Below are 56,248 nucleotides of genomic sequence, written 5' to 3'. Positions count from 1 at the left end.
CTCGCTGACGAAGGAGCGGTCGATCTTCACCGTGTCCGGCGCGAAGTTCTTCAGGTAGGCAAGGCTGGAGTAGCCGGTGCCGAAATCGTCCACCGCCAGCCGCACCCCCAGCGCCTTGATGCCAGCCAGCTGCTGCCGCACCGGGCCGCTGTAGTCGATCAGCGTGCCCTCGGTCACTTCCAGTTCCAGCAGCGCCGGCGGCAGGTCGCTGTCGCGCAGCACCCGCGCCACCTCGGCGCAGAAGTCGCCGTGGGTCAACTGCCGCGCCGAGACGTTGACGGCGATGGTCAGCTGCCGGCCGTGGCGCACCCACTCCGTCGCGGTGCGGCAGGCCTGTTCCAGCACCCACAGTCCCAGCTCGGTGATCACGCCGGAATCCTCGGCCACCGGGATGAAGCGCGCCGGCGACACCAGACTGCCGTCCGCCTGGCGCCAGCGCAGCAGCGCCTCGAAGCCGTTGAGGCGGCGGCTGGCGATGTGGTACTTCGGCTGCAGCTCGAGATAGAACTGTTGCTGCGCCATCGCCAGGCGCAGCTGGTTTTCCAGCAGCAGCCGCTCGCTGACCTCGGCGGTCATGCTGGCGGTGAAGAAGCGGAACGCGTTGCGGCCGCTGGCCTTGGCCTGGTACATCGCCATGTCGGCATTCTTGAGCAGCACTTCCGGGCTGCTGCCGTCGGCCGGCGACACCGCGATGCCGATGCTGGCGCTGATCACCAGCGTGTGGCCGCGCAGGGTGAACGGCGCCTCCAGCACCTGCAGCACGCGCTCGGCGACCATGCCGGCCTGCGCGCTGCCGGACAGCTCCGGCAGGATGATGACGAACTCGTCGCCGCCGGTGCGGCCAACGGTGTCCATCTCGCGCAGCATGTGCTGGGTGCGGCTGGCGACCTGGCGCAGCAGCTCGTCGCCGGCGTCGTGGCCGAGGGTGTCGTTGACGTTCTTGAAGCGGTCGAGATCCATGAACAGCACCGCCACCGCGTGCTGCTTGCGCTCGGCCAGGTGCAGCGACTGCTGCAGGCGGTCGTGCAGCAGCAGGCGGTTGGGCAGGTTGGTGAGGAAGTCGTACTCGGCGAGGTGCTGCACCCGCGCCTCGGTGGCCTTGCGCTCGCTGATGTCGGAGAACAGCGCCACGTAGTGGCTGATGCTGCCGTCGCCGTTGCGCACCTGGTTGATGGTCAGCCACTCCGGGTAGATTTCGCCGTTTTGGCGCCGGTTCCAGATCTCGCCGCTCCAGTAGCCGCGCGCGTGCAGGTGGTTCCACATGTCGCGGTAGAAGGCGGCGTCGTGGCGGCCGGAGTTGAGCAGCGCCGGGGTGTTGCCCAGCGCCTGGGCCTCGCTGTAGCCGGTGATGTCGCTGAAGGCGCGGTTGACGGCGATGATGCGGCTGTCGGCGTCGGTGATCAGGATCGCCTCCGAGCTGGCCTCGAACACCGTTGCGGCCAACCTTTGCTGCCGCTCGTGGCTGACGCGGGCGCTGATGTCGCGCGCGGTGGCGCAGCGGTAGTACTCGCCCTGGTAGCTGAGGCCGGTGAGGCTGATCTCCAGCGTCACCTCGCCGCTGCAGCAGCGCACGCTGCGCACGTAGTGGTGCTGGCCGCCGCTGAAGCGCTCCTCGAACAGCTCCGGCATGCGGTGCTCGTTGCCGTCGCAGAAGCAGCGCTTGGCCGCCTCGTTGTGGTACACCACGCGGCCCTGCGCGTTGAGCAGCACGATGGCGTCGGCGGCGCTGTCGCTCATGTAGCGCGTCAGCTCGATCTCGCGCGCCTTGTCCTCCACCTGCCGCTGCGACGCCTGCAGCCGCTGCTGGTACTGCGCGATCAGCGCCCCCAGCCAGCGGCTGAAGTGCACCGAGAACAGCCACGCCAGGCACACCGCCAGCGTCAGGATCAGCAGCGTGGTCAGCACCCGGTTGCGCGTCTTCTCGCCCAGCGCCTGCGCCTGCGCGGCGCCGGACAGCGTCAGCTCGCGCTCGGGGATGATGCTGACCACCCGCCACTGCCAGGACGGCACCAGCGCCACGTAGGCGCTGTAGCGCTGGCTGCCGCCGGCGGCGGGATGGCTGAAGCTGACGAAATACTGCGACGGCGTGGCCGCCAGCTGCTGCTGCAGCGCGGCGGGCAGGGTGAAGCCGCGCTGGCCCGGCAGCTGGCGCAGGCGGCCGTGCTGGTCGATGACGGCGAAGAAGCCGCGCTCGCCGACCGGCATCTGCGCCAGCGTCTGCAGCGCCTGCTGCTGCAGGTCTTCTTCCACGTTCAGCACGTACTCGCCGCCGCCGATCAGCCAGCCGAACGGCTCGAAGCGGCGCGAGTAGGCGATCTTTTCCGACATGAACGTCTCGCCGGGGCGGTACCAGCGATAGCTGGCAAAGCCGCTGCCGGCGTGGTTGTCCACCGACAGCAGCAGCTTGCGCATGATGTAGGCGCCCTGGTCGTCCTGGTTGTCGAGCAGGTTGCGGCCTTCGCGCTGCGGGCTGGTCGGCAGCAGCACGCAGTCGCCGTCGAGGGTATCGATGAAGTAGTAGCCGCGGCCGCCGAAGTAGCGCAGCGGGCGCAGGCTTTCCACGATCTCGCGTTGCAGCGCCGCATCGCTCAAGCGGCCGTGGTGGCGGCGGTACAGGCTGTCGGCCAGCACATAGGCCTGGTCGACCTGCTCGCGCAGGCGCAGGCGCAGGATGTCCTGCGTCTGCGAGTACAGCGTCTCCAGCGAGTTGCTGGCGTGGTCGCCGTAGGCCTTGAGGAAGGTCTGGCCGCGCAGCCGCGCCTCTTCCGCCACCACCGAGCTGCCGTCGCGGTAGTCGCGCCACTGCTGGTAGAAAAAGTAGCTGGCCAGCAGCAGCACCACCATCAGCACCAGCCCCAGCATGCCGCTTAGTTGTAATCGCGCAAGTTTGTGGTGATCTGTCATGGAAGCGGGTGGTGGGGGTGGTGGGGGGGAGGAACAGTATAGGGAGCCGCTCGCGGCGGCGGATTGATAATTGTCAGTGCCGGGCGGCGCTTTGCGCTACAATCCGCGCCGGGAAGTCGGCCAGGCAGTCGCCGCGTGCTTGCACGGGGAGGAAAGTCCGGGCTCCAAAGGGCAGGATGCTGGCTAACGGCCAGGCGTCGTGAGGCGACGGAAAGTGGAACAGAGAGCTGAACCGCCGATGGCCGGATGTGTCACCCGCAAGGGTGCGCATCGTACTGTTCAGGGCAGAATACGCGCTGCGTGCAGCGTACGTTTTGCGTTAGTGCTGGTTCGCCAGCCCGCTGACAGCGGCACAGGCAAGGGTGAAAAGGTGCGGTAAGAGCGCACCGCGGACGTAGCGATACGGACGGCAGGCTAAACCCCATCCGGAGCAAGACCAAATAGGGGTACATTGGCGTGGCCCGCGCTGTACCCGGGTAGGTTGCTTGAGCTTGTCGGTAACGGCAAGACTAGAGGAATGACTGTCCAACGACAAAACCCGGCTTATCGACCGACTTCCCACCCCCATCCCTTCCGCAACATCCCCCGTTTTTCACTTGTCATGCAGCCGGCCGCCAGCGGCCAAGGCCACGCAGCAGCCGGCGTTGTTTTAGCTTAAAAAATAAGCAAAAAGGTTTTTACCGCCTGCGCAAAAGGCAGTACAATGGCCGCCCTTTCGCCCTCCATGTCTTTCTTTTGCAATGCAAATCGGCCCTTACACGCTCAAGAACCAGCTGATCGTTGCCCCCATGGCGGGTGTCACCGACCGGCCGTTCCGCATGCTGTGCAAGAGACTGGGCGCCGGCATGGCGGTGTCGGAGATGATCACCGCCAACAAGGCGTTGTGGACCACCAAGAAAACCCTGCTGCGCGCCGACCATAGCGGCGAAGTCGAGCCCATCGTGGTGCAGATCGCCGGCGGCGACGCGGCGATGCTGGCCGAGGCGGCGCAGCTGAACGTGGCGCGCGGGGCGCAGATCATCGACATCAACATGGGTTGCCCGGCGAAGAAGGTGTGCAATGTCGCCGCCGGCTCCGCGCTGCTGCGCGACCTCGACAACGTTGGCCGCATCCTCGACGCGGTGGTGCGCGCGGTGGACGTGCCGGTGACGCTGAAGACCCGCACCGGCTGGAGCAGCGAGGTGAAGACCGCGCTGCAGGTGGCGAAGATGGCCGAGGAGGCCGGCGTCGCGGCGCTGGCGCTGCACGGGCGCACCCGCGAGGACATGTACCGCGGTGCCGCCGAGTACGACACCATCGCCGCGGTGAAGCAGGCGGTGGCGATCCCGGTGATCGCCAACGGCGACATCGACAGCCCGCACAAGGCGAAGCAGGTGCTGGACGATACCGGCGCCGACGCGATCATGATCGGCCGCGCCGCGCAGGGGCGGCCGTGGATTTTCCGCGAGATCCAGCATTTTCTGGATACCGGCGAGACGCTGCTGCCGCCGCGCATCAGCGAGATCGACGACATCATGCAGGGCCACCTCGACGAGCTGTACCGTTTTTACGGCGAATATTCCGGCTGCCGCATCGCGCGCAAGCACATCGCCTGGTACACCCGCGGCCTGCGTGGCAGCAACGAATTCCGTCAGGCGATGTACGCGCTGGAATCGACCAGCACGCAGCGCCAGGCAGTGGCACAGTATTTTGCGCAGCTGGCGGCCAGTTCCGAGCGGCTGGAGTACGTGTCCACCGGACCGCACGAGGATGAGGACGCGACAGAGTGTGCGGGCGATTAAGCAACAATACGAAGCGGCAAACCATGAACAACAATAACGACGATATTTCCCATTGCGTCAGGCTGGCGATGGAGCAGTACTTCCGCGACCTGGACGGCGAGATGCCGGCCGCCATCTATGACATGGTGCTGGCGCGGGTGGAAAAACCGCTGCTGGAGGTGGTGCTCAACCACACCCAGGGCAACCAGACGCGCGCGGCCGAGCTGCTCGGCCTCAACCGCAACACGCTGCGCAAGAAGATGAAATCGTACGACCTGATTTGAAACCGAAGCCATCCGCCGTCGCGGATGGCTTTTCTTTGGATAACGAACTCCCCTGCAGCGCAGGGGCGGGGGACGGGATCACCAGCACCGGCCGGCGCCAGCGCGCCGGCCGGTATACAGCAAGATTTGAGTTGGCCGCGGGCGTGCCCGTTGCCACGTTTTACTTTGAAGGCGGTAGAAAACCATGACCAAGATCGAACGTGCGCTGATCAGCGTTTCTGACAAAACCGGCGTACTGGCATTTGCCCAGGCCCTGGCCGGCTTTGGTGTCGAAATCCTCTCCACCGGCGGCACCTCCAAGCTGCTGCGCGACGCCGGCGTGCCGGTGATCGACGTATCGGACTACACCGGCTTCCCGGAAATGCTGGACGGCCGGGTCAAGACCCTACACCCGAAAGTGCACGGCGGCATCCTCGGCCGTCGCGACCTGCCGGAGCACGTCGCCACCATGCAGGAACACGGCATCGGCAACATCGATCTGGTGTGCGTGAACCTCTACCCGTTCGAAGCCACCATCGCCAACCCGGACTGCCCGCTGGAAGACGCCATCGAGAACATCGACATCGGCGGCCCGACCATGGTGCGCTCCGCTGCGAAAAACTGGCAGCACGTCGCCATCGTCACCGATGCCGCTGACTACGAAACCCTGGCCGCAGAAATGACGGCCAATGGCGGCAAGCTGTCCAAGCTGACCCGCCTCAACCTGTCGAAGAAGGCGTTCACCCACACCGCCGCCTACGACGGTGCGATCTCCAACTACCTGACCAGCCTGGTCGAAGGCGTCGACAGCGGCGTGCCGGAACGCGTGGCGTTCCCGAACCGCCTGAATGCGCAGTTCATCAAGGTGCAGGACATGCGCTACGGCGAGAACCCGCACCAGGCTGCCGCCTTCTACCGCGACCTCGATCCGGCCGCCGGCACCATCGCCGGCTACCGCCAGCTGCAGGGCAAGGAACTGTCCTACAACAACATCGCCGACGCCGATGCGGCGTGGGAAGCGGTGAAGACCTTCGACGCGCCGGCCTGCGTGATCGTCAAGCACGCCAACCCGTGCGGCGTGGCCATCGCCAGCGACACCCTGAGCGCTTACAAGCTGGCGTTCGCCACCGACACCACCAGCGCCTTCGGCGGCATCATCGCCTTCAACCGTCCGGTGGATGCCGAGACCGTTGAAGCGGTGACCGGCCAGTTCCTGGAAGTGCTGATGGCACCGGCGTTCACCGACGAAGCCAAGGCCATCATCGCCGCCAAGAAAAACGTGCGCGTGCTGGAGATCCCGCTGGAAGCCGGTGCCAACCGCTACGAGCTGAAGCGCGTCGGCGGCGGCGTGCTGGTGCAGACCCCGGACATCCGCAACGTCGGCCTCGACGAGCTGCGCGTGGTGACCAAGCGTGCGCCGACCGAACAGGAAATGGCCGACCTGCTGTTCGCCTGGCGCGTCGCCAAGTATGTGAAGTCCAACGCGATCGTGTTCTGCAAGAATGGCCAGACCGCCGGTATCGGCGCCGGCCAGATGAGCCGCGTCGACTCCACCCGCATCGCCGCGCGCAAGGCGCAGGATGCCGGCCTCAGCCTGATCGGTGCCGTGGCCTCCAGTGACGCGTTCTTCCCGTTCCGCGACGGCATCGACGTGATCGCCGAGCAGGGCATCAAGGCCATCATCCAGCCGGGCGGCTCCATGCGTGACGACGAGGTGTTCGCCGCCGCCGACGAGCACGGCATCGCCATGGTGCTGACCGGCGTGCGTCACTTCCGCCACTAATCTTCAATCGTTGCAAAGGTTGGCCGCAGCCTGCGGCCAACCGTGGCAGATCCGACCTCAAGGAAGCTGAGTCATGAAAGTACTCGTTATCGGTGCCGGCGGCCGCGAACACGCGCTGGCCTGGCGTGTGGCGCAATCGCCGCGCGTGTCCAAGGTATTCGTGGCGCCGGGTAACGCCGGTACCGCGCTCGATCCGCACCTGAGCAATGTCGCCATCACGGCCATTCCCGAGCTGATCGAGTTTGTAAAGCACGAGCAGATCGAACTGACCGTGGTCGGCCCGGAAGCGCCGCTGGCCGCCGGCGTGGTCGACGCCTTCCGCGCCGCCGGCCTGAAGATCTTCGGCCCGACGCAGTACTGCGCGCAGCTGGAAAGCTCCAAGGACTTCGCCAAGGCCTTCATGAAGCGCCACGGCATTCCGACCGCCGGCTACGAAACCTTCAGCGATGCCGCTGCCGCCCACGACTACGTTGCCCGCAAGGGTGCGCCGATCGTGATCAAGGCCGACGGCCTGGCCGCCGGCAAGGGCGTGGTGGTGGCGATGACGCTGGACGAGGCGCACGCCGCGATCGACGACATGCTGCTGGGTAACAAGATGGGTGACGCCGGCTCGCGCGTGGTGATCGAGGACTTCCTCGAAGGCGAGGAAGCCAGCTTCATCGTGATGGTCGACGGCGACAACGTGCTGGCGATGGCCACCAGCCAGGACCACAAGCGCCTGCTCGACGGCGACATGGGCCCCAACACCGGCGGCATGGGCGCCTACAGCCCGGCACCGGTGGTGACACCGGAAGTGCACCACCGCGCGATGCGCGACATCATCCTGCCGACGGTGCGCGGCATGAAGGCCGACGGTCACAGCTATACCGGCTTCCTGTACGCCGGGCTGATGATCGACAAGCAGGGCAACCCGTACACCATCGAGTTCAACTGCCGCTTCGGCGATCCGGAAACGCAGCCGATCATGGCGCGCCTGAAGTCCGACTTCACCGTGTTGCTGGAGGCCGGCATCAACGGCACCCTCGACAAGGTGGAAGCGGAGTGGGACCGCCGCGTGGCAATGGGCGTGGTGCTGGCTGCCGCCGGCTACCCGGACGCGCCACGCAAGGGTGACGTGATCAGCGCCATCCCGGCCGCCACCGACGACACCTTCACCTTCCACGCCGGCAGCAGCGTCAACGACGCCGGCCAGCTGGTCACCAGCGGTGGCCGCGTGCTGTGCGTGGTCGGCCTCGGCGACAGCGTGCGCGTGGCGCAGCAGAAGGCGTACGCGGTCGCCGACCAGATCCAGTTCGCCGGCAAGCAGCTGCGCCGCGACATCGGCAACCGTGCGCTGAACCGCGCCAAGTAAGGCGTGACGGCAGGCAGGCAACGGCACCTTCGGGTGCCGTTTTTCATGGTGGCTACCGCGGAAAAGCTTGCGGTAGCGGGCCGTGCGCGCGGTCTACACTGCAGTAAGCGTTGGCAAGAAAGGGTATGCCATGAACTTCCTGCGTCGCGTTGGCCTGCTGTATTGCCTGGCGTTGCCCGTGCACGCCGCCGAGCCGCTGCAGCTGCGGCTGCTGACCGAAGACTTTCCGCCGTTCAGTATGCAGCTGGCGGACGGCCGGATCGGTGGCCTGTCCAGTGATGTCGTGCGCGAAATCATGCGTCGCGCCGGCATCGGCTACCGCATCGAGCTGCTGCCGTGGGTGCGCGCCTACAACAGCGCGGTGCTGGAACCGAACACCTGCGTCTACTCCACGGCACGCACCGAGCAGCGCGAGTACCAGCTGAAGTGGATCGGCCCGGTGGTGGAAAACCAGTGGGTGCTGTACGGGCGCGACGACGGGCCGCAGGAGCTGAGCAATCTGGAGGCGGCGCGGCGCTACCGGCTGGGCGGTTATACCGGTGATGCCGAGGCCCAATACCTGATCGCCCGCGGCTTCGAGGTCGACCTGGCGTCCAACGACGTGCAGAACCTGCGCAAGCTGCTCGCCGGCCGCATCGACCTGTGGGCGACCGGCAAGCACCTCGGCGCCGCGCTGATCGCCCGCGAAAAGGCCACCGGGCTGCGCCCGCTGCTGACTTTCAATACCGTCTTTCTCTACCTCGCCTGCAACCAGATGATGGCGGACGGCACGGTGCGGCTGCTCAACGAGCACCTGCGAGGGATGCACAAAGACGGCACAGTGGCTAGAATCAACGCCCGATACCTGAACGACTGAACGGAACCCGCCGCGGCGCGCGCGGTCTGTCCGGTCATCACCTTGCGACCTGCCATTACGTGAACCGTCCTTTTCCCCGTCTGCCCCGCCACGGGCAACAGCATGCCGCGCGCGGCCACCTGCAGCAGGGTGGCGTGATCGCCTACGCCACCGAATCCTGTTTCGGGCTGGGCTGCGATCCGTTCGACGTGCGCGCCATCCGCCGCCTGCTGGCGATCAAGGCGCGCCCCAACCACAAGGGCCTGATCGTGATTGCGGCCAACCTTGAGCAACTGCGGCCGCTGATCCGGCCGCTGACGCCGGCGCAGCTGGCCGTCGTCAACCGCTACTGGCCGGGGCCGTACACCTTTTTGCTGCCGGCCGCGCCGCGGGTGCCGGCGTTGCTGCGTGGCCGCCACGACAAGATCGCGGTGCGCATCACCGCCCACGGTGAGGCGGCGGCGCTGTGCCAGGCGCTGGGCCACGCCATCGTGTCGACCTCGGCCAACCGCGCCGGCCAGCGCTCGCTGAAGACGGCGCGCGGCTGCCGCCAGGCCTTCGGTGCGCGGGTGCTGACGCTGCAGGGCCGCATCGGCAAGCGGCGCAAGCCTTCCACCATCATCGATCTCGATACCGGTCGCGTACTGCGCTGACCGCCAACCCAGGAGCCATCGTGCAAGAACTTTCGGTCATTGGTCTTATCCTCCACGCCAGCCTGCCGGTGCAGCTGGTGATGGCGGGGCTGGTGGTGCTGTCCCTGCTGTCGTGGGGCATCATCTTCAACAAGCTGGCGGTACTGCGCCGCGCTCGCCTCGCCACCCAGGACTTCGAGCAGCAGTTCTGGAGCGGCATTGACCTCAACCGCCTGTACGAGGACACCCGCCAGCATCATCGCTCCGCCGGAGTGGAGAAGCTGTTCCAGGCCGGTTTTGCCGAGTTCATCAAGCTGCGGCGCCAGGGCGGCGTCGACAATTCCGAGCAGCTGGACGGCGCCCGCCGCGCGATGCGCGCCGCCGCGCAGCGCGAGCTGGACGCGCTGGACCACCACAACAGTTTCCTCGCCACCGTCGGCTCGGTCAGCCCCTACATCGGCCTGTTCGGCACGGTGTGGGGCATCATGCACGCCTTCATCGGCCTGGGTAACGCCGGCCAGGCCACGCTGGCCACGGTGGCACCGGGCATCGCCGAGGCGCTGATCGCCACCGCCATCGGCCTGTTCGCGGCGATCCCGGCGGTGGTGGCCTACAACCGCTTCGCCGCCGACGTCGACCGCCTCGCCGGCCGTTTCGACTCCTTCATGGAAGAGTTTTCCAATATCCTGCAAAGGTTGGCCGCACGCTGACGCGATGTGCCGGCCGCCGCCGTGCCGTGTCGCCTCGCCAGGCTGCCGCTGATTTTCCCCCGTAATAAGCCGTACGGCCGGCGTCAGCCGGCGCCCGGTCACCAACGCTAAGGACACACAATGCTGCAGATACTCGGTAGGGCATCGTCGATCAATGTGCGCAAGGTCCTCTGGACCTGCGCCGAGCTGGACATCGCATTCGAGCGCGAGGACTGGGGCGCCGGCTTCCGCTCGACGCACAGCCCTGAATTCATGGCGCTGAATCCCAACGCCATGGTACCGGTGATCAGGGACGGTGATTTCGTGCTGTGGGAATCCAATACCATCATCCGCTACCTGGCGTCCCGCTACGGCGGCGAGTCGTTCTATCCGACGCCAGCGCAGGCCAGGGCCAGGGTGGACCAATGGCTGGACTGGCAGGCTACGGATCTCAACAACGCGTGGAGCTATGCCTTCATGTCGCTGGTCCGGCATTCGCCGCAACACCAGGACAGCGCCGCGCTGGTGCAGGCGTGCAGCACGTGGTCGCGGCATATGGCCATCCTCGACCGACAGCTGGACAGTACTGGGGCCTACGTCAGCGGCGACGCGTTTTCACTCGCCGACATCGCCATCGGGCTGTCGGTACACCGCTGGTTTGCCACCCCGCTCGCGCATCCGCCGCTGCCGGCGGTGGCGGCCTATTACGAGCGGCTGAGCCAGCGGCTAGGCTACCTGCTGCACGGCAGGAACGGCATGCCCTGAGCGCACGGGCTGCGGTGTCACACCTGCCCGTTCTGCCTTGAAGCCGACGCCCCGCGTCGGCTTTTTTCATGGCCGCAGCGCGGCTGCGCACAGGGTCTACAGTGAAGCAAGCGGCAGACGGCCGCAGGCAACCGGCAGGAGAACGATGATGAGCGCAGTACGGATGGAACGGGACAGCATGGGCGAGCTGGCGGTGCCGGCCGACGCCCTCTACGGCGCGCAGACCCAGCGTGCGGTGCAGAATTTTCCGGTCAGCGGCCAGCGCCTGCCGGAAGGCTTCATCCGCGCGCTGCTGCTGGCCAAGCTGGCGGCGGCGCGTGCCAATGTCGCGCTGGGGCAGCTGACGGCGGCGCAGGGCGACGCCATCGCCGCCGCCTGCCGCCAGCTGCTGGACGACGCGGCGCTGATGACGCACTTTCCGCTGGACGTGTACCAGACCGGCTCCGGCACCAGCAGCAACATGAACGCCAACGAGGTGATCGCCACCCTCGCCAGCCGCGCGCTGGGCAGCGCGGTGAGCGCCAACGACCACGTCAACTGCGCGCAGAGCAGCAATGACACCATCCCCAGCGCCATCCACATCGCGGCGGCGCTGGCGCTGCGCGAGCAGCTGCTGCCGGCCTTGCAGCACCTGCAACAGACCACGCAGGCCAAGGCGCAGCAGGTCGATCACCACATCAAGACCGGCCGTACCCACCTGATGGACGCGATGCCGGTACGCCTGGGCCAGAGCCTGAACGGCTGGGCGCAGCAGATTGCGGCCAACGTTGGCCACCTGCAGCAGCTGCGGCCCAGCCTGCTGCAGCTGGCGCAGGGCGGCACCGCGGTCGGCACCGGCATCAACGCCGACCCGCAGTTCGCCGCCCGTTTCTGCCAGGAGCTGCAGGCGCTGACCGGGCTGGCGTTCGTGCCGGCGCCGGACTATTTCGCGGCGATGGGGGCGCAGGACACCGCGGTGGCGCTGTCCGGCCAGCTGCGCACCACGGCGGTGTCGCTGATGAAGATCGCCAACGACCTGCGCTGGATGAATTCCGGGCCGCTGGCCGGGCTGGGCGAGATCGAGCTGGAGGCGCTGCAGCCGGGCTCGTCGATCATGCCGGGCAAGGTCAACCCGGTGATACCGGAGGCGACCTGCATGGTGGCGGCGCAGGTGATCGGGCTGGATGCAGCGATTGCGGTGGCGGGGCAGTCCGGCAATTTCGAGCTCAACGTGATGCTGCCGCTGATCGCCAGCAACCTGCTGAGCAGCATCGCGCTGCTGGCCAATGTGTCGCGGCTGCTGGCGGACAAGGCCATCGCCGGTTTCAGCGTCAACGAGGCGCGGCTGCAGCAGGCGCTGGCGCGCAACCCGATCCTGGTCACCGCGCTGAATCCGGTGATCGGCTACGCCCGCGCCGCCGAGATCGCCAAGCAGGCCTACCGCGAGGGCCGTGCCATCATCGATGTCGCCGCCGAAAACACCGATCTCAGCCGCGACGAGCTGGCGCGGCTGCTGGACCCGGCCAAGCTGACCCGCGGCGGGTTGTGACGCTGCGGCCAACGTTGGCCGCAGCCGCCGAGTATCTGCGGCGCACGGGCGTGCGCTGTTCAGCACGCCTGCACGACTTGTCAGCGCGGTTTGCTTGGCCGTGTTCGCCTTGTCGCGCGCGGGCTTGCCCGGTGAGGCGCGCCGCTTAGCGCCCGCCGGCCGCGGGGGCGCTGTCGGCGAGGCGGTCGAACAGCGCCAGCAGCGCGTCGCTGTGCCGCTCCAGCTCGCACATGTCGGCGACGATGCGCGCCTCCTCCAGCGCGCCGCCGGTGGCCGCGGCGCTGATGGCACTGCTGCCGTGGCGGCGGATCTGCTCTGCCAGCCGCTGCAGCTCGGCCTGCTGCGTGCCGCTGTCCAGCGCGCCCAGGTCGAGGCCGTCGTGGTGCTCGCCCAGCGGCTTGCCTTCCTCCAGCGCGTTGTAGGCCTGCTGCTTGTACATCACGTGGCCGATCTTCTGCAGCGACAGGTGCGACTTGTTGCGCACGCTGAGCACCTGGGCCAGCACCTGGTCGGACTGGCCGGCGAGGCTGGCGAAGCGCTGGCGGAACGATTCCACCGATTCCTTGACGTGGCCGGCGACACTGCCGGCCTCGCCGGCGCGTGCCTGCATGTGGCCGATGCGGCTGGAGAGGGTGGCGAGGATGTGCTGCACGCGGTTGGCGGTGTCCTTGCTGCGTTCGGCCAGCTTGCGGACCTCGTCGGCGACCACGGCAAAGCCGCGCCCGGTCTCGCCGGCGCGCGCCGCCTCGATCGCCGCGTTCAGCGCCAGCAGGTTGGTCTGGTCGGCGATGTCGGAGATCGCCGCCAGCGAGCTTTCGATGCCCTGCCATTCGCCGGCCAGCGCGCTGCTGGCCTCGTTCATGCTGCCGACGCTGCCGACGATGGTGTCCAGCTGGGTGGACAGCTGCTCGGCGCTGTGCAGGCTGTCGCGCGCGCCGCTAGCGGTGTCGCGGGTGATGCGGCCAACGTCGGCCATCGCCGCGCTGATGGCGCCGAGATCCTGCTGGCTGCTGGCGAGGTTGCTGCGCAGGTGCGGGTTGCTCAGCGCGGCCAGCTGCGACGACAGCCGGTTGCGGCGCACGAAGCTGTCGTTGTCCTGCATCGCCTGGATGGCGGTGTCCATCGCCTGCAGCGAGCTGGCCAGCACCCCGGGCAGGCCCTTGCTCAGCGGGCGGCGGCTGTAGTCGCCGGCGCTGACGCGGGCAAAGCAGGTGTTGACCTCCTTGAAGTAGGTCTCGATCTGGTCGAGGAAGTCGTTCAGCTCCCACGCCACCAACCCGACCTCGCCCAGGTTGCGGGTATCGGTGGCGCGGTGGTGCAGCTCACCCTTGCAGGCGAGGCCCAGCTGCAGGTGCAGGGTGTCCAGCAGGCGGAAGATGCGGCCGCTGCTATGCCACAGGTACAGCGCCAGCGCGCTGCCGCCGACGACCAGCAGCGCGCCCAGCGCCAGGCGCAGCGTATCGCCGAGGAAGAAGCTGCCGGCCACGTAGCAGAGGGTCAGCAGGTTGGAGGTGAGCAGCCAGTAGCCCATCTGCGTGCGCAGCAGTGGCGGCCATTTGCGGCGTTGTTTCATGTCGCGGCTCCCGGTTGTTCCAGCGCCAGCACGAACTGCTGGTAGCTGACTTGTTTGGCGGCCAGTTGCGCCAGCAGCCACTGCATCGACGCGTCCGGCGCCGCCGCCTTGCCGGCCTGTGCCTCGATCGCGCACATCTGCTGGTAAAGCGGGGTGACCGCGGCGATGCCGGCGCGCGTCGGCTGGCGCCGTACCGAGTAGTAGCCGGCCAGCGTGCGCTGCGCGGTGTAGTCGGGAGTGATGTTGGCGAACACCCAGTAGTAGTCGCCCTGCGCGGTGTAGTTTTTCACCAGGCCGAAGAATTCCTGCCCCGCCTGCAGCGTCTGCCACAGCAGGCGGTACACGCCGCGGGGCATGTCGGGGTGGCGGATCAGGTTGTGCGGCTTGCCCAGCAGCTCGTGCTCGGCATAGCCGGCGATGCGCATGAAGGTGCGGTTGGCGTAGCTGATGTGGCCGGAAGGATCGGTCTTGGTGATGATCAGATCGTCGGGGGCCAGCTGGATTTCTCGTCCACCGGATAGGCGGGAGGATGGGCTCATGGTGCGCCTCTTGCAAAATGGGTCGGCGCCACTATACGGCGCCACCGCTCGTGGCAAGTGGCCAGCGGGCAAGCGCTTGTCCTGCGTCAACCTTGCCGCTTGTTTGCTTGGCATAGTTGCAACAGTTTGTTGCTGATTATGACAATATCGTTATGAATCAAGGCCATGCCGCGGCAAGAACAGCCTTTTCGGCATTTGCCCCTTGTGCCGCCGCGATGCGAAAGGCATTGTTGGCAGCCCAACCGGTAGACCGCCATGAACCTGACTTCGCACCAGCTGAAACTGCTCGCCGCCTTCCTTGCCCTGTACCTGATCTGGGGTTCCACCTACTTTGCCATCCACATCGCCGTGACGTCGTGGCCGCCGTTCCTGATGGCCGGGGTGCGCTTCGTGCTGGCCGGCACGCTGATGTACTGCTTCCTGCGCTGGCGCGGTGCGGCCAATCCCACGCTGGCGGAGCTGAAGGGCGCCACCCTGCTCGGCATCCTGATGCCGGCCATCGGCAACGGCTTCGTGACGCTGGCGCAGAAAGAGGTGTCCTCCGGCGTGGCGGCGCTGGTGGTGGCCACCGTGCCGCTGTTCGCCATCCTGTTCGCGCGCCTGTTCGGCCACCGCCCGCGCAAGATGGAGCTGGCCGGCGTGCTGCTGGGCATTGTCGGCATCGTGGTGCTGAACATGGGCAGCAACCTGCAGGCGTCGCCGGCCGGCGCCGCCGCGCTGCTGTTCGCCTCGGCCGGCTGGGCGCTGGGCTCGGCGTGGAGCAAGCATCTGACCCAGCCCAAGGGGCTGATGTCCAGCGCGATGATGATGCTCACCGGCGGCATCGCGCTGCTGCTGGGCAGTTTCGCCAGCGGCGAGCAGCTGCTGGCGCTGCCGCCGCTGTCCGGCTGGCTGGCGATGCTGTACCTGGCCGTTTTCGGCTCGCTGATCGCCTACACCGCCTACATGTTCCTGCTACAGCACGTCAGCGCCGCGGCCGCCACCAGCTATGCCTACGTCAATCCGGTGATCGCGGTGCTGTTGGGGGTCGGCCTGCTGGGCGAACACATCGGCCCCGCCGAGCTGCTGTCGATGACCATCATCCTAGCCGGCGTGGGGCTGATCGGCTGGAAGAAGTCGCCGCGTTAGCCGGCGTTCCCGGATGCGCTGCGCTTGTCCGGGCTAGCTGCCGCCACATCGAACCGCCCGCGAGGGCGGTTTTTTCTTGTGTGCGGTGATTAAGCACGCAGCTTGTGCTTGAGCGTCGCGACGCCCAAGGTTTACCGCGTAGTTTTGCTGCTGTCGTCCCGGGTGTGGAATCCGCGCCGCGGATACCGAACCCGGCGCGGCCAACCTTGGCCGCAGCCCCCTGCCGTCACGGTGTTGCGTTTTTGATACCTTGTTAATACCAGTTGCGCCATCGCGCCGACACCCCGCAACGCCAGTGCTGGCGCGGCCCGGCATTTTCCGACGCGAATTCACGCAACGGATGCTGCATTGCAGCGTTGGTATTTTGGCGAACTGGTCTACAACTGGTATTGACGTGGTTAGGTAGTGGTATTAATTTTGCGGCAACAACGCGGCTGGGATGGCAGGCAGGCAAGCCGTAAACTGATGCCTTTCCAAGACCACTTGAGGATTTCGCCATGGATGAACGCTGGCAGGCACTGAAACCGGACGAGGCGCAGAGCACGCCGCTGTACCTGCAGTTCGCCCGCAAGCTGGCCGACGCCATCAACGCCGGCTGGTGGCAGGCCGACGAGGCGCTGCCGTCGGAGCGCACCTTCTCCGACGAGCTGGCCATCTCGCGGGTAACCGCCCGCAAGGCGCTGGACGTGCTGCTGGAGCAGGGCCTGATCCGCCGCCGCCATGGCTCCGGCACCTTCATCACCCCGCGGCTGGAGCAACCGCTGTCGCGGCTGACCAGCTTCACTGAGATGCTGAAGCAGAAGGGGTTTGAACCGTCGTCGGTATGGCTGGAGCGCAGCATCGCCACACCGACGCACGACGAGGTGATCAAGCTGGGGCTGTCGCCCACCGCGCAGGTGGTGCGGCTCAAGCGCCAGCGGCTGGCGGACGGCGTGGTGATGGCGATCGAGCAGAGCACGCTGCCGCTGGCCTACCTGCCGGACCCGCAAGCGGTGGGCAGCTCGCTGTATGCCTTCCTGGATGCCGCCGGCCACCCGGTGGTGCGCGCGCTGCAGCACATCCGCGCGGTGAACGCCGGGCCGGACATTGCCGCCAGCGCCGGCATCAAGCAGGGCGAGGCGATGTTGTTGATGACGCGTATCGGCTACACCGCCGACAACGTGGCAATAGAACTGACCGACACCTGGTGTCGCAACGATTACTACGACTTTGTGGCAGAGCTGAGACGATGAATACACGGGTACTGCAGGGGCGCATGCTGACCACCGCCGGCTGGCTGGATGGCGAGCTGCATCTGGACGACAACGGCCGCATCGCCGCCATCGACGGTCGTCTGGCTGCGGGCGGTGAGCCGGCGCGCTACCTGCTGCCCGGTTTCATCGACCTGCACGTACATGGCGGCGGCGGGGTGGACATCATGCAGGGCGGCAGTGCCGTCAGCCACGTTGGCCGCACCCATGCCCGCTTCGGCACCACCTCGCTACTGGCCACCACCATGACCGCGCCGCGCGCCGAGCTGGAACGGGTGCTGGCGGCGCTGGGACAGCACAGCGCCGTGCGCGCCACCGGCAGCGCCCGCGTGCTGGGCGTGCACCTGGAAGGCCCCTACATCAACCCCGGCAAGCTCGGCGCGCAGCCGGACGACGCGGTGGCGGCGGTGATGGCGGAGATCGACTACTACCGGTCGCTGGCGCCGCTGAAGGTGCTGACGCTGGCGCCGGAGATTGCCGGCCACCACGCGGTGATCCGCCGCCTGAGCGAGGACGGCATCCGCGTGCAGCTGGGCCACACCTTGGGCAGCTACGAAGAAGGCGTGGCCGCGCTGCAGGAAGGCGCCAGCGGCTTCACCCACCTGTTCAATGCCATGACCGGGCTGCATCACCGCGCGCCGGGCATGGTCGGCGCCGCGCTGGCGCACGCCGAATACGCCGAGCTGATCCCCGACCTGCTGCACGTGCACCCCGGCGCGATGCACGCCGCGCTGCGTGCGATCCCGCGGCTGTACTGCGTGACCGATTCCACAGCCGCCGCCGGCATGCCGGACGGCGAATACCAGCTCGGCTCGCACACCGTGACCAAGTGCATGGGCGGCGTGCGCCTCGCCGACGGCACCCTGGCCGGCAGCACGCTGACCATGGATCAGGCGCTGCGCAACCTGGTACAGATCGGCCTGCCGCTGGCGCAGGCCAGCAACCGGCTGTCGCTGTACCCGGCCGACTACCTGGGCGTGACCGACCGTGGCCGCCTGGAAACCGGCGCTTGGGGCGACATCGTGGTGCTGGACCCGCAACTGGCGGTGCAACAAGTTTTCGTAGAAGGAGAGTGCCTTGAGCTCGCTAATGCTTGAAGAAGCCCTGTTTGCCGCCGAAGCGGTAGCCGCCCAACACATGTACGCCGACGAAGGGCTGGCGCTGCTGGCACGCGAGCTGGCCAAGGCGCCGCCGCAGCTGGCGCTGACCGTGGCGCGCGGCAGTTCCGACCATGCGGCCAACTATTTCGCCTATCTGGCGATGCAGCGCACCGGCACGCCGGTGGTGTCGCTGCCGATGTCGCTGCTCACCCTGCACCACGCGCCGCTGCAGGTGAAAAACCAGCTGGCGGTGGCGCTGTCGCAGTCCGGCCGCAGCCCGGACCTGGTCGACACCATGAGCGCGCTGTCCGCCGCCGGTGCCCGCACCGTGGCGCTGGTCAACCAGCCGGAGTCGCCGCTGGCTGCCGCCTGCGAGTGGTCGCTGCCGCTGTGCGCCGGCGCGGAAAAAAGCGTGGCCGCCACCAAGAGCTATATCGCCTCGCTGTCCGCCGTCGCCCGGCTGGTGGCGCACTGGCAGCAGGACGAAGCCCTGCTGGCGGCGCTGGCCGAGTTGCCGGACGCGCTGCAGCAGGCAACGCGCCAGGACTGGTCGCCGGCCATCGAGGTGCTGCAGCACGCCGAACGCATCATGGTGGTGGGCCGCGGCCTCGGCTTTGCCGTGGCGCTGGAATCGGCGCTGAAATTCAAGGAAACCTGCGCCATCCAGGCGGAGGCGTTCTCCGGCGCCGAGATCAAGCACGGCCCGATGGCGCTGATCGACACCGGCTACCCGCTGCTGGTGTACGCGCCGCGCGGCCCGGAGCAGGCCGGCCTGATCGCGCTGGCCGACGAGATGCGCGGCCGTGGCGCCCGCGTGCTGCTGGCCGCGCCGGCGGATGTGGCCAGCCGCGACCTGACCCTGTCGGTGGCGGGTGACACGGCGCTGGACCCGCTGCTGGCGATCCAGAGCTTCTACCTGATGGCGGCGCGCCTGTCCGAGGCGCGCGGGCTGAACCCGGATGAGCCGCGGCACCTAAACAAGGTGACCTGCACGCTGTAAGGCGCCGCTGCCGGCGGCACCACGCCGCCACAATCCTCACAAGAACAACACACACAAGCACGACTGCGCGTACGGCTGGGGAAAGCCGTACCCGCAACACAAGAGAACGGAGGCATCCCATGTCCGCAATCCTCACGCTGGCCGCGCCGTTGAGCGGCCTTGCGCTCCCCCTGTCTGCCGTGCCGGACCCGGTGTTCGCCGGCGGCATGATGGGCGCCGGCCTCGCCATCGAGCCGCTGTCGTCCACGCTGCTGGCGCCGTGCGCCGGCGAGGTGATCCAGCTGTCCGCCACCGGCCACGCGCTGACCCTGCGTGCGGCCAACGGCGCCGAGGTGCTGCTGCACATCGGCATCGACACCGTGAAGCTGGGCGGTGCCGGCTTCACGCCGCGGGTGGCCAGGGGTGCGCAGGTGGTCTGCGGCCAACCCTTGATCGAGTTTGACATCGACGCCATCGCCCGCCGCGCACCGTCGCTGCTGACCGTGGTGGTGGTTAGCAACAGCGACGCGATGACGCTGTCCGACAGTGCCAGCGGCCCGGTGCAGGCCGGCGGTGCCGGCTTGCTGACCATCCACGCCAACGGTGTGGATCAGGCGCCCGCGCCGGCCACCGCGCCGGCCTGCAGCGACAGCGCGCGGGTGGCGCACGAGGGCGGCCTGCACGCGCGCCCCAGCGCCTTGCTGCAGGGCGTGGCGCGCCGTTTCGACGCGCAGCTGGACATCGAATTCAACGGCCAGCGCGCCAATGCCCGCAGTGTCACCGCGCTGATGGCGCTGGGCGTGGGCGAGGGCGACCGCGTCACCGTGCACGCCGGTGGCGCGCAGGCGGCGGAGGCGCTGGCGGCGATGCTGGCGGCGCTTCAGACCGCCACCGCGGCCGGTCACACACCGGCAGCGGCCATCACGGCGCCGGTCTCCGCACCGGTTACAGCATTGGCGGCCCGCAGCGACGGCAAGCTCGGCGGCGTCTGCGCCGCGCCGGGGATGGCGGTGGGCACCGTGGTGTTGCTGGCGCAGCAGGAGCGGGTGCTCGACGAGCGCGGCCACGGCGTCGAGGCGGAGCTGGCCGCGCTGACGCGGGCGCTGGCCCAGGTGCAGCAGGCGGTGGCAGAGGACGTGGCGCAGGCCGAGGCGCGCGGTGCACACGCCGAGAGCGAGATTTTCGGCGCGCATCTGGCCCTGCTGGACGACCCGCAGCTGCAGCAGGCGGCGGAGGGGTTCGTGCGTGACGGCTGCAGCGCGGCGTTTGCCTACCGCCGCGCCATCCGGCAGCAGAGCGAGGTGCTGCTGGCGCTGGGCAACGCGCTGCTGGCCGAGCGCGTCGCCGACCTGAAGGACCTGGAGCGCCGCGTCATCAGCGCGCTGCTGGGCGAGGCGCCGGAGCTGGCCGAGCTGCCGCCGCAGGCGGTGGTGGTCGCCGATGACCTGACGCCGTCGCAGCTGACGCGGCTGCCGCGCGAACGCCTCGCCGCGCTGGTGCTGGCTCGTGGCGGCGCCAGCAATCACGTCGCCATCCTCTGTCGCGCGCTGGCGATCCCGTCGCTGGTCGCCGCCGGCGACGCGGTGCTGGCGCTGGCCGCCGGCAGCACGGTGTGGCTGGACGCCGGCGACGGCTGGCTCGATCCGGCGCCGACTGCGGCCAACCTTGCCGCCGCGCACCAGCAGATCGCCGGGCGCGAGGCGCGGCGCGACAGCCTGCGCCGGCACGCCGCCGCCCCGGCGCACACGCTGGACGGCGTGGCCATCGAGGTCGCCGCCAACATCGTCAACGCGGCCGAGGCCGCCGAGGCGGTGCGCCACGGCGCCGACGGCGTCGGCCTGCTGCGCACCGAATTCCTGTTTGCCCACCGCAGCGACGCTCCGGACGAAGCCGAGCAGCGCGCCGCCTGCCAGGCGGTGCTGGACGCGCTGGACGGCCGCACGGCCATCATCCGCACCCTCGACGCCGGTGGCGACAAGGAGGTGCCCTACCTGCCGCTGCCACCGGAAGACAACCCGGCGCTGGGCCTGCGCGGCATCCGCACCGGGCTGGCGATGCCGGCGGTGCTGGACAGCCAGCTGCGTGCGCTGCTGTCGCTCAAACCGTTGTCGCGGCTGCGCATCCTGCTGCCGATGATTACCGACCTGTCCGAGCTGCAGCAGGTGCGCACGCGCATCGACGAGCTGGCGCGCGAGATGGGCTTGAGCGAGCGGCCGCAGCTGGGGGTGATGATCGAGGTGCCGTCCGCCGCGCTGCTGGCCGAGCAGCTGGCCGCCCACGCCGACTTCCTGTCCATCGGCACCAATGACCTGACGCAGTACACGCTGGCGATGGATCGCTGCAGCCCGGCGCTGGCGGCGCGGCTGGATCCGCTGCACCCGGCGGTGCTGCGCCTGATCGAGATGACGGTGCGCGGCGCGCGCCAGCACGGGCGCTGGGTTGGCGTCTGCGGTGCGATGGCGTCGGACCTGGCGGCGGTGCCGGTACTGCTCGGCCTCGGCGTCACCGAACTGTCGGTCAGCCCGGCGCTGGTGCCGGAGGTGAAGGCCTGCGTCCGCCAGTTGCAGCTGTCGCAGTGCCGCGAACAGGCGCAGGCGCTGCTGCAGCAAAGCTCGCCGCAGGCGGTGCGCGCGCTGCTGCAGCTGGCGGATACCGGCCAGCACTGAGGCGCACACGCAGAACACGACACAGCGTGGCGGGCCTCGCCGCCACGACTGATCCATAACGAGGCAGAGGAGAACACAGTGAATACTACGAGCAAATTTGCCGGTATCCAGCAGCTGGGTCGCGCGCTGATGCTGCCGATCGCGGTGCTGCCGGTGGCCGGCCTGCTGTTGCGGCTGGGCCAGCCCGACCTGTTGAACATCGCGGTGATGGCGCAGGCCGGCGACGCCATCTTCGGCAACCTGGCGCTGCTGTTCGCCATCGGCGTGGCGGTCGGTTTCGCCCGCGACAACAACGGCACCGCGGGCCTCGCCGGTGCCATCGGCTACCTGGTGCTGACCGCGGTGCTGAAGGTGATCGACGCCAAGATCAATATGGGCGTGCTGGCCGGCATCTGTGCCGGTATCAGCGCCGGTCTCTTGTACAACCGCTACAAGGACATCGCGCTGCCGTCCTATCTCGCCTTCTTCGGCGGCAAGCGCTTCGTGCCGATCGCCACCGGCTTTGCGATGCTGCTGGCCGGCGTGGTGCTGGGCCAGGTGTGGCCGCCGGTGCAGCACGGCATCGACAGCGTCGGCCACTGGCTGATCAACGCCGGAGAGATCGGGCTGTTCATCTACGGCGTGCTCAACCGCCTGCTGATCGTCACCGGCCTGCACCACATCCTCAATTCGCTGGTGTGGTTCGTGTTCGGTAGCTTCCCCGACCCGGCGATTGCCGGCAAGGTGGCCACCGGCGACCTCAACCGCTTCTTCGCCGGTGATCCGGGCGCCGGGCAATTCATGGCCGGTTTCTTCCCGGTGATGATGTTCGGCCTGCCGGCGGCGTGCCTGGCGATGTACCGCGCCGCGCTGCCGGAAAACAAGCAGGCGGTCGGTGGCATCCTGCTGTCGATGGCGCTGACCGCGGCACTGACCGGTGTCACCGAGCCGGTGGAGTTCGCCTTCATGTTCCTGGCGCCGCTGCTGTACGCCATCCACGCGGTGCTGACCGGGCTGTCGATGGCGCTGATGCACGCGCTGGACATCCGCCTCGGCTTCACCTTCTCCGCCGGCCTGTTCGACTACGCGCTGTCGGCGGGCAAGGGGCAGAACCCGCTGCTGATGCTGCCGGTGGGCGTGGCCTACTTCGCCGTCTACTACGGCGTGTTCAGCTTCTTCATCCGCAAGTACAACCTGCTGACGCTGGGTCGCGAGCCGGCCAGCAGTGCTCCGCTGGCGGCCAACGTTGGCCGCAAGGGCAGCGCGCGCGCCGCGGGCTTCATCGCGGCGCTGGGTGGCGCTGGCAACCTGAAGTCGGTGGATGCCTGCACCACGCGCCTGCGCCTGCAGGTGGGTCGCAACGAGCTGATGGACGAGGCGGCGCTGAAGGCGCTGGGTTCGCGCGGGCTGATCAAGCCGGCCGCCGGCAGCGTGCAGGTGGTGCTGGGGCCGGAGGCGGAAATCGTCGCCGACGAGATCCGCAGCGCGCTGGCGAGCGGCGCGGTAACGGCGGACGACAGCGATATCGACCGTGCGCAGTGGCTGGCGGCGCTGGGTGGCGCGGCCAACGTCAAGGCGGTGGCACTGGTGGCCGGCAGTCGGCTGCGGGTGGAGCTGGCCGACGCCAGCCGCGTCGACAGTGCGCAGCTGAGCGCGCTGGGCGCCGCCGGGGTGATGCCGCTGCCAGGCAACCTGCTGCACCTGGTGCTGGGTGCGGACGCGCCGCGCTACGCGGCCGCGCTGCAGGTATAGCCGCCCGCCGCCGGCGTGCGCCGGACAAGGAAAAAGCCGCCAGACCGTACGGTCTGGCGGCTTTTTTGCGCTTATCGGCTCAGCGTTTGCGCGCCAGCGGCGGCAGCAGACGCAGGCGGGTGCCGGCGAGGCGGTCGTGCAGGAACTGCTTGTCGTTGTCGATCAGCGCCCACAGCACCGGCAGGGCATCCCACAGCAAGGCCACCGCCAGCGCATGCTGCCGTGATTCGAACAGCGGCTGCCACGCGGTGTAGGCCAGTGCCGGCACGCCCAGGTACAGCACCAGCGCCACCACGAAGCGCATCGCCGCGTGCGGCCAGCGCAGCGCGCCGCCATCCGCCAGCGTCAGCTGCAGCCGCCACGGCTTCATCGCCAGCGTCTGGCCGCCGCGGGTCCAGCAATAGCCGAAGTAGCCGAACATCACCAGCGCCAGGAACAGCTGCATCAGCACGCTCATCCAGCGCGCGTTGCCGCTCCACACCACCAGCGGGGTGAACAGCGCGGCCGCGACCAGCAGCACGGCACCCAGCAGCAAAGCTTCGTAGCACAGGCTGGCCAGTCGGCGCAGCAATCCGGGGTGGGTGAAATGTTGATTCATGCCGTGAAAATAATAATGAGGAAGTGAAAGGGCGGCGGCGGTAAAACCGCCGCAAGCAACCAGACATGGTATCAAAGCCGTCCCGTGCCGCCTACCCTGCAAAAGTGGCTGTTTTTGAATGTTTTTGGCGCTTTTTTGCACCTGCACAAAAGCGCTTGACCGCTATTTCAAACTTAAGCTAAGTTCATTCACTACGGGACATAAAACAACTACTCAGCAATCAAAGAGGCAAAGATGCAGATATCGGGCGCGGAAATCCTGGTGCGCAGCTTGCAGGCAGAAGGAGTCGAATTCGTTTTCGGCTACCCCGGCGGCGCGGTACTTGAGATATATGATGCAATTTTCAGGCAGCAAGAGTTCAAGCATGTGCTGGTGCGCCACGAGCAGGCCGCGGTGCACGCCGCGGATGCCTACTCGCGCTCCTGTGACAAGGTCGGCGTGGCGCTGGTCACCTCCGGCCCGGGTGCCACCAATGCGGTGACCGGCATTGCCACCGCCTACATGGACTCGGTGCCGATGGTGGTGATCTCCGGCCAGGTGTCGACGCCGGCCATCGGCCTCGACGCGTTCCAGGAAGTGGACATGGTCGGTATCACCCGTCCGTGCGTGAAGCACAACTTCCTGGTCAAGGACATCAACGAGCTGGCCACCACCATCAAGAAGGCGTTCTACATTGCCGCCACCGGTCGCCCCGGTCCGGTGGTGGTGGACATCCCGAAAGACGTGACCCAGCAGCTGGCCGAATTCCATTATCCGGAAAGCGTGAGCATCCGCTCCTACGTGCCGGTCACCCGTGGCCATCCCGGCCAGATCAAGAAGGCCGCCAGCCTGCTGGCCGAAGCCAAGCGCCCGTACATCTACATCGGTGGCGGCGCCGTGCAGGGCAATGCCTCGGCCGAAGTGACCGAGCTGGTGCGCATGCTGGGCCTGCCGTGTACCAACACGCTGATGGGCCTGGGCGCCTATCCCGGCGACGACCGCCAGTGTCTCGGCATGCTCGGCATGCACGGCACCTACGAAGCCAATATGGCGATGCAGTACTGTGACGTGCTGATCGCCGTCGGCGCCCGTTTCGACGACCGCGTGATCAGCGTGCCGTCGCACTTCCTGGCTCAGCCGAAGAAAATCGTGCACATCGACATCGACCCGTCCTCCATCGCCAAGCGCGTGAAGGTGGACGTGCCCATCGTCGGCGACGTGAAGCACGTGCTGCGCGACCTGATCGACCTGATGAAGCAGAACGGGCAGCGCCCGGATGCGGCCAACCTCGCCGGCTGGTGGAAGCAGATCGAGCAATGGCGCAGCTACAACAGCCTGCTGTACACCCCGTCGACCGAGTTTATCAAGCCGCAGTCGGTGGTGCAGAAGCTGTACGAGATTACCGGCGGCGACGCCATCATCACCTCCGACGTCGGTCAGCACCAGATGTGGGCGGCGCAGTACTACCCGTTCAAGCGCCCGAAACAATGGCTGAACTCCGGCGGTTTGGGTACCATGGGTTTTGGCCTGCCGGCCGCCATCGGCGCGCAGCTGGCCAACCCGAATGCACAGGTGGCCTGCATTACCGGCGAAGGCTCGATCCAGATGAACATCCAGGAGCTGTCCACCGCCAAGCAGTACCACACGCCGGTGAAGGTGATTGCGCTGAACAACCGCTACCTGGGCATGGTGCGTCAGTGGCAGGAGTTCTTCTACGGCACGCGTTACGCCGAGTCCTATATGGATGCGCTACCGGATTTCGTCGGCATCGCCGAGGCCTACGGCCACGTCGGCATGAAGATCGAGAACCCGGCCGATGTCGAGGGTGCCTTGCGTGAAGCATTCAGCCCGGCATTGAAAGAGCGTCTGGTGTTCATGGACTTCCGTACCGACCAGTCCGAAAACGTGTTCCCGATGATCCAGAACGGCAAGGGTCTGGACCAGATGGATCTGCCGCCGCATATGCGCGAGCTGCAGATTGCTCCTTTCGAGAACAACCGTGACTACGGCAACATGTGCTAAGGCAGTGGCATGAGACATATACTTTCGATTTTGCTGGAAAACGAAGCGGGCGCGCTGTCGCGAGTAGTGGGACTTTTCTCCGCACGCGCTTACAATATCGATTCATTGACGGTGTCGACTACCGAAGACCCGACACTGTCACGGATGACCATCGTCACCCACGGGTCCGACGAAGTCATCGAACAGATCACCAAGCAGCTCAACAAGCTGATCGAGGTGGTCAAGGTGATTGACCTCAACGAGTCCGACCATATCGAACGCGAGATGATGTTGATCAAGGTCCGTGCCACCGGCAAGGATCGGGAAGAAATGAAGCGGATGGCTGACATCTTCCGTGGTCGCATCATCGACGTGACGGAAAAGACCTACACCATCGAGCTCACCGGTACGAGCGAAAAGCTGGGCGCCTTTATCGAGGCGATCGACCGTTCAGTGATCCTGGAAACGGTGCGTACCGGTGCATCCGGAATTGGTCGCGGCGAACGTATTTTGAAGATCTGAATCACCGGGGCGGCCATCAGCTGCCCTAGAACAAACTAGGGACATAAGACAATGAAAGTTTTCTACGACAAAGACGCTGATCTTTCCATCATCAAGGACCAGAAAGTTGCCATCATCGGTTACGGCTCCCAGGGTCATGCGCACGCGCAGAACCTGAAGGATTCCGGCGTGGATGTGGTGGTGGGCCTGCGCAAGGACGGCGCATCGTGGAAAAAGGCCGAAGCGGCCGGTCACAAAGTGAAAGAAGTCGCCGATGCCGTGAAGAAGGCGGATCTGGTGATGATCCTGCTGCCGGACGAATCGCAGCCTGACGTGTACCACAGCGAAATCGCCCCGAACATCAAGAAGGGCGCCACCCTGGCCTTCGCGCACGGCTTCAACGTGCACTACAACCAGATCGTGCCACGCGAAGACCTCGACGTGATCATGGTGGCCCCGAAAGGCCCGGGTCACACCGTGCGTTCCGAGTACGTGAAGGGCGGCGGCGTGCCGACCCTGATCGCCGTGTACCAGGACAAGTCCGGCAAGGCCCGTGACGTGGCCCTGTCCTACGCTGCGGCCAACGGCGGCACCAAGGGCGGCGTGATCGAAACCAACTTCCGCGAAGAAACCGAAACCGACCTGTTCGGCGAACAGGCGGTACTGTGCGGCGGCGCGGTAGAACTGGTGAAAGCCGGTTTCGAAACCCTGACCGAAGCCGGTTATGCGCCGGAAATGGCCTACTTCGAGTGCCTGCACGAGCTGAAGCTGATCGTTGACCTGATGTACGAAGGCGGCATCGCCAACATGAACTACTCCATCTCCAATAACGCGGAGTATGGCGAGTACGTGACCGGCCCGGAAGTGGTGACCTCCGCCACCAAGGAAGCGATGAAAAAAGCGCTGTACCGCATCCAGTCCGGTGAATACGCCAAGATGTTCATCTTGGAAGGCAAGACCAACTATCCGAGCATGACTGCCCGTCGTCGTCTGACTGCCGATCATCCGATCGAAAAAGTCGGTGCCGAACTGCGCGCGATGATGCCTTGGATCGCCAAGAACAAGCTGGTTGACCAGTCCAAGAACTAAGCCTGCCGCCTCGCGGTCAGTGTCAAGCCGGGCAGCTGCCCGGCTTTTTCTTTGCCTGCGTCCCGCGCGGTGGTGGCGGCCGGCGCCGCCCGTGCGGCGCGTCAGCGGCCTGGTGTCCGCCGTGACGGCGCCGCCGCGCCGCATGACGCTTGGTAAGCGTGGCATCGCGCATTAGAATGCAGCCTTGTCTTGCCGCCGGCGCGCAACGTTGGCCGCAAGTCCCGTTTCCTTCCGGCGCGCCTTGCCGCTGTCCGATGTCGAGAGTCTGCATGCATATTGACCCGAAGCCTATCAAGCCGTCCCTGCGTCGCCAGGGCATTTACCTGCTGCCCAACTCCTTTACCCTCGCCGCGCTGTTCGCCGGTTTCTACGCCATTGTGCAGGCGATGAACCAGAACTTCGAGCACGCGGCGGTGGCGATCTTCATCGCCATGATCCTCGACGGCATGGACGGCCGCGTGGCGCGGCTGACGCACAGCCAGAGCGCGTTCGGCGCCGAGTTCGACAGCCTGTCGGACATGGTCAGCTTCGGTGTGGCGCCGGCGCTGATCGCCTACGAGTGGATGCTGAAGGACCTCGGCAAGCTGGGCTGGATGATCGCCTTCATTCACTGCGCCGGTGCCGCGCTGCGCCTGGCGCGCTTCAACACCATGATCGGCTCCACCGACAAGCGCTGGTTCATCGGCCTGCCCAGTCCGGCGGCGGCGGCGCTGGTGGCCGGCCTGGTGTGGATCTGCCACGCCTACGGCTACAACGACCTGCCGGGCTTGCAGTGGGTGGCGCTGGGCTTTACCGCCTTTTCCGGCATCACCATGGTCACCAATGTGAAATTCTGGAGCTTCAAGGAGATTCACCTGCGCCGTCGCGTGCCGTTCGTGATGCTGCTGGCGCTGGTGGTGGTGCTGATGCTGCTGATGTCGGAGCCGCCGCTGGTGCTGTTCGGCTTCTTCGTCTGCTACGCGCTGTCCGGCTACGTGATGGCGCTACTGGGGCTGGGCAAGAAGACAGCGCCGCTGCTGCCGCCGCAAGCGTAAGACAAGCGCGGCGCCGCTACGCGGCAGGCTGGACACGGGCGACTGCGGTCGCCTTTGTTTTGTCCGTAAATTCTACATATTGTCCGATATTTACGCTTTGACAGCAGGTTTTGCCGTGCTGCAACAAAATTATTCGACAAAATTTGACAGCTTGTCGGGCGAAACGTAAGGTTGAGCCATAACAAACAAGGAGCAGTGGCATGCAATTGGACATCGAACGTCTGATCGAGGATTTTGGAGGCCCAGGCGCGCTCGCGGAAGCGTTGAATGCGGCCTTCCCCGATGAGCCGGTGTCGCGTGCCGCCATCTACAAGTGGCGCGAGCGCGGCACCCTGCCGCTGGCGCAGCTGAACAAGCTGGCGCGGCTCGCCGCCGACCAAGGGAAACGGTTCGATTTCAACGACTATCTGACCGGGGCACTGGCCTCGGGACAAGGGAGCACACCTGACATGGGCGATCGTCTTTACATTTTTGATACCACCTTGCGTGATGGCGAACAGTCGCCGGGCGCGTCGATGACCAAGGAAGAAAAAATCCGTATCGCCCGTCAGCTGGAGCGCCTCGGTGTCGATGTGATCGAGGCCGGCTTTGCCGCCGCCAGCCCCGGCGATGCCGATGCCATCCACGCCATTGCCGAAGTGATCAAGGAGTCGACCGTCTGTTCGCTGGCGCGGGCCAACGAGCGCGACATCCGTGCCGCCGGCGAGGCGATCAAGCCGGCCGCGCGTGGCCGCATCCACACCTTCATCGCCACCAGCCCGATCCACATGGAGAAGAAGCTGCGCATGACCCCGGACGAGGTGGTTGACGCTGCGGTGAAGGCGGTGAAACTGGCGCGCGAATACACCGATGACGTCGAGTTCTCCGCCGAGGACGCGCTGCGCTCCGACATCGATTTCCTCGCCCGCATCTTCGGCGAAGTGATCAAGGCCGGTGCCACCACGCTCAACGTACCGGACACCGTCGGCTACGCGGTGCCGAAGCTCACCGAGACCTTCTTCCGCGAGCTGATCGCCAAGACCCCGGGCGGGGACAAGGTGGTGTGGTCCGCCCACTGCCACAACGACCTCGGCATGGCCGTCGCCAACAGCCTCGGCGCGGTACTGGGCGGTGCGCGGCAGGTGGAATGCACCATCAACGGCCTCGGCGAGCGCGCCGGCAACGCCGCGATGGAAGAAATCGTGATGGCGGTGCGCACCCGCAAGGACGTGTTCAACGTGGAAACCCGCGTTGACGCTACCCAGATCGTGCCGGCGTCGAAGCTGGTGTCCACCATCACCGGCTATCCGGTGCAGCCGAACAAGGCCATCGTCGGTGCCAACGCCTTCGCCCACGAGTCCGGCATCCACCAGGACGGCGTGCTCAAGCACCGCGAAACCTACGAGATCATGTCCGCCGAATCGGTGGGCTGGACCGCCAACCGCCTGACGCTGGGCAAACTGTCCGGCCGCAACGCGTTTCGCACCAAGCTCACCGCGCTGGGCATCGTGCTGGACAGCGAAGAGGCACTGAACGCCGCCTTCGCCCGTTTCAAGGAACTGGCCGACAAGAAACGCGAGATCTTCGACGAAGACCTGCACGCACTGGTGTCCGACCAGCTGGTCACCGCCGAGCAGGAAGACTACAAGTTCGTGTCGCTGAAAGTGGCGACCGAGACCGGCGAGGCACCGCAGGCGCAGATCGTGTTCGTCGAGCACGGCAACGAGCAGCGTGCCGAATCCACCGGCTCCGGCCCGGTCGATGCCGCATTCAAGGCGATCGAGAGCGTGGTGAAAAGTGATGCAGTACTGGAGCTGTACTCGGTCAACGCCATCACCAAGGGTACCGAATCGCAGGGCGAAGTGACCGTGCGCCTGGCCAAGGACGGCCGCATCGTCAACGGCCAGGGGGCAGATACCGATGTGATTGTGGCCAGCGCCAAGGCGTATCTGGCGGCACTGAACAAGCTGCACAGCAAGACCGAGCGGGTGTACGCCCAGGGCCCGGTCTAAACCGAGCGCGCAACCGCGGCAGCAAAACGTCCGACCCGGAAAGGTTGGCCGCCGCGGTAAAGATCAAAGGCCCACAAGGCCGCACCCTTCCGCCTTTGCCAGCACCACGGCAGACGCAGACAGCCGACCCACGAGGTCGGCATTGTCGCGTTTGCCCAGAAAAAATGCCGCGTGGTTGCGGCATTTTTCATATCCAGTGGATTGTCTGTTTAGTTGACCGAAACCAAGCCGGTGCGTTGTTGTGGTGTCAGGTCATTGAGCAGCGCCACATTCAGTTTGAGCTCGTTAGCCGATACCGTGGTCGCTTGCATGGATGCACTGATATTGTCTGGTTTAAGAGTCCACATTGCTCCAGTGACAGGGTCGACAACCAGCCATCCGATCAGGCCACCAATCAGCAAATTACCTGCGATATACCAGCCGCTTGGCGAGGCGGTCAGGTTGATGATCTGCTTTTGATAGCCAGGCTTACTGATTTCGACAACGTATTCCCGCTTCTTGAAGTAACCGGCTCCTTTTTGCAGCGATACGCTGGCAGGTGTCAAACCGGAATGCACGTTCATCCCTGTGGTATCACGAATTTCCAATTTTGCTTCAGACGGAGAACTGCTGATTGCAACGGTATGGGTACTGCCATCCATAATGGATGCACAGCCGGAAAACAGTAGTGCAACCAGGGTCGGAGCAATGAAATTTTTCATGTGATTCTCTTTGATTTTAATTAATCGTTAAAAATGCAAAAGTGATTTTATGACAAATAAAGATGAAAATCCCAAGATAATGGCACAAGGCTATTTCATTACCGGCACCGACACCGAGATCGGCAAGACCCACAGCGCGGTGAAACTGATCCAGCACTGGCAGGCGCAGGGCAGTCGCGTGCTGGCGATGAAGCCGGTGGCCTCCGGCTGCGACATCCTGCCGGACGGCAGCTGGCACAACGACGACGTGGCGCGGCTGGTGGCGGCCACCGGACAGCGCGATCTGGCGCTGATGAACCCGTACCGCTTCCTGCCGCCGGTGTCGCCGCACATCGCCGCGCGCGAGGCCGGCGTGACCATCGATCCGGCATTGATCGTCGCCCACTACCAAAGGTTGGCCGCAGACGCCGACGTGGTGCTGGTGGAGGGCGCCGGCGGCTGGCTGGCGCCGCTGTCGGACACGCTGGACATGCAGGGCCTGGCGCAGGCGCTGGGGCTACCGGTGATCCTGGTGGTGGGCATGAAGCTGGGCTGTATCAACCACGCGCTGCTGACGGCGCAGGCGATCCGCGCCAGCGGCTGCACCCTAGCCGGCTGGATCGCCAACCGCGTGGTGCCGGCGCAGCTGGCCTTTGAGGACAATCTGGCGACGCTCGTACGCGCGCTGGGCGAGCCGCTGCTGAGCCTGCCTTACGAGGCGCCGGCCGCGCCCGCCGCCTGAGTGCCGGCGCCGGTTTGCGGCGCTGCACCATGATAAATACTTGTTTTATCGGCTGATCTTCCTATTCTCGATAAAGCGCTGCGGCACAGATCGCGGCCAGCGACCGGGTTTCCGGCCAACACGAGACTTTACTTGGGGAAGACGCCATGGCCTGTCGTCGCGTCCTGTTACTGCTCACCGGCTGGTCGCCTGCCGTGCTGGCGGCCAACGTCAACCTGCCGCCGCCGGTTACCGGCATCGCGCAGGATATCTACGATCTGCACATGCTGCTGCTGTACATCACCGGCGGCATCTTCGTGCTGGTATTCGGCGTGATGTTCTGGGCCATCCTGCGCCACCGCAAATCCGCCGGCCATCAGGCGAAACACTTCCACGAAAACACCACCGTCGAGATCATCTGGACGCTGATTCCGCTGCTGATCCTGGTGGCGATGGCGTGGCCGGCGACGCGGCTGATCCTGCAGCAGAAGAGCAGCGCCGGCGCCGAGCTGACCATCAAGGTCACCGGCTACCAGTGGAAATGGCACTACGACTACCTGGACGACGGCGTCGCCTTCATGAGCCATCTGGCCACGCCGCAAAGCGCCATTCACCAGGTGGCCGCTCGCGGCGAGCACTACCTGCTGGAGGTCGACCAGCCGCTGGTGGTGCCGACCGGCACCAAGGTGCGGCTGCTGCTGACCGCGAACGACGTGATCCACGCCTGGTGGGTGCCGCAACTGGGGGTGAAGCAGGACGCGATCCCCGGCTTCGTGCGCGATGTCTGGTTCAAGGTCGATCGCCCCGGCACCTACCGCGGCCAGTGCGCCGAGCTGTGCGGCAAGGATCACGGCTTCATGCCGATCGTGGTGGAGGCCAAGGCGCAGGCCGATTACGCGCGCTGGCTGGCGGCACGCAAGCAGGCGGCTGCGGCCAACCTTGAAGACCCGAATAAGGTCTGGCCACTGGCCGAGCTGATGGCGCGCGGCGAGAAGGTGTACACGCAGAACTGCGTCGCCTGCCACCAGGCCAACGGCAAGGGCATCCCCGGCGCCTTCCCGGCGCTGGACGGCTCGGCGATGGCGACCAAGGACAAGCCCGGCCACATCGACATCGTGCTTAACGGCAGCAAGAAGAATGCCGCGATGGCGGCCTGGGGCAAGCAGCTGTCGGATACCGATATTGCGGCGGTGATCACCTACGAGCGCAACGCGTGGGGCAATCACACCGGCGACGTGGTGCAGCCGAAGGACATCAAGGCTGCCCGCGGCGGCAAAGCGTAAGGGGGAGAGGGCATGACTGCGATCGACAGTGCATTGCAGCCGGCGCACGACACCGCGCACGGCCACCACGCCAAGCCAAGCGGCATCACCCGCTGGCTGTTCGCTACCAACCACAAGGACATTGGCTCGCTGTACCTGTGGTTCGCGTTCAGCATGTTCATCTTCGGCGGCGTGCTGGCGCTGTGCATCCGCGCCGAGTTGTTCCGCCCAGGGTTGCAGTTCTGGCAGCCGGAGCTGTTCAACCAGTTCACCACCCTGCACGGGCTGATCATGGTGTTCGGCGCCATCATGCCGGCGTTCACCGGGCTGGCCAACTGGATGCTGCCGCTGATGATCGGCGCGCCGGACATGGCGTTTGCGCGGATGAACAACTGGAGCTTCTGGCTGCTGCCGCCGGCGGCGCTGCTGCTGCTGATCTCGTTCGCGGTGCCCGGCGGGGCGGCGGCGGCGGGCTGGACGCTGTACGCGCCGCTGTCGACGCAGATGGGCATGGGCATGGACCTGACCATCTTCGCCATCCACATCATGGGTGTCAGCTCGATCATGGGCTCGATCAACATCATCGTCACCATCCTCAACCTGCGCGCGCCGGGGATGACGATGATGAAGATGCCGATGTTCGCCTGGGCCAGCCTGATTACCGCCTACCTGATCATCGCGGTGATGCCGGTGCTGGCCGGGGTGGTGACCATGGTGCTGACCGATCGCCATTTCGGCACCCACTTCTTCAATGCCGCCGGCGGTGGCGACCCGGTGCTGTACCAGCACATCTTCTGGTTCTTCGGCCACCCCGAGGTCTACATCATGGCGCTGCCGGCCTTCGGTATCGTCAGCCACATCATCCCCACCTTCAGCCGCAAGCCGCTGTTCGGCTACACCTCGATGGTGTACGCCACCAGCTCCATCGCCATCCTCAGCTTCATGGTGTGGGCGCACCACATGTTCACCACCGGCATGCCGGCCACCGCGCAGCTGTTCTTCATGTACGCGACGATGCTGATCGCGGTGCCGACCGGGGTGAAGGTGTTCAACTGGATCGGCACCATGTGGCAGGGCAGCATGAGCTTCGAGACGCCGATGCTGTTTGCCATCGGCTTCATCTGCCTGTTTACCGTCGGCGGCCTGTCCGGAGTGACGCTGAGCATCGCCGCCATCGACATCCAGCTGCAGGACACCTACTACGTGGTGGCGCACTTCCACTACGTGCTGGTGGCCGGCGCGCTGTTCAGCCTGTTCGCCGCGGTGTACTACTGGTTCCCGAAGATGACCGGGCGCATGTACTCGGAGTTCTGGGGCAAGTTCCACTTCTGGTGGTCGCTGCTGTGGTTCAACGTGACGTTTTTCCCGATGCACTTCCTCGGCCTCGCCGGCATGCCGCGCCGCATTCCCGACTACAACATGCAGTTCACCGATTTCAACACCATGGCCAGCGTCGGCGCCTTCTGTTTCGGGCTGGGGCAGCTGATCTTCTTCGCCAACATGCTGCACAGCCTGCGCCACGGCCGGCCGGCCGCGGCCAAGCCGTGGGAGGGCGCCGACACCCTGGAGTGGCAGATTGCCACCCCGGCGCCGTATCACAGCTTTGTCGAGGCACCGGATCTGGAAGTCGGCGAAAACGGCCGCATCGATGCCATGCACGGCGGAAAGCACCACTGACATGGACAAGCCGCCCGCCACCCTGCACGACAACCGCCTGCTGCTGCTGAAGCTGCTGCTGCTGGCCTGCGTGATGTTCGTGTTCGCCTGGGGGCTGATCCCGGTCTACGACGCCCTGTGCCGGCTGACCGGGCTGGGCAGCCTGCAGCGACCGGATGAGGTCGGCAGCCAAAGGTTGGCCGCAACGCCGTTGGCACCGGTGTTGCTGACCTTCGATGCCACGGTGCAGCCGGGGCTGCCGTGGCAGGTACGGCCGCTGATGCGCACGCTGCGCGCGGTGCCGGGCGAGTTCGTGCGCGTCGATTACGAGATCACCAATGCCAGCAACCGCCAGGTAATCGGCCAGGCGATTCCGCGCTACCTGCCGGCGGCGGCGGCGGAGTACGTGAAGAAGCTGGACTGCTTCTGCTTTGCGCAGCAGGCGTTTGCCCCGGGCGAGACCCGGCGCTTTCCGGTGGTGTTCGTGGTCGACAAGAACGTGCCGGCCGGCCTCGACAGCATCACGCTGGCCTACACCGTGTTCGATGTGCCGGGGCGGTCATGAGGCCGCTGCGCGCCCTGGCCGCGGTGCTGGCCGCCTTCTTCGGCGTGCGGCGCGGCCGTGCGGCCAACGTTGACCGCCAGTTGCACTTTGCCGACCTCATCGCGGCGGCGATCATTCTGGTGGCGCTGTTTGTCGGCGGCCTGCTGTTGCTGGTCAGCTGGCTGACGGCGCCCTGAGCGGACGGAGGAATCATGCATAACGACACGTCGCACCACTATTTCGTGCCCGATCCGTCACGCTGGCCGATCATCGGCGCGGTGGCGCTGTTTGCGCTGGGGCTGGGCGCCTCCTTCACCGTCAACGGCATCGCCGCCGGCAAGTTCGGCCTGCTGCTGGGGGTGCTGATCCTGCTGTGGATGCTGTTCGGCTGGTTTGGCGACGTGATCCGCGAAAGCCTGTCCGGCCGCTACCAGCGACGCGAGGATGCCTCGTTCCGCTGGGGCATGAGCTGGTTCATCTTTTCCGAGGTGATGTTCTTCGCCGCCTTCTTCGGCGCGCTGTTCTACGTGCGGACCATCTCGGTGCCGGAGCTGGGCAACGAGCAGCACCAGCTGCTGTACCCCGGCTTTGCCGCCAGCTGGCCGCTGGCCACCGGCCCCGGCATCAGCGCCACCTACCAGGCGATGGGGCCGTGGGGGCTGCCGGCGATCAATACCCTGATCCTGCTGTCGTCCGGCGCCACGCTGACCTGGGCGCACTGGGGGCTGCTGTCCGGCCTGCGGCGGCGGCTGGTGTTCGGCCTCGGGCTGACGGTGGTGCTGGGCGCGCTGTTTCTCGGGCTGCAGATTTACGAGTACGCGCACGCGATGAACGAGCTGGGGTTGTCGCTGGCTTCCGGCGCCTACGGCATGACTTTCTTCATGCTGACCGGCTTTCACGGCCTGCACGTGCTGCTCGGCGCCATCATGCTGGCGGTGGTGTGGCTGCGGGTGCTGCGCGGGCATTTCAATGCCGAGCACCACTTCGCGTTCGAGGCCGCGGCGTGGTACTGGCACTTTGTCGACGTGGTGTGGCTGATCCTGTTCGTGTTCGTGTACTGGCTGTAGTGGCGGGAAGCATCTGAACGTGTTTACGATCTCGCGAGCTAGAGCGAGACAAGGCGAAAACGGCTGAGGAAGCGGAGTTTACAAGTGGTAAATGAGCATTCCGAAGGCGTTTTCAACGCCGTATCGCCGACGCGCAGCAGATCGTGAACAGATTCTCAGCGCCCGTGCGGCAGCCACCAGCCAAGCATGCCGCCGACCATCAGCAGCAGGAACAGCCCCAGCGACAGCGCCACGCGCAGGGTCAGCGCCTTGACGGTCTGGCGCGGTGCGTCGCCGCGGCTGACGCTGCGCAGGGCAAAGGCCAGGGTCAGCATGATCAGCAACAGCAGGGTGATGGCGGCAATCTTCATGACATGTCCTCCGGTGGGTGTAATCCAGTCTAGCAGCCGTGCCGGCTTTCGCCGCCAGCGTGGCCGGCTGCGGCTGGCGTGGCTGTTGTGGTTGCTGGCGCTGCTGCCTTTCCTGCTGGCGTTGTGGCAGTGGCAGCGCGGCCAGCAACGGCAGGCGCAGCTGGCGCGCCATGAATTCAACCTGCGGCAGGCACCGCAGCCGCTGGCCGCACTGGCCGCCAGCGCGGCGCCGGCCGGGCAGCGTGCCTGGCTGCGGGTACGCGGTAGCGAGCCGGAGATCCGGGTGGCCAATGCGCTGCTCGGCGGCGCCAGCGGTATCCGCATCTGGCAGCCGGTGCAGCTGCCCGACGGCAGCTGGGTGGTGGTCGATCGCGGCTGGTTGCGCGGGCCGGCGGCCTATGTGCGCATCCCGCTGCCGCCGTTGCGGCTGCAGGGCTACTGGCTGCCGCGACCGCAGCCCTACCTGCTGTCCGGCGCGCGGGTGGCGGATCGCGGCGAGGTCGATGCGCTGGACTGGACGGCTCTGGCACGGCGCCTGCCGGAGCGGCTGCATGACGGCCTGCTGGTGCTGGATGTGACCCTGCCGCCGCTGCAACCGTGGCCGGTGCGGCCGCCGTTCGATCCGCAGCGCCACTATGCCTATGCCTTGCAATGGCTGCTGCTTGGGCTATGCCTGATTACAGGAGCATGGATCGTGCAGAGGAGGGGACGGAATGAGCGCTCGGGATCGCGGACGGATTAAGTTGCTGCTGATTGCGCTGCTGTGCGCGCTGCCGGTGCTGGCGTCGTGGTTGTCGTACCGCTGGCTGCCGCCGGCCGGCGGCAAGAGCTACGGCCAGCTGCTGGCGACACCGCTGCCGCAGGCGCGGCAGCAAGGTTGGCCGCAAGGGCGCTGGGTACTGCTCGACGCCGCCGCAAACTGCAACCCGGCCTGCGAGCAGCGCCGCTTTGCGATGCGCCAGATCCACACCGCGCAGGGCGAAGCCGCCACGCGGCTGGTGCGGCGCCAGCAGGCCGATGCCACGCTGCGGCAGGACGGTTTCTATCTGGTGGACCCGCACGGCAACGGTGTGCTGTTCTATCCGGATGGCGCCGCGCCGGCGGCGGTGATCAAGGAAATCCGCAGTGTACTGAAAAACAATAACAGCCTCGGCTGAGTGGCCGCGGCAATGGCTGTCCGTGCTGGCGCGGGCAGGGAAGGGGGCAGGATGAGACGCGTGCTGTTGCTGGCCTTGTTGCTGGTGTGCATCGTGGTGCCGCTGGGCGCGTATGTGCGGCTGTCGGATGCCGGTCTTGGTTGTCCGGACTGGCCGGGCTGCTATGGCCGGCTGTCGCCGCTGCACGCGGCGCCGCTGATCCAGGAACAGCATGCGGCCAACCCCGACGGCCCGGTGAGCATGGCCAAGGCGTGGAAGGAAATGAGCCATCGCTATCTGGCCGCCAGTCTCGGGCTGCTGCTGCTGTTGCTGAACGTGCTGGCCTGGCGTCAGCGTCGGCTGCGCGGCTGGGCGGCGCTGTTGCTGTTGCTGGTGTGCGTGCAGGGCGCGCTGGGCATGTGGACGGTGACCCTGTTGCTGAAACCGGCCATCGTCAGCGCCCACCTGCTGGGCGGTATGACACTGGCGGCGCTGCTGGCCGCCTGCTGCTGGTGGCAGCGGCGCCTGCCGCAGCGCCATGCGGTGGGGGCGGCCAGCTTCGCGCTGGCGCTGTTGCTGCCCTTGCTGTTGCTGCTGCAGATCGCGCTCGGCGGCTGGGTGTCGAGCAATTACGCGGCGCTGGCCTGCCAGGGCTTTCCGGCCTGCAACGGCGAGTGGTGGCCGGCGGGGCAGTGGCACGGTGCCTTTCATCTGCTGCGCGAGCTGGGCGAAGGCCCGGACGGCACGCCATTGCTGAGCAGTCATCTGCTGACCATACACTGGGTACACCGGCTGGGCGCCGCGCTGGTATCGCTGCTGTTGCTATGGCTGGTGCTGCGCTTGTGGCGTCAGCCGCCGTTGCGGCCGTTGTTGTGCCTGCTGCTGGGCAGCTGGCTGCTGCAGCTGGCGCTCGGAGTCGGCAATGTGCTGTTGCAGCTGCCACTGGCGCTGGCAGTGGCGCACAACGCCGGGGCCATGCTGCTGCTGATCGTCGCCACGCTGCTGTTGCTGTCGCTGGATCCCGCCCCGAGGAGAACACGATGAATGCCTTGACCGCCCCCTCCCTGCGTCGTCATGCCGGTGCCCTGTGGCAGCTGGCGAAACCGAAAGTGGTGGCGCTGATCGTGTTCTGCGCCGTGATCGGCATGGTGCTGGCAGTGCCGGGCTGGCCCGACCCCGGCCGCATGCTGGCCGCCACGCTCGGCATCGCGCTGGTGGCCGGTGCCGCGGCGATGATCAACTGCTTGGTGGAGCGCACCATCGACGCGCGCATGCGTCGTACCGCGCGCCGCGCAACCGCCAGTGGCGAGCTGGGGGTGGCCGAGACGCTGCTGGTGGCGCTGACCGCGCTGGGGCTGGGCATGGCACTGCTGATCGCGCTGGTCAACGCGCTGACCGCGTGGCTGACCCTGGCCACCTTTGCCGGCTACGCCATCGTCTACACCCTGCTGCTGAAGCCGAATACGCCGCAGAACATCGTGATCGGCGGTGCCAGCGGCGCGATGCCGCCCATCCTCGGCTGGGCGGCGATGACCGGCGAGGTCAGCGCGATGGCGATGGTGCTGTTCCTGATCATCTACACCTGGACGCCGCCGCACTTCTGGGCGCTGGCGCTGTACCGCCGCGACGACTACGCCCGCGCCGGCCTGCCGATGCTGCCGCTGACCCACGGCCAAGCGTTCACCACGCTGTCCATCCTGCTCTACACCGTGCTGCTGGCGGCGGTGACCCTGCTGCCGCTGGCGCTGCAGGCGGCGGGGGCGGTGTACCTGCTGGCGATCCTGCTGCTCAACGCGCGCTTTGTGCAGCTTGCCGCCCGCCTGCACCGTCATTATGCTGACGACTCCGCGCGGCGCTGCTTCCGCTGGTCGATCCAGTTCCTGACCTGGCTGTTCGCCGCGCTGCTGCTAGACCGCGTCTTTTTCCTGCCCCTGAGTGGATGACCTCATGCCCCTGCTTGTACGTTTGCTGCTGCTTGTTGCCTTGATGACCGGATTGGCTGCCTGCGATGGTGCGCCGCCACCGCCGGCGTTCAAGGGTACCGACATCAGCGGCGCCAGCTTTGGCCAGCCGTTTACCCTTACCGGTCACGACGGCAAACGCCACTCGCTGGACGAGTTCAAGGGCAAGGTGGTGGCGCTGTTCTTCGGCTATACCCACTGCCCGGACGTGTGCCCGACCACCATGCTGGAGTTCGCCCAGGCGGCCAAGCAGTTGGGTGCCGATGGCGACCGGCTGCAGGTGCTGTTCGTCAGCGTCGACCCGCAGCGCGACACGCCGCCGGTGCTGGCCGGCTACATCCCGCATTTCGACCAGCGTTTTCTCGGCCTGACCGGCAGCGAGGCAGAAGTTGCCGCCGTGGCCGGCCACTTCAAAGTCGTCGCCCAGCGCCAGCCGGCGGCGGGCGGTGGCTACAGCGTGGATCACAGCGCCGGCAGTTATCTGTTCGATCGGGAGGGCAAGTTGCGGGTGTATTTGCCCTACGCCACGCCGGCCAGCGATATCGCCCATGATGTAAAGGCCTTATTGGGTTAAACTCCGTAGTGACCGTTGTATTCTTTACTACCGCATTCCGGACGTCGTAACCGTGACCGATGACCTCACGCCCGGTGCCGCCAGTGGCAGCACCCAGCCCAGCATAGACCTGAGCAAATACACGCTGACCAGTGCGGCTGAAGTGGTGCATCACCTGCGCGGCATCGTGCAGCAGGGGCAGATGGTGACGGTATTTTCCAACAAGGGAAAATCCTTCATCCTGACCCGCATCCTGGCGCTGGACAACGTTGCCCGCACCATGGTGCTGGACTGGGGTGCCAACGAGCACGCCAACAAGCTGTTCCTGGAGAGCGAGCGCAACATCTACGTCTGTTCGCCGGCCGGGGTCAAAACCCAGTTCACCACCGGCCAGCCGCGCCGCATCAGTTTCCAGGGCGGCGACGCCTTCGAGGTAGCGCTGCCGGAGCAGGTGATCAAGCTGCAGCGCCGCGAGTTTTTCCGCATTCCCACCCCGATCGCCAACCCGGTGCTGTGCCAGTTCCTGGACCACCCCGCTGGCGAGCTGGCGCTGCCGCTGGCCGACATCAGCCTTGGCGGCGCCGCGCTGGTGCTGTCCACGGCACAGGCGGCCAAGTTCCATATCGGCGACCACTATCAGGTGTCGATCGAGCTGAAGCCGTTCGGCGTGCTGCAGGTGCAGCTGGAAATCCGCCACCTGATTCCGGTTCAGCATAAAAACGGCCAGGAAAGCATCCGTGCCGGATGCTGCTTCGCCAATATGAACACCCCGCGCGAAACCATGGTGCAACGTTATGTGGCCAACCTTGAGCGAGAGCGCCGGGCTCTGGTACGCTGATCCCCATTATTGCAACGCATCAATATCATGACCCTGACCATTGCCCTCTCGAAGGGCCGCATTTTTGAAGAAACCCTGCCGCTGCTGGCCGCTGCCGGCATCGAACCTGCCGAAGCCCCGGAATCGTCGCGCAAGCTGATCATCGGCACCAACCGTCCCGACGTGCAGCTGGTGATCGTGCGCGCGTCCGACGTGCCGACCTACGTGCAGTACGGCGCCGCCGATCTCGGTATCGCCGGCCGCGACGTGCTGATCGAGCACGGTGGTGCCGGGCTGTACCAGCCGCTGGACCTCAACATCGCCAAGTGCAAGATGATGGTGGCGGTGGAAAACGGCTTCGACTACGACGCCGCGGTCAAGCACGGCGCGCGCCTGAAGATTGCCACCAAGTACCCGCAGATCGCGCGCGAGCATTTCGCCGCCAAGGGCGTGCACGTCGACATCATCAAGCTGTACGGCTCGATGGAACTAGCGCCGCTGGTCGGCCTCGCTGACGCCATCGTCGATCTGGTGTCCACCGGCAGCACGCTGAAAGCCAACAACCTGCTGGCGGTGGAACACATTATCGACATCAGCTCGCGACTGGTGGTGAACCAGGCCGCGCTCAAACTCAAGTACGACACCATCCAGCCGGTGCTGGACGCCTTTGCCGGCGCGGTGTCGCAGTAAGCCTATGCCCGTTGCGGCCAACCTTGAGGTTGGCCGCAAGCCTATGGAGCCGTAACCATGCAACGCCTGTCTTCCTCCCAAGCCGATTTCGACGCCCGCCTCAAGGCGCTGCTGGCCTTTGAAACCGCCCAGGATCCGGCGGTCGACGCCGCCGTCGCCGCCATCTGTGACGACGTCAAGGCACGCGGCGACGCGGCGGTAGTGGAATACACCAACCGTTTCGACCGCATGAGCGTGGCCGACATGGCGGCGCTGACGCTGAGCCGCGAGCAGCTGCAGGCCGCGCACGGCCGCCTGCCGGCGCACGTGCGCGAGGCGCTGGAAGCCGCCGCCGAGCGCGTGCGCCGCTACCACGAAAAGCAGCTGGCGCACTCGTGGAGCTACGAGGATGAGGACGGCACCCTGCTGGGCCAGCAGGTGACACCGCTGGACCGCGTCGGCATCTACGTGCCCGGCGGCAAGGCCGCCTATCCCAGCTCGGTGCTGATGAACGCGCTGCCGGCCAAGGTCGCCGGTGTCGGCGAGATCATCATGGTGGTGCCGACGCCGGACGGCGAACAGAACGACCTGGTGCTGGCTGCTGCCTACATCGCCGGTGTCGACAAGGTATTCACCTGTGGCGGCGCGCAGGCTGTCGCCGCGCTGGCCTACGGCACCGAAAGCGTGCCGCAGGTGGACAAGATCACTGGCCCCGGTAATGCCTACGTCGCCGCCGCCAAGCGCCGCGTGTTCGGCGTGGTCGGCATCGACATGGTGGCCGGCCCGTCCGAGATCCTGGTGATCTGTGACGGCGACACCGATCCGGACTGGATCGCGATGGACCTGTTCAGCCAGGCCGAGCACGACGAGATCGCACAGGCCATCCTGCTGTCTCCGTCGGCGGACTTCATCGCCCGCGTCGAGGCCAGCATAGCGAAGCTGCTGCCATCCATGCCGCGCCGCGCCATCATCGAGGCCAGCCTCGGCAACCGCGGCGCGCTGATCCAGGTGCGCGACCTGGACGAAGCCTGCGCCATCTCCAACTACATCGCGCCGGAGCATCTGGAGCTGTCGGTGGCCCAGCCGGAAGCGTGGCTGGACAAGCTGCGCCACGCCGGTGCCATCTTCATGGGCCGCTTCACCTCGGAAAGTCTGGGCGACTACTGCGCCGGGCCCAACCACGTGCTGCCGACCAGCCGCACCGCGCGTTTTGCCAGCCCGCTGGGGGTGTACGACTTCCAGAAGCGCAGCAGCCTGATCCGCGTGTCGCACGCCGGCGCGCAGAAGCTGGGCAAGATCGCCAGCATCCTGGCGCACGGGGAGGGGCTGACCGCCCACGCCCGCGCCGCGGAGCTGCGACTGGACCCGGCCGCCGACTGAGCGCGCGGCGACCCGACCCCGTCTTGTCATGGCCAGCACTGCTGGCCATTTTCATGTCATGGCGCGGCGGCGCCACGCTGCTGCGCTGCCGCAGAAAAGCCGCCGCGGAGCTAGGCGACCCCTGTCAAAACAGGTAGGATGAAAGTCTTGTGAATTGATTGTGTCGGGCTTTGCCGGCAGTTCCATCCGGCGGCGCCGGTAACGAAATGTCGAATAAAATGTCTATACAGAAGCTGTTCCGCCCCGATGTGCTGGCCATGCAGGCCTACCACGTTGCCGATGCCGCCGGCTTTATCAAGCTGGACGCCATGGAGAACCCGTACCGCCTGCCAGAGCCGCTGCGCAGCGAACTGGGACAGACCCTGGCCGATGTCGCCCTCAACCGTTACCCCGATCCGCACGGCGATGGCCTGAAGGAGCAGCTCAAGGCTGCCTTTGCCATCCCCGCCGCCGCCGATGTCATCCTCGGCAACGGCTCCGACGAAATCATCACCCTGATCACCCAGGCACTGGCCGCCCCCGATATCGTGGTGATGGCGCTGGAGCCGTCGTTCGTGATGTACAAGCTGAACGCGCAGTTCTCGCGCGTGCGCTACGTCGGGGTGCCGCTGGCCGCCGATTTCAGTCTCGACCTGCCGGCCACGCTGGCCGCCATCGCCAGCCAGCAGCCGGCGGTGGTGTTCGTGTCCTACCCCAACAACCCGACCGGACCGCGCTTTGCCCGCGCCGAGGTGCAGGCGATTCTCGATGCCGCCCCGGGACTGGTGGTGGTCGACGAGGCCTACCAGGCGTTTGCCGACGACAGTTTCATGGATCTGGCCGGCAGCCACGAGCGCCTGATCGTGATGCGCACGCTGTCCAAGCTCGGCCTCGCCGGCTTGCGTCTGGGCTATGCCGCCGGTCACCCGCAGGTGATGGCGCAGCTGGACAAGGTGCGTCCGCCGTACAACATCAACGTGCTGACCCAGGCCGCCGCCAAGTTTGCGCTGCGCCATATCGAGGTATTCGACGCGCAGGCGGCGGAACTGCGCCGCGAACGCGAAAGGTTGGCCGCCGCCCTGGGCGCGCTGCCGCAGCTGAAGGTGTTCCCGTCGGAGGCCAACTTCCTCACCGTGCGCGTGCCGGATGCGCCGGCGCTGTTTGCCGCGCTGAAAGAGGCGCGCATCCTGGTGAAAAACCTGCACGGCTACCATCCGCTGCTGGCCAACTGCCTGCGCCTGACCGTCGGCAGCCCGGACGAAAACACCGCGGTTCTGGCCGCGATCACCACCTACTTTGCCTGAGCCACCATGCGCACCGCTACCGTTACCCGCAATACCCTGGAAACCCAGATCACCGCCACCGTCAATCTCGACGGCCGCGGCGTCGGCCGCTTTGATACCGGCGTGCCGTTTCTCGATCACATGATGGACCAGATCGCCCGCCACGGCCTGATCGACCTCGACATCACCGCCCGCGGCGACCTGCACATCGACGCCCACCACACCGTCGAAGACATCGGCATCACGCTGGGCCAGGCCTTTGCCAAGGCCATCGGCGACAAGAAGGGCATCCGCCGCTACGGCCACGCCTACGTGCCGCTGGACGAGGCGCTGAGCCGCGTGGTGATCGACCTGTCCGGCCGCCCGGGCCTGCAGTACCACATCCCGTTTACCCGCGCCGCCATCGGCGGTTTCGATGTCGACCTGTTCAGCGAATTCTTCCACGGCTTCGTCAACCACAGCATGGTGACGCTGCACATCGACAACCTGCGCGGCGTCAACAGCCACCACCAGGCGGAGACGGTGTTCAAGGCCTTCGGCCGCGCGCTGCGCATGGCGGTGGAGTTCGACGAGCGCATGGCCGGCATCACGCCATCGACCAAGGGGACCCTGACCGCATGAAGGTAGCCGTCATCGATTACGGCATGGGCAATCTGCACTCGGTGCTGAAGTCCGTGCAGAGCGTCAACGACATCGGCGCCGACATCTTCCTGACCTCCGATCCGGAGCGGGTGGTGACGGCGGACAAGGTGGTGTTTCCCGGCCAGGGCGCGATGCCGGACTGCATGCGCGAACTGAACGCGCACGGCCTGGCCGAGGCGGTGCGCGAAACCACGCAGACCAAGCCGTTCTTCGGCATCTGCGTCGGCGCCCAGCTGCTGTTCGAGCGCAGCGAGGAGGGCAACACTCCCGGCCTCGGCATCTTCAAGGGCGAGGTCAAACGCTTTGCGGCCAACCTGCGCGATGCGCACGGCGAGCGCCTGAAAGTGCCGCACATGGGCTGGAACCGCGTGTTCCAGACCGTGGCACACCCGCTGTTTGCCGGCATCGAAGACGGCGAGCGTTTCTATTTTGTGCACAGTTACCACTTCGCACCGCAGGACCCGCAGCTGACGCTGGCACAAAGCGAGTACCCCGACCGGTTTTCCTGTATCGTCGGACGTGGCAATATCTTTGCCACCCAATTTCACACCGAAAAGAGCCATCGCGCCGGACTTCAGATGATGAAGAACTTCCTGGCCTGGGATGGCACTGTTTAACTTACCGAAGATTCTGTTCGCACCATGCTGCTGATACCTGCTATCGACCTCAAGGATGGTCAATGCGTACGCCTGAAACAGGGCGTGATGGACGACGCCACCGTTTTTTCCGACGACCCGGTCAAGGTCGCGCTGCACTGGCGTGACCAGGGCGCCCGCCGCCTGCACCTGGTGGATCTGAACGGCGCCTTTGCCGGCAAGCCGAAGAACCTGTCGGTGATCCGCGACATTCTCGGCGCGGTCGGCGACGACATGCCGGTACAGCTCGGCGGCGGCATTCGCGACCTGGATACCATCGAGAAGTACTTCGACCTGGGCCTGAAATACGTGATCATCGGCACCGCCGCGGTGAAGAATCCGGGCTTCCTGCACGACGCCTGTGACGCCTTCCCCGGCCAGGTGATCGTCGGTCTCGACGCCAAGGACGGCATGGTCGCCATCGACGGCTGGGCCAAGGTCACCACCCACAACGTGATCGATCTCGCCAAACGCTTCGAAGACTACGGTGTGAACTCGGTGATCTACACCGATATCGGCCGCGACGGCATGATGAACGGCGTCAACATCGACGCCACGGTCAAGCTGGCGCAGGCACTGACCGTTCCGGTGATCGCCTCCGGCGGCCTGACCAATCTCGACGACGTGCGCAATCTGTGCGCGGTGGAGAGCGAAGGCATCGAAGGCGCCATTACCGGCCGCGCCATCTACGAAGGCAGCATCGATTTTGCCGCCGCGCAGGATCTGGCCGACGAACTGTCCGAAGCCTGAGGCAGTTTGCAATCACCTCCAAGGTTGGCCGCAAGCGCTTGCGGCCAACCTTCAGTACAGAACACCATGTCTCTAGCCAAACGCATTATCCCCTGCCTGGACGTGACTGCCGGTCGCGTGGTCAAGGGCATCAATTTTGTCGGCCTGCGCGACGCCGGCGACCCGGTCGAAATCGCCAAGCGCTATAACGAGCAGGGCGCCGACGAGCTGACCTTCCTCGACATTACCGCCAGTTCCGACGACCGCGACCTGATCCTGCACGTGATCGAGTCGGTGGCGGAACAGGTGTTCATCCCGCTGACGGTGGGTGGCGGCGTGCGCCAGGTGGCCGATATCCGCCGCCTGCTCAATGCCGGCGCCGACAAGGTCAGCATCAACACCGCGGCGATCACCAATCCCGACCTGGTGCGCGAGGCCGCCGACAAGTTCGGCAGCCAGTGCATCGTGGTGGCGGTCGACGCCAAGGCGGTGTCGCCGGCCAACGACCGCTGGGAGATCTTCACCCACGGCGGGCGCAAGGCCACCGGGCTGGACGCGGTGGAGTGGGCGGTCAAGATGGCGGAATACGGCGCCGGCGAGATCCTGCTGACCAGCATGGACCGCGACGGCACCAAGATCGGCTTCAACCTGCCGCTGACGCGGGCGGTGTCGGACGCGGTACCGGTGCCGGTGATCGCCTCCGGCGGCGTCGGCAACCTGCAGCATCTGGTGGAAGGCGTGACGCTGGGCAAGGCCGACGCGGTGCTGGCCGCCAGCATCTTCCATTTCGGCGAGTACACCGTGCGCCAGGCGAAAGAAGCGATGCGCGCCGCCGGCATCGAAGTACGTTTGTAAAGGTTGGCCGCAATGACTGCTCCGAACTGGCTGGATGAAGTGAAGTGGGACGACAAGGGGCTGGTGGTCGCCATCGCCCAGGATGCCAACACGGGCCGCGTGCTGATGGTCGCCTACATGAACCGTGAGTCGCTGCAACTGACTGCAGAAACCGGCATCGCCCACTACTGGACGCGCTCGCGCCAGAAACTGTGGAAAAAGGGCGAGGAATCCGGCCACCTGCAAACGGTGAAGGAACTGCGCCTCGACTGCGATGGCGACGTGATCACCATGCAGATCGAACAGGCCGGCGGCATCGCCTGCCACACCGGTCGCGAAAGCTGCTTCTTCCGCGTGCTGCGCGACGGCGAGTGGCAGGTCACCGACGCGGTGCTCAAGGATCCGCACGCCATCTACGGTGCGCATCAGCACTGAGCCGCAGGGCAAGGGTTGCCCCTGCTACGCCTTGTTATCGAATTGTCACAGAATCGACATATACTGGCCGCGCTGACGGTTTGAAAGGATGCACATGATTGCCGCTGACGTATTACAGCACATTGGTGACACGCTGGAAGCCCGCAAGGAATCCAGCCCCAGCTCGTCCTACGTGGCTTCGCTGTTCCACAAGGGCGAGGATGCGATCCTGAAGAAAGTGGCGGAAGAGGCGGCCGAGGTGCTGATGGCGTCCAAGGACAAGGACCGCCTGCATCTGGTGCGCGAAGTGGCCGACCTGTGGTTCCACACCATGGTGCTGCTGGCGCATCACGGCCTGCGCCCGGAAGACGTGCTGGTGGAGCTGAAGCGCCGCGAGGGCATCTCCGGCCTCGACGAAAAAGCCGCACGCAACCCGCAGTCCTGAGGCGGAGAGAGTAGACATGAGCGATTGTATTTTCTGTAAGATTGCGGCCGGCGACATCCCGGCCAACAAGGTATACGAAGACGACGACGTGGTGGCCTTCCACGACATCAAGCCGGCCGGTGATGTGCACTTCCTGCTGGTGCCGAAACGGCACGTCGAATCGCTGGCGCACTGCAGCGCCGACGATGCGGCGATGCTGGGCAAGCTGATGCTGCTGGTGCCGAAGCTGGCCGCAGAACAGGGGCTGGCGGGCGGCTTCAAGACCGCGATCAACACCGGGCGCGGTGGCGGCCAGGAAGTGTTCCACCTGCACGTACACGTCTACGGCAACAAATAACCATGCGACGCAGCGCGTCCGTTCAACATTGAGGTAGTGGTCATGGGTTCTTTTAGCATCTGGCACTGGCTGATCGTTTTGTTGGTGGTGGTACTGGTATTCGGTACCAAGAAATTGCGCAATATCGGCCAGGACCTGGGCGGCGCCGTCAAGGGCTTCAAGGAAGGCATGAAGGGCGAGGAAGGCGACAAGCCGGAACAGGGCGGCCGCGTGATTGATGTCGATCCCGACAACAAGAAGTAAGCAGCGTGTTTGATATCAGCTTCGGCGAACTCCTGATTGTCGGCGTGGTGGCCCTGATCGTCCTGGGGCCGGAACGGTTGCCGACCGTCGCCCGTACCATCGGTGCGCTGGTCGGCCGCGCGCAGCGCTTTGTCGCCAGCGTCAAATCCGACATCCACCAGCACAGTCAGATGGCCGGTTTTGACGACCTGAAGCAGGACGTGCAGCAGGCGGCCGACGCCTTCCGCAGCCAGATCGAGAGCGAAGTCGCCGGCGTGCGCGAGTTGTCGCAGCAGATCGGGCAGACGGCGCAGGCGGTGGAGCAGGAGGCCGGCCAGCTGCTGGACGAGGCGGCACGGCAGATCGCCCCGCCGGCCGAGCCTGCCGACGACAGCCCCGCCGTGACCGCCGCGCCGCCGGCCGCGGTGCCGGACGATAATCAGCTGGATCTTTTCGAGGCGGCGCCGTCTGCGGCCCCGCCGGACAACCCTGTGGTCAAAGTGCGCGAATGAGCGATCAACAACCTTTGCTCGCGCACCTGATCGAGCTGCGCAGCCGTGTGGTGCGCATTACACTAGGCATCGTGGTGTGCTTCCTGGCGCTGTTCCACTGGTCCGGCGACATCTACCACCTGCTGGCCAAACCGATGCTGGACGTGCTGCCGGCCGGTACCAACATGATTGCCACCGACGTGACCGCGCCGTTCTTCGTGCCGGTCAAGGTCACCATGCTGGTCGCCTTCCTGCTGTCGCTGCCCAATACCATGTACCAGATCTGGGCCTTTGTCGCGCCCGGGCTGTACAACCACGAGAAGCGGCTGGTGCTGCCGCTGGTGATCTCCAGCGTGCTGCTGTTCTTTGTCGGCATGGCCTTTGCCTACTTTGCGGTATTCCCGGTGGTGTTCGGCTTCATGAGCGCGGTGACGCCGGAAGGGGTGTCGATGATGACCGATATCGACAAATACCTGTCCTTCGTGCTCGGCATGTTTGTCGCCTTCGGCGTCACCTTCGAGGTGCCGATCGTGGTGATCGTGCTGCATCGCATGGGTGTGGTCAGCCTGGCGCAGCTGCGCGAAGGCCGTCCCTACGTCATTGTCGGCGCCTTCGTCATCGCCGCGGTGGTGACGCCGCCGGACGTGCTGTCGCAGATCATGATGGCGGTGCCGCTGTGGCTGCTGTACGAAGCCGGCATCCTGATGGCGGTACTGACCGGTCGCCAGACGGAGGTGAGCCATGACTAATGCCCGTCTGTTCCACTGGGGCGCGGTTTGCAGCCTGATCGCGCTGATCATGCTCAGCCTGGCGTGGGAGCTGGTGCTGGCACCGTTGCGTCCCGGCGGCTCCTTCCTGGTGCTGAAGGCGGTGCTGCTGCTGTTGCCGCTGATGGGGGTGCTGCGCCAGCGGGTCTACACCTACCAGTGGTCGAGCATGTTCATCCTCGCCTTCTTTGCCGAAGGCGTGATGCGCGCCTGGTCGGACAGCGGGCTGTCGCAAACCCTGGCGCTGGTCGAGGTACTGCTGACGGTGTGCTATTTCGCCAGTGTCGTGCTTTTTGTCAGGGCGATCCGTTTACAGCAGCCCTGATCCGGGTTTTGTGCAGCAAAAAGCCAGCTTCCTGTAAGCTGGCTTTTGTTATTGGCGCCGCGTACGGCGCTCAATTGAAATCATTTGTTTATAATCAATCAAAAGATATTTGCAAGTTGGCCATGCCGTGCTAATAATGATGCCGGTTGCCAATGCCGGCCGCAGCTTTCGTTGCCCACGAAGACCCAAAGGCGATGCCTTGACAAAGACCGCATATGAATAATCAGGAACACAAAGGCGCACAGGCGGATATTTCGCAACGTGCCACCCATCTGGATCCCTTGCTGGACTGCCTGTTCGAACTGACACGGCAGCACGGCATCACCACCACCCGCGACTCGCTGATTGCCGGCATTCCGCTGGAAGAACAGCGGCTGACCCCGGCGATGTTCTCGCGCGCGGCGCGGCGCGCCGGCCTGGTGTCGCGGGTGCTGCGCAAGCCGCTGAACGAGCTGCCGGCGGCGCTGTTGCCGGCGGTGCTGCTGCTCAACGGCAATGACGCCTGCCTGCTGCGCGAGATCGATGCCGACGGCAACTACTACATCAGCCCGGCCGAGCTGCCGGAAGCGGTGCAGGTGCTGAGCGGCAGCGAGCTGGCCGCGCGCTACAGCGGGCTGGCCATCGTGGTCAAGCCGCGCTTCCGCTTCGACAAGCGGGTGCCGGAGCTGAACAAGGCGCGCACCCAGCACTGGTTCTGGCACGCCATCCTGCAGGGGCGTCCGCTGTACCGCGACGCGCTGATCGCCGCCTTCTTCGTCAACGTGTTCGCACTGGTGTTTCCGCTGTTCTCGATGAACGTGTACGACCGCGTGGTCCCCAATATGGCGTTCGACACGCTGTGGGTGCTGGGGCTGGGCGTACTGCTGATCCTGGTGTTCGACTTCATCCTCAAGCTGACCCGCGGCTACCTGATCGACCTGGCCAGCAAGCGGGTGGACGTGATGCTGTCGGCGCTGATCATGGAACGGGTGCTCGGCATACGCATGGAGGCGCGACCGGCCTCGGTCGGTGCCTTTGCGGCCAACCTTCGTGCCTTCGAGACGGTGCGCGACTTCATTGCCTCCGCCACGGTGACCACGCTGGTGGACGTGCCGTTCGCGCTGCTGTTCGTGTTCGTGATCTTCTGGATCTCGCCGTGGATGGTGTTGCCGCCGCTGGTGGCAATCCTGCTGATGTTGCTGCTGGCGTTCACGGTGCAGGGCCAGATGCAGGAGCTGACCGAGACCACCTTCCGCGCCTCGTCGCAGCGCAATGCCCACCTGGTGGAAAGCCTGGTCGGCCTGGAAACCATCAAGACCCTCGGCGCCGAAGGCGTGCTGCAGGGGCGCTGGGAGAAGGCGACGCTGTTCCTGGCGCAGGTCGGCAGCCGCCTCAAGTTCCTGTCGGCGGTGACCATGAACTTCGCCGGCTTCATCCAGCAGTTGATGTCGGTGTCGATCATCATCATCGGCGTCTACCTGATCAAGGAGGGGCTGTCGTCGGTCGGCGGCCTGATCGCCTGCACCATGCTGGCCGGTCGCGCCATTGCGCCGATGGGCGCGGTAGCCGGCCTGATGACGCAGTTCAACAACGCCAAGTCGTCGCTGGATTCGCTGGAAGGGCTGATGAAAATGCCGGTGGAGCGCGAAGAGGAAGCCACCTTCTTCCACCGCACTCACTTCAACGGCGACATCGAGTTCTCCAACGTGTCGTTCACCTATCCCAACAGCCCGCTCGGCGCGCTGCACAATGTGTCGTTCCGCATCCGTGCCGGTGAGAAGGTGGCCATCCTCGGTCGTGTCGGCTCCGGCAAGTCCACCATCCAGAAGCTGATCATGGGCCTGTACCAGCCGCAGCAGGGCTCGACCCGCATTGACGGGGTCGACCTGCGCCAGATCGATCCGGCCGAGTTGCGCCGCAACGTCGGCTACGTGTCGCAGGAGCCGGTACTGTTCTACGGCACGCTGCGCCAGAACATCAGCATGGGCCAGCCGCACGTGCACGACGCCAGTATCGCCGCCGCGGCGGATCTGGCCGGGCTGAGCGAGTTCGTCAACAGCCATCCGGAAGGTTTCGACATGGTGATCGGCGAGCGCGGCGAATCGCTGTCCGGCGGCCAGCGCAAGGCGATCACCATCGCCCGCGCGCTGCTGAACGCCCCGCCGATCATGCTGCTGGACGAACCGACCAGCAATATGGACCACAGTACCGAGGCGGCGATGAAGCGCACCTTCGAGAAGATCATGCCGGGCAAGACCATGGTGCTGGTGACGCACCACACCGCACTGCTGGATCTGGCGGATCGCATCATCGTGATCGACCAGGGCCGCATCCTGGCGGATGGTCCGAAAGCAGAGGTGGTCCAGGCCCTGCAACAAGGCAAGATCGGAAGGGCACAAGTATGAAAAAACTGCTTAACAAACTGTGGCAAACCTCGCAGGCCAAGCGCAGCCCGCTGGTGCGCCGCGTGCTGGACTGGACCACGGCGGAAGACCTGCAGGACCGCCAGGATTTTGCCGCCGACGCCGAGTGGGCGATTCTGGAACAGAATCCGCAACGGCCGCGCATGTTCATCTGGGTGATCGGCCTGTTCCTGGTGTCGGCGCTGCTGTGGTCGGCGTTCGCCACGCTCGACGAGGTGGCGCGCGGCGAGGGCAAGGTGGTGCCGACCAGCCAGATCCAGCATCTGCAGAGCCTGGATGGCGGCGTGGTGTCGAAGATCCTGGTGAAAGAGGGCGATATCGTCGAACGCGGCCAACTGTTGCTGCAGGTCGACAACACCCGTTTCGTGTCCTCGCTCAACGAAAACCAGTCGCAGGTACTGTCGCTGCAGGCCAAGGCCTCGCGGCTACGGGCGCTGGCCGAAGGCAAGCCGTTCTCGCTGCCGCCGGAAGTGACCAGCCAGGCGCCGGAAATCGCGCGTCAGGAAATGGATCTCTACCAGTCCAAGCGCATGGAGCTGGACGCCAACGTCTCCATCGCCCGCCAGCAGCTGGCGCAGCGGACCGAAGAGCTGAACGAGGCGCGCGCGCGGCGCGAACAGGCCAACCAGGGGCTGGAACTGACCATGCGCGAGCTGACGGTGACGCGGCCGCTGCTGAAATCCGGCGCGGTGTCCGAGGTCGACGTGTTGCGGCTGGAGCGTGATGTATCGCGCTATCGCGGCGAACGCGACATGTCCAATGCGCAGGTGCCGAAGATCCAGTCCGCGATCAGCGAGGCCAACCGCAAGATCCAGGAGGTGGAACTGGCGTTCCGCAACCAGGCCAGTACCGAGCTGTCGGAAACACTGGCCAAGCTGAGCACGCTCGGCGCCGGCAGTGCCGCACTGCAGGACAAGGTCGACCTCACCGAGATCCGCTCGCCGGTGCGCGGCGAGGTCAAGCGCCTGCTGGTCAACACCGTCGGTGGCGTGGTGCAGCCGGGCCGCGACATCCTCGAGATCGTGCCGCTGGACGATTCGCTGCTGATCGAGGCCAAGGTCTCGCCGCGCGATATCGCCTTCCTGCATCCGGGGCAGCCGGTGTTTGTCCGCTTTACCGCCTATGACTCCACCATCTATGGCGGCCTCAAGGGCAAGCTGCATCAGATTGGCGCCGACTCCATCACCGACGACAAGGGCAACACCTACTACGTGGTCAAGGTCAAGACCGATGCCGCGCACCTGAGCGAGAAGAAACTGCCGATCATCCCCGGCATGGTGGCGGAAGTCGACATCATCACCGGGCACAAGAGCGTGCTGAACTACCTTCTGAAACCGGTATTACGTGCCAAAGCACAAGCCCTGAGCGAACGCTGACATGCCGACACTACTCATCACCAGCAGTCCCTCGTTGCAGCAACACTTGCAGGCCGCCCTGGACCGCGAGCTGGAAGTGTACGACTCCTTGTCGGCACTGGCCGAGCAGCCGCAGCGCTGCGCCCAGGGGGTGGTGTGGGTGGATGCCGACAATCAGGATGAAGCGCTGCTGGGGCGGCTGTGCCGCGGCGATTTCGGCCGTGCGCGCGTGATCGTGCTGAGCAGTACGCCATCCGATCGCCAGGCGGTGCAGTGGCTGGGGGCGGGGGCGGCGGGTTTCCTCCATGCCTTCTCGCAGCCGGAAACGCTGCGGCAGGCCGGCGCGGTGGTGGCGGCGGACGGCATCTGGGTCGGTGTCGGCCTGATGCAGCAATTGTGCGCCCGTTTCGGACAGGTCGCCCGCACCGACAGCCCGCTGCTGGAACAGCTGACCGAGCGCGAACGCGAAGTGGTCGGCCATCTGCGCGAGGGCAAGAGCAACAAGCAGATCGCCCGCGATATGGACATTTCCGAACGCACAGTCAAGGCCCACCTCACCGCCATTTTCGGCAAGCTGGGGGTGCCGGACCGGGTGCAGCTGCTGCTGAAACTGTCCAGCTGACGCGGACTGCCCTTTAGTACAACTCCCTTCAGTACCATAGCTGGCCCCCACGCTCACCTCTACAACTAGAGAATCAACAACGAGTGTGGGGGTTTTATCATGGCTACCGCTACCAACATTGCCCAGGGCAAGGTCGTCGCCATCATCGGCAAGATCATCGCCATCGCGCCGGACGGCAGCGAGCGCATCCTGAAACTGGGCGACATCGTGGCCACCGGCGACCGCCTGATCATCCCCGCCGACGGCGTGATCGAGCTGCAGTCGGCCAGCGGCAATATCGTGCGTATCGCCGAAGCCCGCGACCTCACCATCACCGATGACGTGTTCAACACCGCCTCCGGTGATGCCACCGATGCGGCCATCGCCACGCTCAGTCCGGAAGCCGAGCAGGCCCTGGCGGCACTGGAACGCGGCCAGGATCCGTTGCAAGAGCTGGAAGCCACCGCAGCCGGCCTGGCGGCAGGTGGCGGCGAGGATGGCGGCAACTCCTTCACCCGCATCGGCCGCGTGGCCGAGGGCATCAGCCCGCTGTCGCTGGACAACGGGCTCGACAGCGGCAACCCGCCACTGCAACAGGCCTCGCTTGGTGACGCGGTGCTCATCCCGGCAACCCCGAGCATTCAGGTGGGCCAGCCGGGCATTGCGACCGGTGATGTCACCGTTGAAGAGGGTCTGGATGCCGTGTTCGGCGTCAGCATCACCGGAGCCGCCGCCGGCAGCAGCCTGGTGCTGGTTTTCGGCAATGGCTCGGCCGTCTCGCCGGCCGACTACGCCGCCACCGCTTTCCAGTACAGTACCGACGGCGGGGTCAGCTGGAATGACTACACCGGCGCCATCGCGATCAGCGCGGGGGCCAGCCAGTTGCTGGTGCGCACCAGCACCGTGGACGACAGCGTGGATGAGGCCAACGAGAACTTCACCCTGAGTGCCACCTTGAGCAGTGGCGGTGCCAGTTACAGCGACAGCGCCGCCGCGACCATCGTCGACGACGACGTGCCGACCATTCGTTTTGGCAATCCGGAGGCGGAAAGCGGCGACATCACCGTGCCGGAAGGCGATCCGGCCACCTTCGAACTGCACGTCACCGGTGCCGCCACCGGCAGCACGCTGCAGCTGACTCTGGCCGACGGCACCGCGCTGAGTCCGGCGGACTACGCATCCGGCAGCTTCCAGTACAGCAGTGATGGCGGCAGTAGCTGGACGACCTACGGCGGCGCCATCACGTTGGCCGCAGGCGATACTGACCTGCTGATCCGCACCACCACGGTCGGCGACAGCGTCGACGAAGCGAACGAAACCTT

At 65.9% G+C, this 56,248-nt stretch carries 56 protein-coding genes and 1 other RNA gene (1 of these 57 cut by a window edge); 51 read left to right on the top strand and 6 right to left on the bottom strand.

All coding sequences use genetic code 11. The features are described from left to right. A protein-coding gene (locus tag NOM55_RS15165; protein WP_255909436.1) for an EAL domain-containing protein crosses the window boundary here: on the bottom strand, positions 1–2,904 show its 5' portion. Its footprint begins 225 nt before the window's first position; the window shows 2,904 of its 3,129 coding nt (coding positions 1–2,904); it begins with the start codon at positions 2,902–2,904; its stop codon lies beyond the left edge, outside the window. Between the two features lie 112 nt (positions 2,905–3,016). Here NOM55_RS15165 and rnpB point away from each other — a divergent pair. The 10 genes from rnpB to NOM55_RS15115 all read left to right on the top strand — a co-directional run bounded on the left by rnpB (position 3,017) and on the right by NOM55_RS15115 (position 12,510). Beyond that, an RNA gene (rnpB, locus tag NOM55_RS15160) (RNase P RNA component class A) lies at positions 3,017–3,466 on the top strand. A gap of 178 nt (positions 3,467–3,644) precedes the next feature. Then, a complete protein-coding gene (gene dusB, locus NOM55_RS15155; RefSeq protein WP_255909435.1) occupies positions 3,645–4,685 on the top strand; it encodes a tRNA dihydrouridine synthase DusB in 1,041 nt (346 codons plus the stop codon). A gap of 23 nt (positions 4,686–4,708) precedes the next feature. Beyond that, positions 4,709–4,948 carry a DNA-binding transcriptional regulator Fis gene (gene fis / locus NOM55_RS15150; RefSeq protein WP_047968348.1) on the top strand — a complete coding sequence of 80 codons (240 nt, stop codon included), beginning with the start codon at positions 4,709–4,711 and terminating at the stop codon, positions 4,946–4,948. A gap of 184 nt (positions 4,949–5,132) precedes the next feature. Further along, positions 5,133–6,710: a bifunctional phosphoribosylaminoimidazolecarboxamide formyltransferase/IMP cyclohydrolase gene (gene purH, locus NOM55_RS15145; protein ID WP_255909434.1), complete on the top strand. Its 1,578-nt coding sequence runs from the start codon at positions 5,133–5,135 to the stop codon at positions 6,708–6,710. A gap of 73 nt (positions 6,711–6,783) precedes the next feature. Further along, entirely contained in the window at positions 6,784–8,061 is a 1,278-nt protein-coding gene (gene purD, locus NOM55_RS15140; protein ID WP_255909433.1) for a phosphoribosylamine--glycine ligase, read from the top strand. 130 nt (positions 8,062–8,191) lie between these two features. Next, positions 8,192–8,917, top strand: coding sequence for an ABC transporter substrate-binding protein (locus tag NOM55_RS15135; RefSeq protein ID WP_255909432.1), 726 nt, complete (start codon positions 8,192–8,194; stop codon positions 8,915–8,917). 59 nt (positions 8,918–8,976) lie between these two features. Beyond that, a complete protein-coding gene (locus NOM55_RS15130; RefSeq protein WP_238377372.1) occupies positions 8,977–9,549 on the top strand; it encodes an L-threonylcarbamoyladenylate synthase in 573 nt (190 codons plus the stop codon). Positions 9,550–9,569: 20 nt separating this feature from the next. After that, a complete protein-coding gene (tolQ, locus tag NOM55_RS15125; protein WP_189375167.1) occupies positions 9,570–10,238 on the top strand; it encodes a protein TolQ in 669 nt (222 codons plus the stop codon). 120 nt (positions 10,239–10,358) lie between these two features. Continuing rightward, complete coding sequence (locus NOM55_RS15120; protein WP_255909431.1) at positions 10,359–10,982, top strand: glutathione S-transferase family protein; 624 nt, start codon at positions 10,359–10,361, stop codon at positions 10,980–10,982. Positions 10,983–11,130: 148 nt separating this feature from the next. After that, entirely contained in the window at positions 11,131–12,510 is a 1,380-nt protein-coding gene (locus NOM55_RS15115; RefSeq protein WP_255909503.1) for an aspartate ammonia-lyase, read from the top strand. A 145-nt stretch (positions 12,511–12,655) separates the two neighbouring features. On the opposite strand, the gene NOM55_RS17465 is transcribed toward NOM55_RS15115, so the two are convergent. After that, complete coding sequence (locus NOM55_RS17465; protein ID WP_255909501.1) at positions 12,656–13,486, bottom strand: methyl-accepting chemotaxis protein; 831 nt, start codon at positions 13,484–13,486, stop codon at positions 12,656–12,658. A gap of 593 nt (positions 13,487–14,079) precedes the next feature. Beyond that, positions 14,080–14,622 (bottom strand): PAS domain-containing protein, encoded by a 543-nt coding sequence (locus NOM55_RS15105; protein WP_047968340.1) that lies wholly within the window; start codon positions 14,620–14,622, stop codon positions 14,080–14,082. Between the two features lie 255 nt (positions 14,623–14,877). On the opposite strand from NOM55_RS15105, the gene yedA reads away from it, so the two are divergent. From yedA to nagE, 6 genes are all read left to right on the top strand, one after another. After that, positions 14,878–15,750: a drug/metabolite exporter YedA gene (gene yedA / locus NOM55_RS15100; RefSeq protein ID WP_120812371.1), complete on the top strand. Its 873-nt coding sequence runs from the start codon at positions 14,878–14,880 to the stop codon at positions 15,748–15,750. 497 nt (positions 15,751–16,247) lie between these two features. After that, a complete protein-coding gene (locus NOM55_RS15095; RefSeq protein WP_255909430.1) occupies positions 16,248–16,982 on the top strand; it encodes a GntR family transcriptional regulator in 735 nt (244 codons plus the stop codon). Then, on the top strand, positions 16,979–18,097 hold the full coding sequence (nagA, locus tag NOM55_RS15090; protein ID WP_255909429.1) for an N-acetylglucosamine-6-phosphate deacetylase: 1,119 nt from the start codon (positions 16,979–16,981) through the stop codon (positions 18,095–18,097). The genes NOM55_RS15095 and nagA overlap by 4 nt, the downstream gene beginning before the upstream one ends. After that, complete coding sequence (locus NOM55_RS15085) at positions 18,078–19,100, top strand: SIS domain-containing protein (protein ID WP_255909428.1); 1,023 nt, start codon at positions 18,078–18,080, stop codon at positions 19,098–19,100. Before nagA ends, NOM55_RS15085 begins: the two co-directional genes overlap by 20 nt. Positions 19,101–19,219: 119 nt before the next feature. Beyond that, complete coding sequence (gene ptsP, locus NOM55_RS15080; RefSeq protein WP_255909425.1) at positions 19,220–21,745, top strand: phosphoenolpyruvate--protein phosphotransferase; 2,526 nt, start codon at positions 19,220–19,222, stop codon at positions 21,743–21,745. A 78-nt stretch (positions 21,746–21,823) separates the two neighbouring features. Continuing rightward, entirely contained in the window at positions 21,824–23,476 is a 1,653-nt protein-coding gene (gene nagE / locus NOM55_RS15075; RefSeq protein WP_255909423.1) for an N-acetylglucosamine-specific PTS transporter subunit IIBC, read from the top strand. Positions 23,477–23,555: 79 nt separating this feature from the next. On the opposite strand, the gene NOM55_RS15070 is transcribed toward nagE, so the two are convergent. Further along, positions 23,556–24,074 (bottom strand): RDD family protein, encoded by a 519-nt coding sequence (locus NOM55_RS15070; protein WP_120812389.1) that lies wholly within the window; start codon positions 24,072–24,074, stop codon positions 23,556–23,558. A gap of 234 nt (positions 24,075–24,308) precedes the next feature. On the opposite strand from NOM55_RS15070, the gene ilvB reads away from it, so the two are divergent. From ilvB to NOM55_RS15045, 5 genes are all read left to right on the top strand, one after another. Continuing rightward, positions 24,309–26,075 (top strand): biosynthetic-type acetolactate synthase large subunit, encoded by a 1,767-nt coding sequence (gene ilvB, locus NOM55_RS15065; protein ID WP_047968081.1) that lies wholly within the window; start codon positions 24,309–24,311, stop codon positions 26,073–26,075. Positions 26,076–26,084: 9 nt separating this feature from the next. Further along, on the top strand, positions 26,085–26,576 hold the full coding sequence (gene ilvN, locus NOM55_RS15060) for an acetolactate synthase small subunit (RefSeq protein WP_047968082.1): 492 nt from the start codon (positions 26,085–26,087) through the stop codon (positions 26,574–26,576). A gap of 51 nt (positions 26,577–26,627) precedes the next feature. Then, positions 26,628–27,644 (top strand): ketol-acid reductoisomerase, encoded by a 1,017-nt coding sequence (ilvC, locus tag NOM55_RS15055; protein WP_047968083.1) that lies wholly within the window; start codon positions 26,628–26,630, stop codon positions 27,642–27,644. A 269-nt stretch (positions 27,645–27,913) separates the two neighbouring features. Continuing rightward, complete coding sequence (gene pssA, locus NOM55_RS15050; protein WP_047968084.1) at positions 27,914–28,678, top strand: CDP-diacylglycerol--serine O-phosphatidyltransferase; 765 nt, start codon at positions 27,914–27,916, stop codon at positions 28,676–28,678. A 200-nt stretch (positions 28,679–28,878) separates the two neighbouring features. Then, positions 28,879–30,669, top strand: a complete 1,791-nt coding sequence (locus NOM55_RS15045; RefSeq protein ID WP_255909421.1) for a 2-isopropylmalate synthase — start codon at positions 28,879–28,881, stop codon at positions 30,667–30,669. 209 nt (positions 30,670–30,878) lie between these two features. Here the strand turns inward: NOM55_RS15045 and NOM55_RS15040 are convergent, their stop codons facing one another. Then, complete coding sequence (locus tag NOM55_RS15040; RefSeq protein WP_255909419.1) at positions 30,879–31,370, bottom strand: hypothetical protein; 492 nt, start codon at positions 31,368–31,370, stop codon at positions 30,879–30,881. A 79-nt stretch (positions 31,371–31,449) separates the two neighbouring features. Here NOM55_RS15040 and bioD point away from each other — a divergent pair, with 79 nt between their 5' ends. From bioD to NOM55_RS15010, 6 genes are all read left to right on the top strand, one after another. Further along, complete coding sequence (gene bioD, locus NOM55_RS15035) at positions 31,450–32,091, top strand: dethiobiotin synthase (protein ID WP_255909415.1); 642 nt, start codon at positions 31,450–31,452, stop codon at positions 32,089–32,091. Positions 32,092–32,237: 146 nt separating this feature from the next. Beyond that, positions 32,238–33,353 carry a cytochrome c oxidase subunit II gene (gene coxB / locus NOM55_RS15030; protein ID WP_255909413.1) on the top strand — a complete coding sequence of 372 codons (1,116 nt, stop codon included), beginning with the start codon at positions 32,238–32,240 and terminating at the stop codon, positions 33,351–33,353. A 12-nt stretch (positions 33,354–33,365) separates the two neighbouring features. Next, positions 33,366–35,009 (top strand): cytochrome c oxidase subunit I, encoded by a 1,644-nt coding sequence (gene ctaD, locus NOM55_RS15025; RefSeq protein WP_120812400.1) that lies wholly within the window; start codon positions 33,366–33,368, stop codon positions 35,007–35,009. A gap of 1 nt (position 35,010) precedes the next feature. Beyond that, entirely contained in the window at positions 35,011–35,553 is a 543-nt protein-coding gene (locus NOM55_RS15020) for a cytochrome c oxidase assembly protein (protein WP_255909411.1), read from the top strand. Beyond that, complete coding sequence (locus NOM55_RS15015; protein WP_255909408.1) at positions 35,550–35,729, top strand: DUF2970 domain-containing protein; 180 nt, start codon at positions 35,550–35,552, stop codon at positions 35,727–35,729. The genes NOM55_RS15020 and NOM55_RS15015 overlap by 4 nt, the downstream gene beginning before the upstream one ends. A gap of 15 nt (positions 35,730–35,744) precedes the next feature. Continuing rightward, positions 35,745–36,599 (top strand): cytochrome c oxidase subunit 3, encoded by an 855-nt coding sequence (locus NOM55_RS15010; RefSeq protein WP_255909405.1) that lies wholly within the window; start codon positions 35,745–35,747, stop codon positions 36,597–36,599. 155 nt (positions 36,600–36,754) lie between these two features. On the opposite strand, the gene NOM55_RS15005 is transcribed toward NOM55_RS15010, so the two are convergent. Then, a complete protein-coding gene (locus NOM55_RS15005; protein ID WP_255909403.1) occupies positions 36,755–36,949 on the bottom strand; it encodes a DUF2909 family protein in 195 nt (64 codons plus the stop codon). On the opposite strand from NOM55_RS15005, the gene NOM55_RS15000 reads away from it, so the two are divergent. The 24 genes from NOM55_RS15000 to NOM55_RS14885 form a co-directional block, all read left to right on the top strand. Beyond that, a complete protein-coding gene (locus NOM55_RS15000; protein WP_255909401.1) occupies positions 36,948–37,691 on the top strand; it encodes an SURF1 family cytochrome oxidase biogenesis protein in 744 nt (247 codons plus the stop codon). The two genes, NOM55_RS15005 and NOM55_RS15000, sit on opposite strands and share 2 nt — an antisense overlap. Further along, complete coding sequence (locus NOM55_RS14995; RefSeq protein WP_255909399.1) at positions 37,663–38,106, top strand: hypothetical protein; 444 nt, start codon at positions 37,663–37,665, stop codon at positions 38,104–38,106. The genes NOM55_RS15000 and NOM55_RS14995 overlap by 29 nt, the downstream gene beginning before the upstream one ends. A 51-nt stretch (positions 38,107–38,157) precedes the next feature. Then, positions 38,158–39,129, top strand: coding sequence for a heme A synthase (locus NOM55_RS14990; protein ID WP_255909397.1), 972 nt, complete (start codon positions 38,158–38,160; stop codon positions 39,127–39,129). Further along, a complete protein-coding gene (locus tag NOM55_RS14985) occupies positions 39,126–40,028 on the top strand; it encodes a heme o synthase (RefSeq protein WP_255909395.1) in 903 nt (300 codons plus the stop codon). The genes NOM55_RS14990 and NOM55_RS14985 overlap by 4 nt, the downstream gene beginning before the upstream one ends. 4 nt (positions 40,029–40,032) lie before the next feature. Further along, complete coding sequence (locus NOM55_RS14980) at positions 40,033–40,620, top strand: SCO family protein (RefSeq protein ID WP_255909393.1); 588 nt, start codon at positions 40,033–40,035, stop codon at positions 40,618–40,620. A 52-nt stretch (positions 40,621–40,672) separates the two neighbouring features. Then, positions 40,673–41,437 carry a flagellar brake protein gene (locus NOM55_RS14975; protein ID WP_255909392.1) on the top strand — a complete coding sequence of 255 codons (765 nt, stop codon included), beginning with the start codon at positions 40,673–40,675 and terminating at the stop codon, positions 41,435–41,437. A 27-nt stretch (positions 41,438–41,464) separates the two neighbouring features. Next, on the top strand, positions 41,465–42,106 hold the full coding sequence (gene hisG, locus NOM55_RS14970; RefSeq protein WP_047968098.1) for an ATP phosphoribosyltransferase: 642 nt from the start codon (positions 41,465–41,467) through the stop codon (positions 42,104–42,106). A gap of 57 nt (positions 42,107–42,163) precedes the next feature. Beyond that, positions 42,164–43,465, top strand: a complete 1,302-nt coding sequence (gene hisD, locus NOM55_RS14965; RefSeq protein WP_255909391.1) for a histidinol dehydrogenase — start codon at positions 42,164–42,166, stop codon at positions 43,463–43,465. A 218-nt stretch (positions 43,466–43,683) separates the two neighbouring features. After that, positions 43,684–44,748, top strand: coding sequence for a histidinol-phosphate transaminase (hisC, locus tag NOM55_RS14960; RefSeq protein ID WP_255909390.1), 1,065 nt, complete (start codon positions 43,684–43,686; stop codon positions 44,746–44,748). Between the two features lie 6 nt (positions 44,749–44,754). Beyond that, a complete protein-coding gene (gene hisB, locus NOM55_RS14955) occupies positions 44,755–45,348 on the top strand; it encodes an imidazoleglycerol-phosphate dehydratase HisB (protein WP_255909357.1) in 594 nt (197 codons plus the stop codon). Further along, a complete protein-coding gene (hisH, locus tag NOM55_RS14950) occupies positions 45,345–45,986 on the top strand; it encodes an imidazole glycerol phosphate synthase subunit HisH (protein WP_047968102.1) in 642 nt (213 codons plus the stop codon). The genes hisB and hisH overlap by 4 nt, the downstream gene beginning before the upstream one ends. Before the next feature lie 24 nt (positions 45,987–46,010). Continuing rightward, positions 46,011–46,754 (top strand): 1-(5-phosphoribosyl)-5-[(5-phosphoribosylamino)methylideneamino]imidazole-4-carboxamide isomerase, encoded by a 744-nt coding sequence (gene hisA, locus NOM55_RS14945; RefSeq protein ID WP_120812437.1) that lies wholly within the window; start codon positions 46,011–46,013, stop codon positions 46,752–46,754. 66 nt (positions 46,755–46,820) lie between these two features. After that, on the top strand, positions 46,821–47,588 hold the full coding sequence (gene hisF / locus NOM55_RS14940) for an imidazole glycerol phosphate synthase subunit HisF (protein ID WP_047968104.1): 768 nt from the start codon (positions 46,821–46,823) through the stop codon (positions 47,586–47,588). A 12-nt stretch (positions 47,589–47,600) separates the two neighbouring features. Beyond that, a complete protein-coding gene (gene hisI, locus NOM55_RS14935) occupies positions 47,601–48,002 on the top strand; it encodes a phosphoribosyl-AMP cyclohydrolase (RefSeq protein ID WP_255909350.1) in 402 nt (133 codons plus the stop codon). 94 nt (positions 48,003–48,096) lie between these two features. Beyond that, the gene (locus NOM55_RS14930; protein WP_047968117.1) at positions 48,097–48,426 is read left to right on the top strand and encodes a phosphoribosyl-ATP diphosphatase; all 330 of its coding nucleotides are present in this window, start codon (positions 48,097–48,099) and stop codon (positions 48,424–48,426) included. 16 nt (positions 48,427–48,442) lie between these two features. Beyond that, complete coding sequence (locus tag NOM55_RS14925) at positions 48,443–48,763, top strand: histidine triad nucleotide-binding protein (protein ID WP_255909348.1); 321 nt, start codon at positions 48,443–48,445, stop codon at positions 48,761–48,763. A gap of 42 nt (positions 48,764–48,805) precedes the next feature. Next, entirely contained in the window at positions 48,806–49,006 is a 201-nt protein-coding gene (tatA, locus tag NOM55_RS14920) for a Sec-independent protein translocase subunit TatA (protein ID WP_047968107.1), read from the top strand. Between the two features lie 5 nt (positions 49,007–49,011). Next, entirely contained in the window at positions 49,012–49,497 is a 486-nt protein-coding gene (tatB, locus tag NOM55_RS14915) for a Sec-independent protein translocase protein TatB (RefSeq protein ID WP_255909346.1), read from the top strand. Further along, positions 49,494–50,225, top strand: coding sequence for a twin-arginine translocase subunit TatC (tatC, locus tag NOM55_RS14910; protein ID WP_255909344.1), 732 nt, complete (start codon positions 49,494–49,496; stop codon positions 50,223–50,225). The genes tatB and tatC overlap by 4 nt, the downstream gene beginning before the upstream one ends. Next, positions 50,218–50,568 (top strand): DUF2069 domain-containing protein, encoded by a 351-nt coding sequence (locus NOM55_RS14905; RefSeq protein ID WP_047968110.1) that lies wholly within the window; start codon positions 50,218–50,220, stop codon positions 50,566–50,568. The genes tatC and NOM55_RS14905 overlap by 8 nt, the downstream gene beginning before the upstream one ends. 215 nt (positions 50,569–50,783) lie before the next feature. After that, positions 50,784–52,952 (top strand): type I secretion system permease/ATPase, encoded by a 2,169-nt coding sequence (locus NOM55_RS14900; protein ID WP_120812447.1) that lies wholly within the window; start codon positions 50,784–50,786, stop codon positions 52,950–52,952. Beyond that, positions 52,949–54,346, top strand: a complete 1,398-nt coding sequence (locus NOM55_RS14895; RefSeq protein ID WP_047968112.1) for an HlyD family type I secretion periplasmic adaptor subunit — start codon at positions 52,949–52,951, stop codon at positions 54,344–54,346. The genes NOM55_RS14900 and NOM55_RS14895 overlap by 4 nt, the downstream gene beginning before the upstream one ends. A 1-nt stretch (position 54,347) precedes the next feature. Beyond that, positions 54,348–54,947, top strand: a complete 600-nt coding sequence (locus tag NOM55_RS14890; RefSeq protein ID WP_255909342.1) for a response regulator transcription factor — start codon at positions 54,348–54,350, stop codon at positions 54,945–54,947. 99 nt (positions 54,948–55,046) lie between these two features. After that, positions 55,047–56,248 (top strand): retention module-containing protein (locus NOM55_RS14885; protein WP_255909340.1); only part of this gene is annotated, 1,202 nt, incomplete at its 3' end.

Origin of the sequence: Vogesella sp. AC12, assembly GCF_024437575.1 — a bacterium.
GTDB lineage: Bacteria > Pseudomonadota > Gammaproteobacteria > Burkholderiales > Chromobacteriaceae > Vogesella > Vogesella indigofera.
This window is presented reverse-complemented; position numbering and strand designations above follow the sequence as displayed.

Bases quoted from the DNA above. Each gene is read 5' to 3' on its own strand.
- dusB (WP_255909435.1), top strand. From the start codon at position 3,645: ATGCAAATCGGCCCTTACACGCTCAAGAACCAGCTGATCGTTGCCCCC.
- fis (WP_047968348.1), top strand. From the start codon at position 4,709: ATGAACAACAATAACGACGATATTTCCCATTGCGTCAGGCTGGCGATG.
- purH (WP_255909434.1), top strand. From the start codon at position 5,133: ATGACCAAGATCGAACGTGCGCTGATCAGCGTTTCTGACAAAACCGGC.
- purD (WP_255909433.1), top strand. From the start codon at position 6,784: ATGAAAGTACTCGTTATCGGTGCCGGCGGCCGCGAACACGCGCTGGCC.
- NOM55_RS15135 (WP_255909432.1), top strand. From the start codon at position 8,192: ATGAACTTCCTGCGTCGCGTTGGCCTGCTGTATTGCCTGGCGTTGCCC.
- NOM55_RS15120 (WP_255909431.1), top strand. From the start codon at position 10,359: ATGCTGCAGATACTCGGTAGGGCATCGTCGATCAATGTGCGCAAGGTC.
- NOM55_RS15115 (WP_255909503.1), top strand. From the start codon at position 11,131: ATGAGCGCAGTACGGATGGAACGGGACAGCATGGGCGAGCTGGCGGTG.
- NOM55_RS17465 (WP_255909501.1), bottom strand. From the start codon at position 13,486: ATGGCCGACGTTGGCCGCATCACCCGCGACACCGCTAGCGGCGCGCGC.
- NOM55_RS15105 (WP_047968340.1), bottom strand. From the start codon at position 14,622: ATGAGCCCATCCTCCCGCCTATCCGGTGGACGAGAAATCCAGCTGGCC.
- yedA (WP_120812371.1), top strand. From the start codon at position 14,878: ATGAACCTGACTTCGCACCAGCTGAAACTGCTCGCCGCCTTCCTTGCC.
- NOM55_RS15095 (WP_255909430.1), top strand. From the start codon at position 16,248: ATGGATGAACGCTGGCAGGCACTGAAACCGGACGAGGCGCAGAGCACG.
- nagA (WP_255909429.1), top strand. From the start codon at position 16,979: ATGAATACACGGGTACTGCAGGGGCGCATGCTGACCACCGCCGGCTGG.
- ptsP (WP_255909425.1), top strand. From the start codon at position 19,220: ATGTCCGCAATCCTCACGCTGGCCGCGCCGTTGAGCGGCCTTGCGCTC.
- NOM55_RS15070 (WP_120812389.1), bottom strand. From the start codon at position 24,074: ATGAATCAACATTTCACCCACCCCGGATTGCTGCGCCGACTGGCCAGC.
- ilvB (WP_047968081.1), top strand. From the start codon at position 24,309: ATGCAGATATCGGGCGCGGAAATCCTGGTGCGCAGCTTGCAGGCAGAA.
- ilvN (WP_047968082.1), top strand. From the start codon at position 26,085: ATGAGACATATACTTTCGATTTTGCTGGAAAACGAAGCGGGCGCGCTG.
- ilvC (WP_047968083.1), top strand. From the start codon at position 26,628: ATGAAAGTTTTCTACGACAAAGACGCTGATCTTTCCATCATCAAGGAC.
- pssA (WP_047968084.1), top strand. From the start codon at position 27,914: ATGCATATTGACCCGAAGCCTATCAAGCCGTCCCTGCGTCGCCAGGGC.
- NOM55_RS15045 (WP_255909421.1), top strand. From the start codon at position 28,879: ATGCAATTGGACATCGAACGTCTGATCGAGGATTTTGGAGGCCCAGGC.
- NOM55_RS15040 (WP_255909419.1), bottom strand. From the start codon at position 31,370: ATGAAAAATTTCATTGCTCCGACCCTGGTTGCACTACTGTTTTCCGGC.
- bioD (WP_255909415.1), top strand. From the start codon at position 31,450: ATGGCACAAGGCTATTTCATTACCGGCACCGACACCGAGATCGGCAAG.
- coxB (WP_255909413.1), top strand. From the start codon at position 32,238: ATGGCCTGTCGTCGCGTCCTGTTACTGCTCACCGGCTGGTCGCCTGCC.
- ctaD (WP_120812400.1), top strand. From the start codon at position 33,366: ATGACTGCGATCGACAGTGCATTGCAGCCGGCGCACGACACCGCGCAC.
- NOM55_RS15020 (WP_255909411.1), top strand. From the start codon at position 35,011: ATGGACAAGCCGCCCGCCACCCTGCACGACAACCGCCTGCTGCTGCTG.
- NOM55_RS15015 (WP_255909408.1), top strand. From the start codon at position 35,550: ATGAGGCCGCTGCGCGCCCTGGCCGCGGTGCTGGCCGCCTTCTTCGGC.
- NOM55_RS15010 (WP_255909405.1), top strand. From the start codon at position 35,745: ATGCATAACGACACGTCGCACCACTATTTCGTGCCCGATCCGTCACGC.
- NOM55_RS15000 (WP_255909401.1), top strand. From the start codon at position 36,948: ATGACATGTCCTCCGGTGGGTGTAATCCAGTCTAGCAGCCGTGCCGGC.
- NOM55_RS15005 (WP_255909403.1), bottom strand. From the start codon at position 36,949: ATGAAGATTGCCGCCATCACCCTGCTGTTGCTGATCATGCTGACCCTG.
- NOM55_RS14995 (WP_255909399.1), top strand. From the start codon at position 37,663: ATGAGCGCTCGGGATCGCGGACGGATTAAGTTGCTGCTGATTGCGCTG.
- NOM55_RS14990 (WP_255909397.1), top strand. From the start codon at position 38,158: ATGAGACGCGTGCTGTTGCTGGCCTTGTTGCTGGTGTGCATCGTGGTG.
- NOM55_RS14985 (WP_255909395.1), top strand. From the start codon at position 39,126: ATGAATGCCTTGACCGCCCCCTCCCTGCGTCGTCATGCCGGTGCCCTG.
- NOM55_RS14980 (WP_255909393.1), top strand. From the start codon at position 40,033: ATGCCCCTGCTTGTACGTTTGCTGCTGCTTGTTGCCTTGATGACCGGA.
- hisG (WP_047968098.1), top strand. From the start codon at position 41,465: ATGACCCTGACCATTGCCCTCTCGAAGGGCCGCATTTTTGAAGAAACC.
- hisD (WP_255909391.1), top strand. From the start codon at position 42,164: ATGCAACGCCTGTCTTCCTCCCAAGCCGATTTCGACGCCCGCCTCAAG.
- hisC (WP_255909390.1), top strand. From the start codon at position 43,684: ATGTCTATACAGAAGCTGTTCCGCCCCGATGTGCTGGCCATGCAGGCC.
- hisB (WP_255909357.1), top strand. From the start codon at position 44,755: ATGCGCACCGCTACCGTTACCCGCAATACCCTGGAAACCCAGATCACC.
- hisH (WP_047968102.1), top strand. From the start codon at position 45,345: ATGAAGGTAGCCGTCATCGATTACGGCATGGGCAATCTGCACTCGGTG.
- hisA (WP_120812437.1), top strand. From the start codon at position 46,011: ATGCTGCTGATACCTGCTATCGACCTCAAGGATGGTCAATGCGTACGC.
- hisF (WP_047968104.1), top strand. From the start codon at position 46,821: ATGTCTCTAGCCAAACGCATTATCCCCTGCCTGGACGTGACTGCCGGT.
- hisI (WP_255909350.1), top strand. From the start codon at position 47,601: ATGACTGCTCCGAACTGGCTGGATGAAGTGAAGTGGGACGACAAGGGG.
- NOM55_RS14930 (WP_047968117.1), top strand. From the start codon at position 48,097: ATGATTGCCGCTGACGTATTACAGCACATTGGTGACACGCTGGAAGCC.
- NOM55_RS14925 (WP_255909348.1), top strand. From the start codon at position 48,443: ATGAGCGATTGTATTTTCTGTAAGATTGCGGCCGGCGACATCCCGGCC.
- tatA (WP_047968107.1), top strand. From the start codon at position 48,806: ATGGGTTCTTTTAGCATCTGGCACTGGCTGATCGTTTTGTTGGTGGTG.
- tatC (WP_255909344.1), top strand. From the start codon at position 49,494: ATGAGCGATCAACAACCTTTGCTCGCGCACCTGATCGAGCTGCGCAGC.
- NOM55_RS14905 (WP_047968110.1), top strand. From the start codon at position 50,218: ATGACTAATGCCCGTCTGTTCCACTGGGGCGCGGTTTGCAGCCTGATC.
- NOM55_RS14900 (WP_120812447.1), top strand. From the start codon at position 50,784: ATGAATAATCAGGAACACAAAGGCGCACAGGCGGATATTTCGCAACGT.
- NOM55_RS14895 (WP_047968112.1), top strand. From the start codon at position 52,949: ATGAAAAAACTGCTTAACAAACTGTGGCAAACCTCGCAGGCCAAGCGC.
- NOM55_RS14890 (WP_255909342.1), top strand. From the start codon at position 54,348: ATGCCGACACTACTCATCACCAGCAGTCCCTCGTTGCAGCAACACTTG.